The sequence below is a fragment of the Bacillus sp. WC2507 genome (genome assembly GCF_052656125.1).
The window spans coordinates 505,686-563,356 of the sequence record NZ_JBQXPN010000001.1; the positions used below are offsets into that span (position 1 = coordinate 505,686).

The window sequence follows — 57,671 nt, forward strand, 5'->3', positions numbered from 1 at the left end:
AGATGCGCAAATCATGGCGAATGTATGTGATGCTTCTATTCTTGTCGTTCGTAGTGAATCGACAGAGAAAGAATCAGCTGTAAAGGCAAAAGGATTGTTGGAATCGGCTAAAGGTAAGTTGTTAGGTGTTGTTCTGAACGATCGTGAACGTGAACAAGGTCTATATTATTATTACGGTGCAAACTAATTAAAAGAGTGAGATGTGACAGGAGCATATCTCCTTTTTTCCCTTGAATATGAGATGTCTCATATTCAAGGGAAAAAAGATTTATATGAGAGAGGGAGGATGAAACAAATGATAGATTTACATTGTCACATTTTACCTGGTATCGATGACGGTGCACAGACAGTAACAGATAGTTTAGTGATGGCGCAGAAGGCAATAGAGGAAGGTATTCATACAATTGTCGCAACACCGCATCATCAAAATGGAAAATATATAAATGAACGTACCTCGATTATTCATCAAGTAAAACAACTAAATGATGAACTGCAACAACATAATATTCCACTTACCATTTTACCGGGGCAAGAGGTCAGGTTATATGGTGACATATTAGAAGACTATGAAGCGGGTAAAATCGTTACTTTAAATGAAACAAACAAATACATATTCATTGAATTTCCATCTAATCATGTACCTCGTTATGCAGAACAACTATTGTATGAACTACGTGTAAAAGGAATGATCCCAATTATCGTTCATCCGGAACGTAATGCCGAGTTAATCGAGCGGCCAGATAAGTTATATAACCTCGTCAATAAAGGTGCATTAACACAAGTGACAGCAGGAAGCTTACTAGGTAAGTTTGGTAAAAAAATCAAAAAATTTTCATTGCAGCTTGTGGAACATAATTTAACGCATATGATCGCATCAGACGCGCACAACACAACGTCAAGAGGATTTTATCTAGCAGAAAGCTATGAACTAATAGAGAAAGAATTCGGTGCAAGTGTTATGGATGATTTAAGAGAGAATCCGTATTTAATAATTAGCGGAAAAGCAATTTATAAAGAAGATCCAGAACAAATTCGTCGTAAAAAGTTGTTTGGCATCTTTTAAATAAAGAACAGGTGATGTCTCCTAACCGTTATCAACGGAGGCACTCGGTCGTGCTGTGGGTAGAAATTTTTATTTCGAACCTACCTTAGACGCTTGTCGTCGGGAGTATGGCGTGAGGATGGGTTAGATGCCCATAATTTATTTGTGATAGAAACTCTACCTATGGAGTTATAAGAATGACCCTATAGGTAGGGTTTTTGTTATTGTTACATACAAATAAAAGGATATAAGGGGGACTACAATTGAAAAAAGTAAGAAAAGCAATTATCCCAGCAGCTGGTCTTGGGACGAGATTTTTACCAGCGACGAAAGCGATGCCGAAAGAAATGTTGCCGATCGTTGATAAGCCGACGATTCAATACATAGTAGAAGAAGCGATAGAATCAGGAATTGAAGATATTATTATTGTGACTGGAAAAGGAAAGCGTGCGATTGAAGATCATTTTGATCATTCTTTTGAATTAGAACAAACTTTGCTTGAAAAAGGAAAATTAGAAGTACTTGAAAAAGTACAGGCTTCTTCAAAAATTAACATCCATTACATAAGACAAAAAGAGCCAAAAGGTTTAGGACACGCAGTATGGTGTGCGCGTAAATTTATTGGAAATGATCCATTTGCAGTATTACTTGGTGATGATATTGTCCAAGCAGAAACACCATGTTTAAGACAACTAATGGATCAATATGAAGGAACGCAATCGTCTGTTATAGGCGTACAAACGGTGCCTGAAAATGAAACACATCGTTACGGTATTATCGATCCAGTTGAACAAAATGAACGTCGTTATCAAGTGCGTCAATTTGTAGAAAAACCAGCAGAAGGTACAGCACCATCAAATTTAGCAATTATGGGTCGTTATGTGTTAACACCAGAAATCTTTATGTTTCTAGAGGATCAACAAACAGGTGCTGGTGGGGAGATTCAATTAACAGATGCGATTCAACGTTTAAATGAAATTCAACGTGTATTTGCGTATGACTTTGAAGGAACTCGTTATGATGTTGGCGAGAAGTTTGGTTTTATTAAGACTACAATTGAGATGGCACTTCAGCATGAAGAATTGAAAACAGATTTAATGAAATACATGAAAGAACTTATAAAAACAGAAAGGGTACATTCATAAGAGAATGTACTTTTTTCTTATTGGTAAAATACAAAGTGTATAAAGAAGGGAACAGATATATTGAGTTATCGAAAACGGCTCTCATTATTAATTTTATTAGATTCATTTATCGTATTAACTGCTGTGTATTTAAGTTATTGGTTTATACATCCTAATGTATTAAACAAAATTCCTATGACAGTGGTTATTAGTTCTATTACATTATTGTGTAGTCATCATGTTTTTGCTGCTATTTATAAGCTGTATAACAAGGCATGGGAGTATGCAAGTATTGGAGAATTAAAACAAATATTTAAATCAATTACGCTTTCAATTATTGTAACAGCAATAGTTCAACAAATCATAAATCATGATATTTACGTTCGGATTTTAGTAATCGCATGGATGCTACATTTATTATTAATTGGTGGCTCTCGCTTTGTGTGGCGCATGTTCCGTGATACATATATTACTAAAGCTGCCGATAAAAAACGAACATTGATTATTGGTGCTGGTTCAGCTGGAACAATGGTGGTACGTCAATTGCAACATAATAGAGAGGCAGATTTATATCCAATTGCGTTTGTTGATGATGATAGAAATAAACAAAAATTAGAAATTTATAATGTACCGGTTATTGGTACAACAAATTATATCAAAGAAGTTGTAGAAGATAACGATATTGAACATATCATCATCGCTATTCCTTCCTTAAATCGTAAACAAATAAACGAGATTTTTGAAAAATGTAGAAAAACGAAGGCGAAAACGCAAATTGTTCCAATGCTGGAGGATCTTCTAGATGGTACAGTTTCTGTTAATGAAGTACGTGATGTACAAGTAGAGGATTTATTAGGTAGGGAGCCAATTCAATTAGATGATGCCGGTATTGTAGAAAAGATTGCAGGTAAAACAATTTTAGTAACAGGTGCTGGAGGATCAATTGGATCAGAAATTTGTCGTCAAGTAATGAAGTACAAGCCGGGTAAAATTGTTCTTCTAGGACACGGTGAAAACAGTATTTATAATATTGAAATGGAAATGAGAGTTACCTATAAAGATACAGTTGAAATTACGACAGAAATTGCAGATGTACAGGATCGAAATAAGATTTTTGAAATAATTGATAAGCATCGTCCGTATATTGTTTATCATGCAGCTGCACATAAACATGTGCCCTTAATGGAACGTAACCCTGAAGAGGCTGTGAAAAATAATATTTTTGGTACAAAAAATGTTGCTGAAGCAGCGGATACATTTAAAGTGAATACATTTGTTATGGTTTCTACAGATAAAGCTGTAAATCCTACAAATGTAATGGGAGCTACAAAACGATTTGCAGAAATGCTTGTACAGCATCTGGCAGATGTAAGTACTAATACAAGGTTCGTTGCCGTTCGATTTGGTAATGTTCTTGGAAGCAGAGGAAGTGTAATCCCATTATTTAAGAAGCAAATTCAAAAAGGTGGTCCTGTAACAGTCACTCATCCTGATATGATTCGTTACTTTATGACAATACCAGAAGCCTCAAGACTAGTTATTCAGGCTGGAACGTTAGCTAAAGGTGGAGAGCTTTTTGTTCTGGATATGGGGGAACCAGTAAAAATTGTTGATTTAGCAAGGAACCTTATTACTCTTTCCGGGTATTCTATTGAGGAAATTGGAATTGAATTTACTGGATTAAGACCTGGAGAAAAAATGTATGAAGAGCTATTAAACGAAGGGGAAATTCATCCTGAACAAATATTCCCTAAGATTCATATTGGGAAAGCTGTCCTAATGGATCAAGAAATTTTAAGACAGTTTATGAATGGTTTTGAAGAAATGAGTAAAGAGGATATAAGAGAAAGATTGATAGAAATTGCTAATACTAAGGTTTTAAATTAAAAGTTATTTAATTCCTAGAACGTTTATCTATATGTTGAGAAAATTGAGGTGGTAATAAAAGTGATATATAAAAAGAGTTTGAAACAAATAATAGATGTTATTGTTGCGATTGTAGGGTTAGTAGTATCATCGCCAGTATTCTTATTATTAATAATTTGTATAAAGTTGGATTCAAAAGGCCCTGTTCTATTTAAACAACGCCGTATTGGTAAAGGGAAAAAAGAATTTTATATTTTGAAGTTTAGGACAATGAGGATTGATACTCCAAAAGATATGCCTACTCATCTCTTGGAAGATCCTGATATGTATATAACGAAAATCGGTAAATTTTTACGAAAAACAAGTTTGGATGAACTTCCACAAATTATTAATATTATTAAGGGTGAAATGAGCATAATCGGTCCTAGACCTGCACTTTGGAATCAATATGACTTAATTAAAGAACGTGATAAGTATAGTGCAAATGATGTTACACCAGGATTAACTGGATGGGCACAAGTAAATGGAAGAGATGAACTTCCTATTAATGTAAAGGCGAAACTAGATGGTGAATACGTAGATAAATTATCACCATTATTCGATTTAAAAGTATTTTTTATGACTATAAAAAGTGTTTTGAAATCTGAAGGTGTTAAGGAAGGGAAAAGTAAAAGTAACAATAGTGAACAAAACTCTGAAACGAGAAAAGAGGCTAGTTCATAAATGGATAAGAAACGAATCTTAATAACTGGAAAAGAAAGTTACATAGGAACAAATTTTGAGAAATGGGTTAATAATTGGTCAAGTAAATATGATGTTGACAAAATATCTGTTAGAAATGATGGATGGAAACAACAGGACTTTTCTCAATATGATGTCGTTTTACACGTAGCTGGAATAGCTCATGTTTCAGCTGATCCTAAAATGGAAGAAATGTACTATAAGATTAATAGAGATTTAGCAATTAATATTGCAGAAAAAGCTGAAAAAGAAAATGTAAAACAATTCATTTTTATGAGCAGTATGATTATCTATGGTGCAGATGGAAAATTAGGTGAACCTAAAATTATTACTGCAGAAACTGAGCCAAGTCCTATTGATTTTTATGGGCAAAGTAAGCTCGAAGCTGATTTAGCTATTCAAAAAATGAATAGTAATAAATTTAAAACGGTTATGGTACGAACGCCAATGGTATATGGACCAAATTGTAGAGGGAATTTTCCTAGGCTGAAAACATTGGCACAAAAATCACCTATTTTTCCTGATATCAGTAATGAGAGAAGCATGATATTCATTGATAACTTATGTGAATTTTTAAAGGGTGTTATTGATAAAGAATTAAATGGGATATTTTTCCCGCAAAATAAAGAATATGTTAGTACAAAAGATATTATTAATCTTATGGCTATCAACATGGGTAAGAAGGTCCACTTTATTAAAACATTTAATCCAGTCATAAATATAATGTCAAAAAAGATAAATGTCGTTAATAAGGTATTAGGAAATAAAGCGTATGATAAAAAACTAAATCCTGATTTTGACTATTGCGTTGTTGACTTTGAAACTTCTATAAAAATAAGTATGTAATTAGGTGGACATAAAACTATGAATAAAAAAGTACTATTATTAGGTAACCATGGATTTGTAATATACAATTTTCGTAAAGAACTAATACAAAAATTATTAAGGGAAGGGTATGAAGTATATATATCTTTACCTAAAGACGAAAAAGTAGATAAGATGATTGAATGGGGATGTAAATTCGTAGAAACAAATGTGGATCGACGAGGTACAAACCCGATAACTGATTTTAAACTAGTAGCGCACTACATTAAAATATTAAAGGAAATAAAACCGGATGTTGTATTAACATATACGATAAAACCAAATTTATATGGAGGGTTAGCTTGTAGACTTTTAAACATTCCATGTATAAATAATATTACAGGTCTAGGAAGTGGATTTAGTAAAAGTGCGCTTTTAAAAACATTTTTATCTACTTTATATAAAGTGAGTTTGAAAAAATCTTACTGTGTTTTCTTTCAAAATACTGAAGATATGAGAATGTTAGTGGATAGAAATATAATTAAAGGGCATTATGAACTCATTCCAGGTTCAGGAGTAAATTTAGAAGAATATAAGTTTAAAGATTTTCCAGAAGAAGATGTGTTGAGATTCATCTTTATTGGTAGGATTATGAGGGATAAAGGTATTGATCAATATTTAGAAGCTGCAAAAATAATAAAGACAAAATATCCAGATACACAATTTAATGTTATAGGTTTTGTCGAGAAAACACAGCCACATTATAATGATATGATTAATCAGCTGCAAAACGAAGGTTTTATTACATACTTAGGGTATCAATCAGATGTTAAACCATTTGTTAAAGAAGCTCATTGTCTTATTCAAGCTTCTCATGGTGGAGAAGGTTTATCTAATGTTTTATTAGAAGCAGCTGCTACTGGGAGAGCATTGATTGCCTCTAATATACCTGGTTGTAGAGAAACAATTTCAGAAAATCAGAATGGATATACATTTGAAGCTAAAAACACAAGTAGTTTAGTTGAGCAAATTGAAAAATTCATTTGCCTGAGAGATGTTGAGAGAAAACAAATGGGTATAAACTCTAGAGAAAAAATTGAAAAAGAGTTTGATAGAAACATAGTAATAAAGGCATACATGAATAAAATTGATCAAATTTGTAATAAATAAATGGATGTGGAGTGTAGAATATGACCAAAATAGCAGTAGTCGGAACAGGTTATGTAGGTTTAGTATCAGGAGCCATTCTATCAGATTTTGGACATACAGTGACGTGTGTTGATGTCGATCAAAATAAAATCGAGAACCTGAAAAATGGTGTAATTCCTATATATGAACCAGGATTAGAGACAGTCGTACAAAAAAACCATTACTATAAGCGTCTTAACTTTACCACTGATATTAAAGAGGCTGTAGAAAATAATGATGTTATTTTTATAGCAGTAGGTACACCGCCGGCAGATGATGGAAGCGCCGACCTTCAATATGTACTTGCAGTTGCAGAGAGTATTGCAAAATATATGAATGGATATAAAGTAATTGTAGATAAATCTACTGTGCCAGTTGGCACAGGGCAAATTGTTAAATCTACAGTAAAAGAAGCACTGGATAAAAGAGGAATTGAGTATGATTTTGATGTAGTTTCAAATCCAGAATTTTTAAGAGAAGGTTCTGCTGTTAGAGATTTTACTCATCCTGATAGAGTTGTTATTGGGGCTGAAAGTGAAAGAGCATTAGAGTTAATGAAGGACGTCTATAGAGTTCTTTATCTGAACGAAACACCATTTGTAGAAACTAATATTGAAACAGCAGAAATGATTAAATACGCTGCAAATGCTTTTCTTGCAATGAAAATAACATTTATTAATGAAGTTGCTAATGTATGTGAAAAAGTTGGTGCAGATGTTCAGAAAGTAGCGAAAGCGATGGGGCAAGATGGGCGGATTTCACCGAAGTTTTTACATGCAGGCCCTGGATATGGAGGGAGCTGTTTCCCAAAAGATACGAAGGCTCTTGCAAGAATAGCTCATGAACACGGTGAAACTATTTCTCTAATTGAGGCGACAGTAGAAGCAAATGAAAAACAGAAGTTGAAAATGGTAGATAAAATTGTTAATGCTATGGGTGACGTTGACGGAAAAACATTTGCTATTTTAGGTATTACTTTTAAACCTAATACAGATGATATGAGAGATGCACCGGCTCTTGTAATTTTACCTGAGTTAGCAAAACGTGGGGCGAAATTTAAAGTGTATGATCCTGAGGGACTAAAAGAGGGAACATGGCGTCTGGAAGGAATTAAAGACAGTATTACGTGGTGTGAAACGGCCTACGAAGCAATTGCAAGTACAAGTGCTACAGTGATCTTAACGGAGTGGAATGAATTTAGGAACCTTGACTTCGATAAGCTTCGTGAAATAGATGGAAGTGAGTATTTCTTTGATTTGAGAAATATTTATAATAAAAAATCCATGATTGAAAAAGGCTTTAAATACTATGGTGTAGGAGTCTGAAAATGAATTTAAAAAATGTAGATTCTAAAAAAATATATTTAATAACAGGTGCAGCCGGTTTTATCGGTATGCATCTTTCTAAAAAATTGTTGGAAATGGGTTGTAAGGTTATTGGATATGATAACCTTAATGACTATTATGATATTAGTTTAAAAGAAAGTCGTTTAAACATATTAAATCAGTACGATAATTTTACTTTTCATAAAGCTGATTTAACAGATAAGGAATATCTAGAAAAACTGTTTAATGAAAATAATATTCATATTGTTGTTAATCTTGCTGCACAAGCAGGTGTCAGGTATAGCATAGAAAATCCAGATGCTTATATTCAATCTAATATTGTTGGTTTTTTAAATATCCTTGAAATGTGTAGACATCATAAAGTGGAACATTTGCTTTATGCATCATCAAGTTCGGTATATGGTGCAAATAAAAAAATACCGTTTTCAACGGCAGATCAAGTGGACAATCCAGTTAGTCTATATGCGGCAACGAAAAAATCAAATGAGTTAATGGCTCATACATATAGCCACTTGTATAATGTTCCAACAACTGGCTTACGTTTTTTCACTGTGTATGGCCCTTATGGAAGACCAGATATGGCATATTTTTCTTTCACAAAAGCCATTACAGAAGGGAAGCCTATAAAAGTATTTAATAAGGGAGATATGTATCGAGATTTTACGTATATTGATGATATTGTAGATGGGATAATGAAGCTGTTAGAAAATTCCCCTGTACTTAATAATAAAGAATTACCATACAAGGTTTATAATATAGGAAATAATAAACCTGTAAAATTGTTAGATTTTATTCAGGCTATTGAATCTGCAGTAGGTAAAGAAGCTGTTAAGGAGTACTATCCAATGCAGCCAGGAGATGTTTATCAAACATATGCAGATGTTTCAGATCTGATTAATGATGTAGGGTTTAAGCCAGATACTCCAATTCAAGAAGGAATAAATAAGTTTGTGAAATGGTATTATAATAAAAACAGATAGATATTTCAATAAAATTAGAAGTATGAACTTTCAGGTGAGAATATGAGAAATAGAGATAAACTAAGAAAATTCAAAAAAATAATAGATATATTGGTTAAGATATTTTTGATATTGCCTAAGCCTATAGTGAGATTCTTATTAACTTATAATAGAAGAAATTCATCAAAGATGGCAATGCTATTAAATTATTTATGTGTAAAAAAATTAGCTAAGAGTTGTGGTGATAATGTAGCAATATTTTCTAATGTATACCTATTAAATATTGAGAATTTAGAAATAGGTAATAATGTTAGCATTCATCCTATGTGTTATATTGATGCTGTTGGTGGGATACAAATAAAAAATGATGTATCAATAGCACATGCTACTAGTATTCTTTCTAGCGAACATGTGTATGATAATTTACTGGTAAACATTAAAGATCAAGGATTAAAATTGAAAAGAACAGTAATAGAGAACAATGTGTGGATTGGTGCGGGTGTTAGAATTTTATCAGGTGTGAAAATTAAATCAGGAAGTATTGTTGCTGCGGGTGCTGTAGTGAAAAAAGATGTGCAAAACGATTTAATAGTTGGAGGGGTACCGGCAAAACTCCTGAAAGCAAGGAGGTAATTTAATGAAAAGCTTAGTATTTGTTCATGATCATAAAGTAAAAAAGATAAATAATAATTATTATTCTAGTGGTGGGTTAGGTCAAAATGTTTTAAATAGGTATCTAAAATATTTTGATACCATTACCTTGTTAGTAAGATGTGAGGTAATTCACGATGAGAATATGATAGATAGGTTAAAGTTGGTAAATAGTGATAAGATTCAAGTGGTTGAGATTCCTGATTATAATAAAATTAGCAATTTAGGAATGATAAATAAAATAGTTGAAAAAGAAGTGGCAAAATCAAGCTATTTGATATCAAGGTTACCGAGTATCTTAGGAAGTATAGCCATAAAATCAAGCGAAAAGCTTAAAATTCCTTATGCAATTGAAATGGTTGCTTGCCCATGGGATGGTCTTTGGAATTATGGGAATTTAAAAGGGAAAATAATGGCACCTTTAATGTTTTTATATACAAAAAAACTGGTAAGAAACTCAAAAAATGTAATATATGTAACCAAAACATTTTTACAAAATAGATATCCTAATTCAGGCCACAATATAGGCTGTTCGGATGTTGAAATATTTGATGCTAGTGAAGAGACTTTAGATTATAGATTAAATAAAAATCTCAAGGAACAGAGGAGTATTAAGGTTGGGTTAATTGGAGGGCTGAATACTAAATATAAGGGCCACGAATTTGCATTTAAAGCTATAAAAACACTCTCTAATGATTACAACATTGAACTCCATTTATTGGGCAATGGTGATGTTTCGACAAGAAGTTCACAAGTACAGGAAATGGGGATTGAAAGAAACATAATATTTGATGGTACAAGGGAAAATGGTGAAGAAGTATGGAAATGGTTAGATAATATGGACATATACATTCAGCCTAGTTTACAGGAAGGTTTGCCAAGGGCTACGGTTGAAGCTATGAGTCGAGGATGTGCAGTTATAGCTTCGGATTGTGGAGGATTAGTAGAGTTAATAGATCCGGAATTTTTAATCAAAAAAGGGGATTATGGTGATTTAGCAAATAAATTAAAAAAACTAATAGAAGAACCAGAATTATATAAACTGCAATCAAAAAGAAATTTTATTAAATCAAAAGAATTTACGGCTGAAAATTTAAATAAGTTAAGGGATAGATTTTATTCAAATCTCCTTTAATGTGTAGTTATGTGGATAAATAGACAATAATATCTTAGTTCCTTCCATTGATAACGGGCCTAATCCTTGAATTTATATTTTAGGATAGGGTTAATGTTGGGATTATAAAAGGAATAAATGATAGTAGTAAATAAAATTGTGAACATTAGTAAGTAGTCACAACTGAAAAATCACATAAATTAATAAGAGAAGTGTGAAGGTGAGAACATGAATTATATAGCATACCCAGGAAATATTGATATTAGGAGAGGAGGTCCATCAGGTTATATTGCTAACTTAGAAAAAGGATTAAATAAAATTAACCAAAAACAAGATGTGTCAATTATCTCGAAGAGGAGTAATGTTTCGAGTCAGAAGAGTGAATCGTTAAAAAAGATATTATTTAATAGTATTGTAGGGAAAAATAATTTCATGGCTAGTAAATTTGGAGAAAAAAAATTCATAAAATATCGAGATATGGCGATTAAACAACAACTAAAAGAAATTACATTCACTGAGAATGATATTGTTCATCTACATTCTGTATTAGACTACAATAAATTTAGTGAGTATGATTTAAAATCAAAACTTATTTTAACTCCGCATACACCAGAAAGTATTTCTGATGAATGCGTAAACCTAATAAAAAATAATTTTAATAATATGAATCTCGACTTGAGGGGCTTTAAACATAAAATTAAAGAACTCGAAAAAAATGCGTTTGAAATGTGTGAATACTTTATATTTCCTTCGAAGGAATCCATGGAAATATACTCAACCTTTATTGAGGATTTTGAATTAATAATGAAAGATAAAAAAATTCATTACAATCTAACGGGCTGTCAAAAGCTAAGTCATAAGTTAACAAGGGAAGAATTTAGAAAGAAACATAATATAGAAAAAGATGCATTCGTAATATCTTATATAGGGAGACATAATCACATAAAAGGTTTTGACATTCTTAAAGACGTAGCAAAAGAAGTTTATAAAGCAGATAAAGAAATAGTATTTATTAGTGGTGGGACTGGGGATATTAAATCAGAAAGTAATAATTTTATAGAATTTGGATGGACGGATGATCCAGGAAGTATTGTAAATGCTTCTGATTTATTTATATTACCGAATAGGAACACTTATTTTGACTTGGTGCTATTAGAAGTACTGTCAATAGGAATTCCGGTTTTAGCATCTAATACAGGTGGAAATAAAACAGTTGCTAATATGACAAATGGAATTGAATTGTTTGAAAATGGGGATGTTGCTGAAGTTGTAGAAAAAGTTCTTGGTTTTAAGAATGATAGTAATATTCTAAAGGAAATGGGTAATAGCAATAGTATTTGTTATAATACGCATTTCACTTTGGAAAAATTTGCTGAGAGATACTCTGAAATACTAATGAATATAAAGAAAGTGTGATAAAGAATAATGTTATTTGTAAATATTTTGAGTGGCATCATTCAAACTGCAATAATATTAATAATATTGAAGAAGTTAATTATTGAGAGAAAATTTTCATTCAACTATACCTTTTTAATTATATATTATCTAATATTTACACTCCCTTTAATATTAGATAATATTAAAGGGATTCCAAAGTATTCGGAAAGATCACAACATATATATGAATTTGTGAATACAGAAGAGGTAATATTGATTTTTAATATTATTAATATTATTATTTTTTGTGTTTTTTTTATCTTTAAAAAAGAATTTTCATTAGAAATCAATTTAGAAAAAATGCCTAAAAAAAAGTTATTAAATCTAATATTATTAACACTAACATTGGCACCAGTAATATTAGCTTTGATTAATATTAATAATATTCCTTCTTTTAAATATGGTTATTTAGTAGCTGCTTCAAAATATAATTCAGATATATTATCTTTATATCAAATGTTTTTAAATATTACTATGCTCTCAGTACCAGCAGGTTTGATATATTTAATATTAAACCGTCAGAAGCACATTTATATTTCTTTTATAGTATATATTTCAGTAATTTTCAGTATGTATATAAACGGAAAAAGAATGGTAGTTTTCTTATTTTTCATCTTGTTGCTTGTTAAGGTGTACATAAATAATACAAGGCGCTTTGTCATGATGATTTGTATATCTATAGTAAGTGTGGTTATCTTTAATAATTTTTATTCAACCTATTTTGATGAAAATTATGGATTAAATAAATTCTCAAATGATGGTTATTTACAATTTAGAATTGATTATTCTAGAGATCATAATGTAAAAATGGCGATCTTTAAAGAATTAAATGAAAATGAAAATCCAATATTAGAATATAGGGGGCAAAGCTTCCTGTATAATGTTTCTTTTTTCATTAACAGGGACGATTGGGAGAATAAACCATATCCTTACGGTGTTTATGTAACAGCTGCATCAGTAGGTCTTGCTCAGCCTCAAAATTTAGGGTGGCAAATGACAACTAGTATGTTAGATGAAAGTATAGCAAACATGGGATTACTGTTAGGAGTCACTTTTTTCATCTTATTCTTTATAATTATCTTAAAGATAGGATATAAGTTTAGAGAAGATATTTTAATATTGACGGTCACTAATTTTATTATATTTCTTTTTTTAACTATGCAGTTTTCTTTCAGTATGCCTTTTGTATTATTTTGGATTTGTTTAATTGTGTTTAAGTACATTCAAAATAGATTAAGATTTAGTAAAAGTTTGGGTTGAAAGCTATGAAAGATAACGATGGTTTATATATTTTTTAGGTAGTATGTCTAAAAAAATGTAGTTTTATATTGATTCTAGAACAAGAATTTGAGGAGTATTATGAGTAAATTATTATCAAATTATATATATAACTCTTTATACCAAATGATGGTTTTGTTAATCCCTTTAATTTCTATGCCATATCTTTCAAGGGTTCTTGGTTCAGAAGGAATTGGTATCAATGCTTTTTCTCTTTCTATTGTACAAGTTTTTATTTTATTTTCTATATTAGGGATACCGTTATATGGAAATAGGCTGGTAGCTTCTGTAAAGTCAAAAGGTATAGAAAAGCTATCAAGAGAGTTTTGGAGTATTTTTATAATACAGGTTTTAAGTTCAGTTGTTTTTTCCCTTATGTATGTTCTTTTTGTATTTTTTGCAATAGAAAAAAACCAAATGATTTTTTATATTCAAGGGCTTATGTTATTTGCATCAATGATAGATATTGCATGGTTATTCTTTGGGCTAGAAGAACTCAAAAAAGTACTCGTACGAAATATGATTGTTCGCTTTTCTTCACTCTTGTGTATCTTTATTTTTGTAAATGATAAAGATGATTTAGCGATATATGTATTAATAAGTGTTTTATCAAATATTCTTGGTCAGGTATTGATGTGGACACAGGCTTTTAAATATGTGAAAAGGATTGAAATTTCAAAGGTTTGTATATCAAAGCATTTAAGGCCTGTAATGCTCATATTTCTACCACAGGTTATTATTCAACTCTATGTTATTGTCGATAAAATATTATTAGGCGTAATCGCGAACGAAACTGAAGTAGCTTTTTATGATCAGGCATTAAGAATCGTTAAAGTTACACTAAGTGTTATAACTTCCGCTAGTACGGTTATGCTTCCTAGGATTGCTGCTGAATTTTCTCAAAATAATATGGATAAAATAAAATTATATAGTAATATTGTGGTGAAATTTGTTCTCTTTATGACTATTCCAATGGCAGTAGGGTTAGCTGGAATCGCTCAGACATTCACTTTATGGTTTTTTGGTCCAGGTTATGAAAAAGTCGGAACACTAATTATTATTCTGAGTCCAATAATAGTTTTAATTGGTCTTTCAAATGTTTTTGGGATGCAAATACTTATTCCTATTAATCAACAAAATAAAGTAACGATGGCCGTAAGCATAGGTGCTATTATTAGCATTATAGCGAATGTTATTTTAATTAAATATATTGCTAGTATAGGGACTGCTATAGCTACAGTTTTAGCTGAGTTTATAGTCACATTTATACTATTGTTTAGAGTTAGAGACATTATCAATCCTATAAAGTATACCAGGGGATTTATAACATATAGTATAGCTTCAGCAATAATGGGAATTACTATTTATTTATTGGGTACTTATTTGGAAATATCAATAGTTTTTATAACCATTATTCAGGTAGGGATAGGATTTTTAGTTTACTTTATAATTCTTTATATAGTAAAGGATGAGTTCCTTTTTAATGTAATAAATAGATTATTTAAAAGAAAAGGATGAGAAAATAATGTATGATTATTTAATTGTAGGAGCCGGTTTATTTGGAGCAGTGTTTGCTCATGAGGCATCCAAAAAGGGGAAAAAATGTCTTGTTATTGATAAAAGAAATCACATTGGTGGGAATGTGTATACTGAAAATATTGAAGGTATAAATGTTCATAAATATGGAGCGCATATTTTCCATACCAATAATAAAAAAATATGGGATTATGTAAATGGCTTTGTTGAATTTAACAGATATACAAATTCTCCGGTTGCAAATTTTAAAGGAGAGATTTACAATCTACCTTTTAATATGAACACGTTTAATAAATTATGGGGGGTAATAACACCTCAAGAAGCTAAAGAAAAAATTGAAGAACAAAAACGAGATGCTAAAATTACAGAGCCTAAAAACTTGGAGGAACAGGCTATTTCACTAGTAGGAACTGATATTTATGAAAAATTGATTAAAGGTTATACAGAAAAACAATGGGGACGCTCTGCAACGGAATTACCGGCATTTATTATTAATCGATTACCGGTTCGTTTTACTTATGATAATAATTATTTTAATGATAAGTATCAAGGTATTCCTATTGGTGGCTATAATGTGATGATAGAAAAAATGCTTGAAAGCAGTGAAGTTAGGTTAGGGATTGATTTCTTTGAAAACAGGGAAGAGTTAGAAGGAATGGCTCATAAAGTGGTGTTTACTGGAATGGTTGATCAATTCTTTGATTATAAACACGGTGTACTGGAGTATAGAAGTTTACAGTTTGAAAATGAAACAATATCTAATATTGAGAATTATCAAGGTAATGCTGTTGTTAACTATACGGATAGAGAAACTCCTTATACAAGAATTATTGAGCATAAACATTTTGAATTTGGTTCTCAAGAAAAAACTGTAATTACAAAAGAATATCCTTCTGAATGGAAGCCAGGTGATGAGCCATACTATCCAATCAATAATAAAAAGAATACAGAACTATATAAGAAATATAAAGAATTAGCTGATAAAGAAGATAATGTGATATTTGGTGGTCGATTAGCTACTTATAAATATTATGATATGCATCAGATTATCGGTTCAGCATTAGTTACTGTTGAAAAAGAATTAGGTATATAATTAAGAATAGATTTTAATAGGTTGGTTATTATAATCTTATTGATCTGGAAATAGTTTGTAGATGACTGCTCGTTGGAAAATTACTAATTTCATATGGAAATCTAATAATATTAATGATAGATTTATTTTCATCTAAGTTATCTTTAGTAATATTACAGGTGAATTAGACCTATCAGGAAGCAGGATAAAATAAAATGTTTATTTTGCTAAATCTTAGTATAATGAGTTAGTACATAGATAAAAGGAAGGATTAAGAGATGAAAAAGAAAATTCTATTTTGGGTATTAGGGATTATAGGGGTAATGATTATAGGTGGTGGAGTATATGCTTATAATGTATATTCAAAAGTCTCAAATACATTAAATGAAGTTCACAAACCATTGAAACGTGATAAAGACTCTAATAGCTCAGAAACAGCCAAAATCAGTAAATCTGAACCAGTATCTATCCTATTATTAGGAGCCGATGAACGCGGTGATGATAAAGGCCGTTCAGATTCTTTAATGGTTATTACTTTAAATCCTAAAAATAATTCAATGAAAACTGTAAGTATTCCCCGTGATACATATACAGAAATTGTTGGAAAAGGGAAAAGTGATAAGATCAATCATGCTTATGCATTCGGTGGCGTAGATATGTCTGTTGCAACTGTAGAAAAATTCTTAAATGTTCCTATTAACTATTATATTGAGGTAAATATGGAAGGTTTTAAAGATATCGTTGATGCGGTTGGCGGCGTAGAGGTAAATAATGATTTAGAGTTTACTGCGAATGGTCATCACTTTGCTAAAGGTAATGTACATCTAACAGGTGACCAAGCTCTAGCGTTCACACGTATGCGTAAAGAAGATCCTCGAGGTGATTTCGGACGTCAAATGCGTCAACGCCAAGTAATGCAGGCTGTTATTAAGAAGGGTGCAAGTTTCTCTTCTTTATCAAGCTATGGTGATGTGTTAACAGCGATTCAAAAGAACGTGAAGACAAACTTAACTCAAGATCAAATGTTTGATATGCAAAAGAATTATAAAGATTGCTTGAAAAATAGTGAAGATATCCAAATCTCAGGTGACGGCCACAAAGCCGCTGATGGTATTTGGTACTACTATGTTCCGGATGCTGCGAAACAAGATTTAACGAATAAGTTAAGAGCGCATCTTGAAGTGACTAAGTAATATGTAATAACCCAACTCCTTTGGAAGGAGTTGGGTTTATTTTTGCGTGAATTTATATTAGTATTATATATTGTGAGATTAATAGATGAGGTGAATCGATGAATAAGAAAGCAGTACTTGTCCTAGTTATTTTTGTATTGTTTGTCGCTTCGGTTGTGAGCGGTAAATTATATTGGAATAAGAAGATTGCGAATGCGACGGGACAGACGAGTGAAGTAACGAAAACGAAGTCTGAAGTGAAAGATAGTGAAGCGAAGAAATCAGAGAAGAAACAAGATGCGAAGTCATCTTTTAATGAAGCATATGCGAAGAATTTACCAGATGAAGTGAAAGAGAAGTTAAAGAAAGCTGCTGAGGATAAGAAGGCAGTAAATCTTGTTATTGTTGGTGATGAAGCTTCTTCATCTGAAAAAGATGCTTGGGCAGCTAAGTTAACGGCTAATTTAGAGACTGCTTACGGTAAAGGTTTATGGAATGTGACGGTAAAGGAATATAAGGGTGAAAGTACAGACGAGTTAATCGCAAATAAGCGTGATAAAGAGATTGCGAAAGATAATCCAGATGTGATTTTATTCGAACCACCATTTATTACTGACAATGGTAAAACTGGTAATGGAAATTCTGTTGCGAGTACGCAGAAATTTGTACAAGCACTTTCTACTAGTGCAAAGGGTGCTACGATTATGATTCAACCACCAAACCCAGTGTATGGTGCGAAGAATTATCCGAAGGCAATTGAGGCGTTAAAGCAATTTGCGACGCAAAATGGTTATACATATGTGGATCATTGGGGAGCATGGCCTGATGCAACAACGAAGGCTATCCTGCCATATTTAACAGAAGAATTTGGTTTCCCAAGTGCTAAAGGGCATGAAGTTTGGGCACAATATGTAACGGATTATTTCGTTGCTAAGTAATAAAGGTACACAAAAGGTATACGAGCAATCGTATACCTTTTATAATAAGAGAGTGAATAAGAAATCCTAATATATGTAGGAGGAAGACAATGAATTCAATTCTAATCTGCGGCGGAGCTGGTTATATCGGTTCTCACGCTGTGAAAAAATTAGTAGATGAAGGTTTATCTGTAGTAGTAGTAGATAACTTACAAACTGGCCATGAGGATGCAATTACGGAAGGTGCGAAGTTTTATAATGGCGACCTTCGTGATAAAGCATTTTTAAGAGATGTTTTTAAACAAGAAAATATTGAGGCAGTTATGCACTTTGCAGCTGATTCTTTAGTTGGAGTTAGTATGGAGAAGCCTCTTCAATATTATAATAATAATGTGTATGGTGCACTTTGCTTATTAGAGGTAATGGATGAGTTTAAGGTAGATAAGTTTATTTTCTCTTCTACTGCGGCAACGTATGGTGAGGTAGATGTAGACCTTATTACTGAGGAAACGATGACAAATCCAACGAATACGTATGGAGAAACGAAGTTAGCAATCGAGAAGATGCTTCATTGGTATAGCCAAGCTTCTAATTTACGTTATAAGGTTTTCAGATACTTTAACGTAGCTGGTGCAACTCCAAATGGTATTATTGGGGAAGATCACCGTCCAGAGACGCATTTAATTCCTCTTGTGCTGCAAGTGGCGTTAGGTCAACGTGAGAAGATTATGATGTTTGGTGAGGATTATAATACACCAGATGGTACTTGTATCCGTGATTATATTCATGTTGAAGATTTAGTGGCAGCTCACTTCTTAGGGCTTAAGGACCTACAGAACGGCGGAGAGAGTGATTTCTATAACTTAGGAAATGGTAATGGTTTCAGCGTGAAAGAAATCGTTGATGCAGTTCGTGAAGTTACAAATCATGAAATTCCAGCTGAGGTAGCACCGCGCCGTGCGGGAGATCCAGCACGTTTAGTTGCTTCTTCTCAGAAAGCGAAAGAGAAGTTAGGATGGGATCCTCAGTATGTAAATGTGAAGACAATCATTGAGCATGCTTGGAATTGGCATCAGAAGCAACCTAATGGGTATGATAAATAGATATAATAAGTGAAAGAGAGGGTATTGTCGTTCAACATATGTTCGACAATACCCTCTCTTTTTTTATAGGATTTTTGCTATACTAAACTGTACTATAATACGGGATGGAAGGAGGAGAATAATGAAAATATTGGTAGTTGATGATGAGTCGAGTATTCGTAATTTGATTCGGATGCAGTTAGAGATGGAAGGGTATGAAGTGCTCACGGCGGCTGATGGAAGAGAAGCTTTAGAGAAATGGAATGAAGGACCGGATGTATTGATTTTGGATGTTATGCTTCCAGATACAGATGGGTATGAGTTGCTTCGTTTGTTCCGTGAGAAGAATAGAGATATTCCAGTGCTCATGTTAACTGCGAAGAGTCAGATGAATGATAAATTGCTTGGTCTGCAGCTTGGTGCAGATGATTATGTGACGAAGCCGTTTAATTATGCGGAGCTTATTCTTCGGGTCAAGAATATGACGCGGCGTGTGAAGAAGACAGAGGTAACGGTAAGTCATGAAGTAATTGGAGCGGGAGAGATAACAATCTGTCCTAAGGAAAGAAAGGTGCATGTTAGTGGACAAGAAATTCAATTAACGTACCGAGAGTTTAATTTATGTCAGTTGTTTGTTTCCAATCCGCAGCGTGTATTTATGAGAGATGAGTTACTTGAGAAAGTATGGGGATTTGAGTATATCGGAAATACGAGAGCAGTTGATATTATGGTGCAAAGGCTACGGAAGAAGCTAGGGAATAGCGGGGAATATATTAAGACAATTTATGGCGTCGGCTATAAACTGGATTGTTAAGTGGTGATGGTATGTCTTTAAAAAGGAATATGGTGTTTGGAATAGTGGGACTGTTAATCCCGATTTTTGTTCTTTTGTACGCGGTTGTTTATATTACGTTAGAAAAGAATATGTATCATAACGCGGCAAATTCTTTAGAAAAGTTAAGTGTAGAAGCACAAATTTATACGATGAATTATTTAGAGAAGGAAGCAGAGGTGGAGACGCTCGGTCCGAATTCACTTTTAATTGCTTCGTATTTAGCGAAGCGCATGGATGTACGTGTACAGATGATCGGGAAGAATGGAGATGTTGTGGCGGATACGCAAAAAGGAGCACTTCTTCATCGGAATATCGATATTCCGAGTTCTTTGAAGGGGAAGAAATCGTATGTTTTTGAAGAGGGAGACCCAGCTCCAATTCTTTTGTTTTCAAGCCCAGTGTATTATGGAAACGATGTCATCGGAAGTGTTCGTTTTATAAACGAGTTAACGGGTGAGAAGGAAGTTTTAACAAATGTCGGTTGGACGTTTTTAATGACGTCCCTTTGTCTCGTAGCTGCGGGTATTTTCTTTGCAATTCGTTTGGCGAAGTCTCTGCATAAGCCGATTGATCAGTTAAGGCAAATGGCGCAGCGACTTGCGAATGGGGATTATAAAAGCAAGATTGAGCTAAATGAATATGTGGAAATTGCTCAGCTTTCAGCATCTTTTAATGCGATGGCCGATGGAATTGAATTGCATATTAAGCAATTGAAAGAGGAGAAAGAGAAGCAGAAAGATTTCTTAGACCGTATTACGCATGAGTTAAAAACACCGCTAACGGCGATTATTGGTTATGTGGATTTAATTCCGAAGTTAAAGGCAAAGGAAGATGTACAGGAGAGCCTTCGTTATGTAGCTGTAGAAAGTGAGCGTTTATTATCACTTGTAGAGGAGTTACTTAAGTCTTCAAAGTACGGGACGAGTACGTTTGAAGTGTCACCTACAGTTGTGAATATAAAGGAATTAGCAGAAGAAGCAGTTTCAATTGTGAAACCTCGCCTGCAGAAATTTGAGATTGAAGTTATAAATGAGTTAACAGATGTACATGTTGTTGCAGATTTCGATAAGACGAAACAGATTTTCTTAAACGTGCTTGATAATGCGATAAAATATAGCGATGCTACGCAAATTCGTATGAATGTAATTGTAAATGAACGTGAGGCGAAGGTTTTTGTTCATGATGATGGCATTGGTATAGATGAAGGTGTGCTTGCAGAGTGGAATGAATCGCCAGAAGGGAAGGTACTTCCTTCTAGTTACGGGAATGGTTACGGTTTGTATATTTGTCAGGAGATTATGAATAAGCAGGGTGGAAGTATGCGAATTGAGAGTAGTGAAGAGGTTGGTACTACAATATTTATTACATTCTTGCTTCCGAGACGGATGGAAGACATAAAAAACTTGAAAGCGGTTAAATGATACATTTATGAAACAATTATGCGGTATTTTCGAAACAACGTTTTTTTATCTTGGAGGTAGGCAGAAATGAAAAGGCTATCATTTCAAATTCTTATGTTTGTCCTTTGTATAATCGTTTCTCTTATTTTGTTTTATGTGATGGAGAAGCAAATATACAATCGAATCACAATAGTGAATGACAAACAAACTGTTTTACAAAGGGTGAATGAATCCCTGCCTACTGAAATGAAGGTTAGGCATGAAAAGTGGGGAGAAATTGTTATAACGGATGAAGTTCGTTTGCATACGATTGTTTCATTCTTTGACCGAATTCAAATAGAACCGAGAGAAGCTAAGAGTCAAGAACAAGTATTTACTGGAGAAGTAACGTACTTGAACGGACATAAACGTACTTTTGCAGTAGGTGACTTGTTCCAGTACGGGGCTGATATGTACGGAAAGAATGGTATGGACCCAATGATTTCAGCATTTCAAACGTATTTGTTAAGCCTGTATTACACGCCAGAACGTATTAGTGATTTTTTTGCGTCAGCGCAGGATGTCATAGTGCGCCAAGGTGATGTAGAACGTGCGATGAATCTTACGCACATACTTGATTCGATTCGGTACGCAAAGCAAATTACAGATTACGGAGAAATACAGAAATTATTACAATCACAGAATGAACCGATTGCTTATATTACCGCTTATAAAACAGGGAAGCGTATAAAGAATGAGCGAGAAGACATTCTTACTATTTCTGTATATCCATCGTACTTTGTTGTGCAATATCTCGGTGATAATAATGGGAATGTCATGTATATGAAAAGCTCCCTCGCAAATTTATTTGTAAAGGAGAATGTGTCATGAGAAAGATAGCCTTTTTCTTCTTTTTGCTAGTAATTGGAGGAGCGATGTCTAGTTGCTCTCGAGATACAACCTCTATTAAATATAATAAAAATGGTCTCCCTATTTTGGAGAATCGTCATCTTGTTGCGTATGTAGCAGCTCGTGAGGAAGTGGGTGAAGCTTTGCTTTCATCATTTTGTAAACCACGCGGCTGTACGTATGAATTTATTCGTCTTTCGACAGAAGAGCTTCTTCGGAGGGTAGAAGAGGAAGCTGGAAATCCGAAAGCGGATATTATTATTGGCGGTACGGTAGATGCGCATCAAATGATGAAACAAAAAAATCTATCTATTCCTGTTACGAGTCAGCATGCGAATCGTATTTCAAAAACTGTTAAAGATAAAGACGGTTATTGGTACGGTTATGAAGTGGAGAAACTGGCAATTGCGATCAATAAAGAGCGGTGGAATGAAGAAATAGCACCGCTCGGACTTCCTTATCCATCAAGGTGGCAAGATTTATTAAATCCAGTATATAAGGGAAAGATTGTGATGCCAGATCCAAATGTATCAGGAACAGCATATACGTTTTTTCAATCACTTATTGATACGGTAGGTGAAGAGGAAGCAAAAGCATATGTGAAGAGTCTCGCAGGGCAAGTTGGTGAAGTAACGGTAAATGGTTACATGCCAGTAGAACTAGTTGCGAGTGGTAAGTATATGGTAGGCATCAATTTCATGGGAGATCAGAGAATGCTTCAAAAACAAGGCTTTCCAATTGTAAGTATTGTACCTGAGCAAACAGGGTTATCTGTTAATGCGATTTCGAAACTAAAACGTGCACCGAATGGTATTATTGCGGATTTATTTATTGATTATTGTTTATCAGAAGAAGCGGGTCACATTTTAGAAAAGGTTTCGTTTGGCGTACCAACAATGTTTGCGAAGAACGAGAAAGAAATTGAAGGACAGCCGGTTAGAAGAACAAACAAAAATATATCAAATAGTGGAATAATCGAGATATGGAATAGACAGCGTCTCTCTCAGAAGTGAGAAAAGGAGACGAAAATATATGTTTAAATGGCTTAAGCCAGCACCTGCAATTGAGAGATTGCCAGCGGATATGATCGACCGTGTATATCGATTACTACGTATCCGTGTATTGATGGGAATTTCAGTTGGGTATGCTGCTTATTATTTAGTTCGTAGTAACTTTACGTTATCTAGTACGTATTTAGTACAAGAATATGGGTTTAGTACAGCTGAAATTGGACTACTAGGTTCAATCATGGCAATTGTTTATGGATTTAGTAAGTTCTTTATGGGGAATTTGTCAGATAAAGCTTTCGCCCAGCGCTTTATCGCAGTCGGTTTATTCTTATCAGGGCTTGTAAATATTTGTTTCGGTTTTGCATCGTCATTTGGAATGATTGTTACATTACTTGTTCTAAATGGTATTGTACAAGGTATGGGAGCACCACCTTGTAGTATCGTTATGACGAAATGGTTCTCAAAGAAAGAACGTGGTACGAAAACAGGTATTTGGAATATTTCACATAACGTTGGCGGAATGCTTGTGCCACCACTTGTCGGAATTGGTGTAGCTATTTTTGGTGAAAATCATTGGCAAGGCGGCGTATTTATTTTCCCTGCGATTATCGCAATGGTAATTTCAGTTCTTGTTTGGATTAATGCGAAGGATACACCAGAATCAGAAGGTCTTCCTCCAATTGATGAGTATCGTAATGACTATGAAAATCTTGAAAAAGCAGATCATGCTAACAAGATGTCACCAAAAGAAATTTTAATGAAATATGTAGTAAAGAATAAATTTGTTTGGTTCTTATGTATTGCGAATGCATTTGTGTATTTAATTCGCTTCGGTGTTATTAACTGGGTTCCACTTTATTTAACGACAGTTAAAGGTTTCTCAAAAAATGAAGCACATGCGGCATACGCAATCTTTGAAGGTATGGCAATTCCAAGTTCATTAATCGTTGGTCTTTTAAGTGATAAATTATTTAAAGGAAAACGTATGCCATTATGTATCATTAGTATGGTCGGAGTTGTTATTGGTACGTTTGTATATTGGCAAGCAACTAGCATACTTGTTGTAAGTATTGCAGTTTCTATTATCGGTTGTTTAATTTATGTACCACAGTTCTTAATCGGTTTAAGTGCGATGGAATTAGTACCGAAATTTGCAGTAGGTACGACAGTTGGTATGTGTGGTCTGTTCGGTTATGTAGGCGGAAGTCTTGTAGCAAACGCAGCAATCGGTGTTATTGTTGATCGTTCTGGCTGGGACGGTTGCTTCATCTTACTATTAACAGGTGCAGTTTTATCAACAATCTTCTTGTTCATCGTTCAACGTGGACATGAGAGAAACGCTCCTAAAGCTGCATAATATTTTGTTCGAAAAGCTATCCAATTATCATGTTGGATGGCTTTTCTTATATTAATATAATCTTTCCTTAAATCTATCTTAAAAGACAATATGTCATATTTCTAATCATTGGAATTTTTGTTACAATATAAATGGATGTGTAAAACTTTGTAAAAAGAATGTAATAATATGTAATCTGTTTTCAGAAAGTTTTATACAATTTTTATATTAAACTATTAAGTTATAAAGGGAGCGAGAAAATGATACCAAATACGGTTCGTACTCCAAACAAGAAGAAGAAGTGGATTATTATCGGGGTTATTGCACTAATTGTTATTGTAGCAGCAGTTAATATTTTTATTATGCAAGGCAAGAAGAAAGGAGCATCAACATCTGCTGATGCTGTGAGCTTTGAGAAGGTAACGGAGCGAAAGCTTAATAATACGAAATTAATTTCTGGTCAGGTAAAACCAGGTAATATTGAAAGTTTCTATGCGGATCCGACTAAAGGAAAAGTGAAAGATATTGCAGTGAAAGAAGGACAAGAGGTAGAGAAAGGTACGAAGTTATTCTCTTATGATAATGAAGAGATTAACTTGCAAATGAAGCAAGCTGAGCTTGATCAGAAGATGGCGGACATGCGTTATGATCAAGGAAAGAAGAAAATTGATTCGTTGAAGAAAGAAATTAAGAAGGCAAAGGATAGCGGAGCTGGGAAAGAAGTAACGGATCCGATGGACGAGCAAGTAAGTGAGTTAGAGATGGCGCAAAAGACAACTGATCTTGAGAAAGAAAAAGGGAAGTTGCAGAAAGAAGAATTAAGTAAAAAGCAGAAAGAGCTTACGATTTATAGTAATTTTACTGGTGTCGTTCAAAAGTTAGATAAAGATGCGGCGCAAAGTTCATCTCAAGCGTTAGGTGGTCAAGGGAAAGCATTTTTACAAGTGGCGTCTAAAGATCCATTCCAAGTGCAAGGGACGTTAACTGAGCTTCAGAAGTCACAAATTCAACCAGATCAAACATTTACTGTTACTGCGAAAGCAAATAGTAAGAAGAAGTGGACAGGTAAGATTACAGAAGTAAGTGAATTCCCAACGAGTGCAGAGATGGCTCAAGCAGGCGGTATGGGGGAAGCGACTCAGAATATGTCCCAATATACATATAAAGCAAGTCTTGATAGTCAAGATGGTTTATCTCCAGGTTATCACGTTTCTCTGCAAGTAAATTTAGAGAATAAGACGATGATTGCTGTTCCAACTAAGAGCATTGTAGAAAAAGACGATGATGCATTTGTTTATGTTGAGGATAAAGGAAAGCTTCGTAAACAAAATGTGAAAAAAGGTTCTACTGATGGAGACTGGACAGAAATTACTGAAGGCGTAACAGTGGGGCAAAAGGTGGTTAAAAATCCTTCCGACGATGTGTATGACGGAATGGAAGTGAAAGAGAAATGATTACGTTAAATAATATTGCTAAAACGTATTATCAAGGGAAATTAGCAGTACCGATTTTGCACGGTATTAGTTTGACGATTCAAAGTGGTGAGTTCGTTTCGATTATGGGACCGTCTGGTTCTGGTAAATCAACGCTTATGAATATTATCGGTTGTTTAGATCGTCCAACAGAAGGCGAATATATGCTGAATGATGTGAATATCTTAACAGCAGACGAGTCAAAGCTTGCTTTAATTCGTAATGAATATATTGGCTTTGTGTTTCAGCACTTTAATTTGCTGCCGCGTCTTTCAGCAGTAGAAAATGTTGAACTTCCGCTCGTATACGGTGGTGTGAAGAAAGCAGAGCGCCGCCAAAGGGCTCTAGAAGCGCTTGGTAAAGTCGGTTTGTCAGATAGGGTTCACCATTTGCCGAATGAATTATCAGGTGGACAGAAGCAGCGTGTAGCGATTGCAAGATCGATTGCGAATAATCCAACGTTCATTATGGCCGATGAGCCGACTGGTGCGCTTGATACGAAGTCTGGTGAGCAAGTTATGGATATTTTCACGAAGCTTAATGCAGAAGGTACGACAATTGTTATGGTTACGCATGAAGAGGAAGTAGCAGCGTATTCTTCCCGCCGCATTGTACTGCGAGATGGGAAAATTACAGAAGATAGAAGGTGTGCGGTATGAGTTTACTAGATAGTATAAAAATTGCCCTATCTTCTATTTTAGCTCATAAACTGCGTTCAGCTCTTACGATGCTCGGTATTATTATCGGCGTTGGTTCTATTATTACTGTCGTCGCAATTGGGCAAGGCGGGGAAGCGATGCTGAAGTCGAAATTCGCGGGTTCTGGTGGTAATAATCTTATGCCAATTCAATTTAAAGCAGATATTAATGATGAGTTTGCTATGGGCGGATTTCAAATACCGAAGTTAACGGAAGAGGATATTTTGGAAGTAAAACAAGTGAAAGATGTTTCACACGTTATTACGACAAACCAGAATTCAGAGGTGCTTGATGTAAATGATAAAAAAGCAAATCTGAATGTTATTGGGCTTGATAATGAATATTTTGCGGTTAATAAAGTAAAGGTCGTAAAGGGACGTACTTTAAGTGAATCAGATATTACTCATGCAAATAATGTTGTGATGGTTAGTACAAAGACAGAGGAAACATTATTTAAGGATGTAAACCCAGTTGGACAAATTATTGAGATGAAGGGACAGCCAATGCAAATTATTGGTGTGTATAAATCTGATAATGAGTTTATGGGATTTGAAATGGAAGAAGCGTTAATCCCTCTTACGTTATGGCCTGTTTTATACGGAACAGATGATATTCAAAATATCGCAATTCAAGCTAAAAATGTAGATGACTTAGAAGCAGCAGGAAAAAAAGCTGTTGATGTATTAAATAGTCGTAAGCCAAGTGAAATTCCAGGTAAATATGAACTGGTGAATTTAAAAGAATTCCAAGAAAATGTTTCTAAAGTAACTGGTATTATGACGATGATCATCGGCGGTATTGCAGGTATTTCATTAGTCGTTGGTGGTATCGGTGTTATGAATATTATGCTCGTATCTGTAACGGAGCGTACACGCGAAATTGGGATACGTAAAGCACTTGGAGCAACGCGTAGTAAAATTTTATTACAGTTTTTAATTGAAGCAGTTATGTTAACACTTCTAGGTGGTTTAATTGGAATTGGTCTTGGATATGGCGGAGCATATATCGTTTCTACATTCGCAAAATGGCCACCACTCGTTTCATGGGAAGTTGTCGTTGGCGGCGTATTATTCTCGATGACACTTGGTATTATTTTCGGATTAATTCCAGCGAATAAAGCTGCGAAATTAGATCCAATTGAAGCATTACGTTATGAGTAAGTAATAGTGTAGTAGAACTACACACTACCGTTCTAGTGGGCGGTTCGTAGCCTCTATGTGAGAGGAAGTGAACCGCCCGTTAGAACGGGTTATATAAATAGAAGGAGGCGTTATAGTGGAAGCGAATTTGAATACGCAAAAAGCTGGCGGAGAGAAGCCATCATTGTTCGGAATGATTACTTCTCCTGGTTTACAGTTTGAGAGAATGAAGATGAGCGAGAAAGTTTGGGGTATGTTCTTCTTCGTTGCATTGTTGCAAGGGCTTGTAGGTAGTTTAAACGCGTATGTTACATACACATCGCCTGAGATGATTAAAATGCAAAAGGAACTAGGTGCACTTGCAGATCAGAGCTCACTCGTATCAAATGTGATTTCTGGTACGATATGGGGAGCAGTAGGTGCTATGCTAGTAACGTTCGTTATTGCGGCTATTTATAAAGTGTTTATGATGTTTTATGGGAATGATACTTCTTATAAAAAAATAGTAACAATTATTGTATATGCGAACATTGTTGTTATTATTGGTGGACTTATTAATGGTGTTATAGCTTTAATTTTAGGTGCTGGACCAACTGCGTATACAAGTTTAGGACCACTATTCGATCAAGGTTCACTTGCATATGGAATTGGTAATACGATTGAATTGTTTTATTTATGGAATTTAGTTTTAATTTGGTTAGGATTACAGATTACAGCTGGATTAAGTAAAGTGCAAGCAGCAATTCCAATTATCATTTTATTCATTATTAAAGCAGCATTTTTAGCAGCAATTGTTATGATAGTGTCAGCATTTTTACCAAATATGCCAGTGTAAATAAGGAGGCATTATAATGGAGACGAATATTAATACGCAAGATGTTAGTACGAAAAAGCCGTCGTTGTTTGGGATGATCACTTCTCCTGGTTTACAATTTGAGAGAATGAAGACAAAAAGTCCGGTTTGGGGAGCATTTATCTTATTTGTTCTACTTGGAACGGTTACAGCAGCTGCGGTATTTTATTTATCAGTGGTTAATACCCCAGAAGTGGCAAAAGAATTGAATGGCCCAGATGGGCAGATGATAAAATGGTTTGCACTTGGTGGCGGAGCACTTTTTGGTTTATTCGGAACACCTATCGGCCTCTTTATTGCAGCAGGTTTTTATAAAGTGATTATGATGTTAATGGGAAATGATACTCCCTACATGAAGATATTATCTATTTATATATACGCTAATCTTGTTTTCTACATTGGTGGATTGTTAAATGTAGGATTAGCTTTCATTTTCGATGGTAATGGAACGGATACTTATACAAGTTTAGCTCCTTTATTTGAAAAAGGGACAGTTTTAAACGGCATTGCTTCTTCAATTGAAATTTTTAATATTTGGAGTTTAATTTTAACAGGGTTAGGATTACATATTGTGGCAGGTTTAAGTAAGAAAAAAGCGACAATTTTAATTGTAATTTTCTTTATTCTAACAATAGGGTTAGGTTTTTTAAAGGGTTTAGCAAACAGTTTTGGCGCATAATATATTTTTATGAAAAGGTGACTCTCTCGAGAGTCACCTTTTTTATTTTTACCCTTATTTCAAATACCATCAGCAGAATTTCAAATTCTACTTCATGTAATTTCAAATTTCGGCGGTAGTATTTGAAATTACTCACAGTGAAATCGCTTCTTTATTTTTATATTGTGGAGGTACCGGCGGAATAACAAAGAGGTATACCTTTAAGAAGTGGGTACTGTGTGAAACCAGCAACTTTTACAGAGACCGTTGTTTTGTATGAAGGGATGATTGTAAATCAAATAAAGAAATTAGGTATTCGTCAAGATTATGAAGAGTATTATCAATGTGGTTTAATTGGTCTTTGGCATGCGTATGAAAGATTTGATGCGGAGAAGGGGTGTTTCCCTGCATATGCACTTGTAACGGTGCGTGGTTACATGTTAGAAAGATTGAAGAAAGAATCCGCTGTGCAAGAAAAGTGTGTATGTGTAGGAGAGTATGAGGATATCTTTCATTTTGAAGATATTGAAATGAGAGCAAAGGATTTTATGAGTGTATTAGATGAGAAGGAGAAGTACATTATTTTCGAACGTTTTTTTGTAGGGAAGACGATGGGGGAGATCGCTAGCGAGATGGAAATGACTTATTATCAAGTGAGGTGGGTGTATCGGCAAGCACTTGAGAAAATGCGAAATAGCTTAAGAGGATAAATATTATCATAAGAATGGAAGGCAAGAGATATTGCTTTCCATTCTACTAATTCTGTTACGGTAGTAAATGTAATAAGAGGTTTTTAAATTGTAGTGAATCTTGCATGTTCATACGTGATAATACGTATCCAGCTTTTAATACTTGTTGTTTTAGCTTATGGGGACTGATATGTATGGTTGTAGTAGTGCCATTTGAAAAATGAATGGTAGCTTTTTTACTCTGTTTGAAAAATTCTATGTCATCTATATGATTATAAAATAGCCATATACAGTTTGGAGAAGAAGGAGATTCTGTCGGGAAAGCACAAATATATTCTCTATGATTAATTGGAATTGGAACATTTTGTTTGAATTTAAAGTTTGTTTGGACTGCATTACGTCTGCCTTGATAAGTAGAATGCACATTGGTTAGACAAGATTGCTTGATGAGTTGGAGAGCAGTTTGACAGGAGTAAAGATGGTTCCCACTACTGTCGATAATTTTAGTGCGATAATAAGGGTGCTTGTATGGTTCGAGCATCATTGTAGAATTAGAAATAATAATATCATTTTCTTCATTCATAAATTTGATTCCCCTTTTTAAAATGATAATAATTCTAAATATAATTATATACGAATTAAGTAAATTGATTGTTAATATTCTGTTTCATATTGTAAATTTTGGCTATTCGTTTACAATCAATAGATGACAGTCTTTCTAATTTGCATCGCTTGTACATATATATGAAAATAGAAAAGAGTAGGCGGTGAGATAGTATGAAGAAAAGGTATATTATTATGGCTCTAGTTGTTGTTCTTCTAGTATATTTAGCAAATAGTAACCCGAGTAAAGGAGAATATACGGACTGGGCAGCGAAGCAGTTTATGAAACGTAATGATGTGAGTAAGAAGCTAGACGAAGTTCAAAAAGAAAATGAAGAGGGCCTTCTTGGCGATTTAGCATCGGCTGGTAAGAAGTTGGCGAAAAAATATGTTGAGCCACAAGTTGGATTATTAATCGAGAATTATACAAAGCGAAATGATTATATTTTCTTCTCAACATATACGACCGAGTTTGATATAGGTGGAGAACACTATAAATATGTATGCGTCGGTTTTTCAAAAATCTTTATTCCGATTGAAATACCGAAGAAAAAAGACGAATCTGCAAAATGATGCAGATTCGTCAGGCTGTGGAGAAAGTCTTCTCTACAGCCTATTTTTGTGTCTGAACCTCTTTTTATGTGTCAACACTGATAAAAAAGAGGAAAAGGAGCGATTTTTTATGATGGGTGCTTTAAAAAATCATCGTGATGAGCGTGTATCTGTTTCTGTAGAAGAGTTGGTTCCGCAAGATCATTTCCTTCGTGCAATTGAAGCGACAATTAGTTTTGACTTTATTGAGGAGAAGTTACGCCCGTATTACTGTGAAAATAATGGGCGTCCCTCAATCCATCCTATTGTTTTATTTAAGATGATGTTTATTGGATATTTTTATGGTATTCGTTCTGAACGTCAATTAGAAAAGGAGATTAAAACGAATATTGCCTACCGTTGGTTTTTAGGGTTTTCTCTATCAGATACTATCCCAGATCATTCTACAATTAGTTGGAATCGTCGTACCCGTTTTATTCATACAAATATTTTTGAAGAAATTTTTGATGAGATTGTGAGGCAAGCGACGGAGCACCGGATGGTGGGAGGACGTGCGCTGATGACAGATTCTACACATATTAAGGCCAATGCTAATAAAAATAAATTTGTACATAAATATAAAAAAGAAAAGGCAAAGTTTTATATAGATGAACTAGAAGCTGCGGTAATCGAAGATCGTGAGGGACACGGAAAAAAGAATTAAAACCTAGAAAGGAAAGTGATACCCCTACTAAAAAAACTCGTATAAGTACTACGGATCCAGATAGTGGATTTTTAATGAGAGATGGAAAACCGAACGGTTTTCATTTCTTAGATCATCGTACGACTGATGCGAAGTACAATATCATTACAGATACCTATATAACGGCTGGAAATACGGCAGATTCCGAGCCGTATTTAGCACGTCTACAAGCCCAAATTGATAAATTTGGATTTGAAGTGGAAGCTGTCGCTCTTGATGCGGGTTATTTTACAGGTTATATCTGTAAGAAGTTATCAGAAAGAAATATATTTATGGTGATGGGGTATCGCCGATTTGGAAAGAGAAATAAAGAAGTACCGAAAAGCCAATTTAAATATGTAGAAGAAATGAATGCATTTGCTTGTCCGATGGGATGTATTTTAGAGTATGCGACAACGGATCGCGAAGGATATCGTCAATATAAATCGAATCCAGAAGACTGCGCTGTTTGTCCGTTACGTGAGGTGTGCTTTTCAAAGAAACAAAAACAAAAAGTTATCACTCATCATATATGGGAGAAATATAAGGATATCGCTAGAAAAAACAAACCAACAGCTACAGGGAAAAAGTTGTATAAAGTACGCTGTTCAACTATAGAGCGAAGCTTTGCGGACGCCAAAGAACTCCATGGCTATCGATATGCTCGGTTTCGGGGACTGAAGTCTGTCCAAATGCAGGCTTATCTCACCGCAGCTTGTCAAAACATGAAAAAAATAGCCCTCCACCTGACCAAAAAGGGTCTGGTGGAGGGCTATTTTTCTAAATTCTATTATTTTATGGTTTTTTCATTCGCTAAAATCAAAAAAGATTCCAGAGCGTTGGGAACCCTAAAGGGTTTCCCAACACTCTGACGAATCTGCAAAATGATGCAGATTCGTCTTTTTCATTTATAGAGTAATGGGAACTTCAGATACATTCCTTTCTACGAGACGGGCTCCTTTTTTTCGAGTATTTTCATTCATTGATGAAAATACAGATGAGGCAAGGATGGTATCCATTACTTGATTTACAACTTGTGCATCGATAGGTGTGATGGGTTTCTCGATAGAAAAGACAACTGTTTTTCCATCTTCTTTCGCAAAAATTAATTCTAGTACTTGCATGAGTTATTTCCTCCTTTTTATTTATCCTGTTATATAAGGGTAGGGCGAATGGTGTTGGTTAATAATCAGGGGGATGAACATCCCCACTGATAAAAGTTTCATCTTATAGACTAGAAAGATCTGATGTGCTAACAAGTTGTACAGCATGAAGTGGTGATGCTTGTAAGGAAGCGAGAGCACGTGCTACGTTTTGTACTTGCTCTAAGTTTGCGTTTGTTTTCACACGCTTAAATTGTTTGTTCTTGAAAACAGTTTTTCCGTTCTTATCTAATCCATTGTTTAAGACAAGACGTAAAGTTAAGTCCATTACGATTGTTTCGACTGCCATGTTTATCACCCCCTTTCACTTTATAAATAGGGTGCAAATGTCATGTTTTGGCGTGAAATTTATTCTTTTTTTTGGTACGCTTAAAAGACTAAGAGAGGGGTTTCGGAAGAATGAATCGTAAATGGTTATTTTGGATTCCTGTTTTACTATGGATGGGGTTGATTTTCTATTCCTCGGCACAACCATATAAAAAGCAGGATATGCGTTCGGATATTGAACAATATGTAAATGTTGAGTTTGTGAAAGAGCATTTCTCGTGGGTATCTATCGATTATGGCGGTGGTACACCTGTGAGCATTGCAAATAAAGGTGTAGGCGGATTTATTGAGTTTTTCCTTCGTAAAGGTGCCCATTTTATGGTTTTCTTTATGCTCGGTTCATTGACGTATTACGCTTTTCATCGATCGGGTTATTCGAGAAAACGATGTTTCATATACGCTCTCCTTTTCGTTGCGGGATATGCAACATTTGATGAAATTCATCAATGGACTACGGGAGACCGTACACCGATGTGGCAAGATTCATTACTGGATACGTGCGGCGGATTAACAGGGATTATAATAAGTAATTGGTTTTGGAATAGAAAAAGGAGCTAATCTTTTGAGATTAGCTCCTTTTCAGAGTGTTGGGAAACCCTTTAGGGTTCCCAACGCTCTGGAATCTTTTTTGATTTTAGCGAATGAAAAAACCATAAAATAATAGAATTTAGAAAAATAGCCCTCCACCAGACCCTTTTTGGTCAGGTGGAGGGCTATTTTTTTCATGTTTTGACAAGCTGCGGTGAGATAAGCCTGCATTTGGACAGACTTCAGTCCCCGAAACCGAGCATATCGATAGCCATGGAGTTCTTTGGCGTCCGCAAAGCTTCGCTCTATAGTTGAACAGCGTACTTTATACAACTTTTTCCCTGTAGCTGTTAGTTTGTTTTTTCTAGCGATATCCTTATATTTCTCCCATATATGATGAGTGATAACTTTTTGTTTTTGTTTCTTTGAAAAGCACACCTCACGTAACGGACAAACAGCGCAGTCTTCTGGATTCGATTTATATTGACGATATCCTTCGCGATCCGTTGTCGCATACTCTAAAATACATCCCATCGGACAAGCAAATGCATTCATTTCTTCTACATATTTAAATTGGCTTTTCGGTACTTCTTTATTTCTCTTTCCAAATCGGCGATACCCCATCACCATAAATATATTTCTTTCTGATAACTTCTTACAGATATAACCTGTAAAATAACCCGCATCAAGAGCGACAGCTTCCACTTCAAATCCAAATTTATCAATTTGGGCTTGTAGACGTGCTAAATACGGCTCGGAATCTGCCGTATTTCCAGCCGTTATATAGGTATCTGTAATGATATTGTACTTCGCATCAGTCGTACGATGATCTAAGAAATGAAAACCGTTCGGTTTTCCATCTCTCATTAAAAATCCACTATCTGGATCCGTAGTACTTATACGAGTTTTTTTAGTAGGGGTATCACTTTCCTTTCTAGGTTTTAATTCTTTTTTCCGTGTCCCTCACGATCTTCGATTACCGCAGCTTCTAGTTCATCTATATAAAACTTTGCCTTTTCTTTTTTATATTTATGTACAAATTTATTTTTATTAGCATTGGCCTTAATATGTGTAGAATCTGTCATCAGCGCACGTCCTCCCACCATCCGGTGCTCCGTCGCTTGCCTCACAATCTCATCAAAAATTTCTTCAAAAATATTTGTATGAATAAAACGGGTACGACGATTCCAACTAATTGTAGAATGATCTGGGATAGTATCTGATAGAGAAAACCCTAAAAACCAACGGTAGGCAATATTCGTTTTAATCTCCTTTTCTAATTGACGTTCAGAACGAATACCATAAAAATATCCAATAAACATCATCTTAAATAAAACAATAGGATGGATTGAGGGACGCCCATTATTTTCACAGTAATACGGGCGTAACTTCTCCTCAATAAAGTCAAAACTAATTGTCGCTTCAATTGCACGAAGGAAATGATCTTGCGGAACCAACTCTTCTACAGAAACAGATACACGCTCATCACGATGATTTTTTAAAGCACCCATCATAAAAAATCGCTCCTTTTCCTCTTTTTTATCAGTGTTGACACATAAAAAGAGGTTCAGACACAAAAATAGGCTGTAGAGAAGACTTTCTCCACAGCCTGAAAAGGAGCTAATCTTTTGAGATTAGCTCCTTTTGTTTATACACCAAGTAGTTCTTTTAATTCATCTGTAGATAATTCGGTCATCCAACTATCGCTTGTAATGACAGCGTTGTTTAGTGATTGTTTTCTCTCTAACATTTCATCAATTTTCTCTTCGAGTGTCCCCGTTGTAATGAGCTTATGAACGTGAACGAAGCGTTTTTGACCAATACGATATGCACGGTCTGTTGCTTGGTTTTCTACAGCTGGATTCCACCAACGGTCGTAGTGAATGACATGGTTGGCAGCAGTTAAGTTTAAGCCAGTTCCACCTGCTTTTAACGATAAGATGAAAATGTCATACGTTCCGTTTTGGAACTGCTCGATCATTTTGTCCCTTTCTTTCTTCGGGACACTACCGTTTAAGAAGAGGACGCGCTGACCGAATTTTTCTTCTAGCGCATGTTTCAGCATGTTCCCCATGCCAATGTATTGTGTAAAGATTAAGCAACTTTCATTTTGGTCTTTTATATTTTCAATGAGTTCCATTAGCGTGCTCGTTTTCATGGAACGTTCAATGATGTCTTTTGGTTCTGTTTCTTTTAAATAAAGAGCGGGATGGTTACAAATTTGTTTGAGCTTGTTCAGCATGAGTAATATAAATCCGCGGCGCTCAATCCCGCTTAATCCTTCTACATTTTGCAACGTATCTTGAACAAGTTGTTCATATAAGGAAGCTTGTTCACCAGTAAGTGGACAGTAAGCTTTCTGTTCTTGTTTATCTGGTAAGTTTAATGCGACTGTTTGATCTTTCTTCGTTCGGCGCAGTAAAAATGGTGAGATAAAACGTTGAACTTGTTGGATTTTTCCTTCGTCACGGTCCTTTTCGATCGGTGAGACGAAGCGGCGCTGGAATTGTCCTAAGCTACCGAGGTATCCATGATTAATGAAGTCGAAAATAGACCAAAGCTCGGCAAGTCGGTTTTCCATCGGTGTCCCGGTTAAAGCGATTTTGTGATTAGCTTGCAAGTTTCGTACTGCTTTTGACTGTTTCGTATGTGGGTTTTTAATATTTTGTGCTTCATCCAAAATAACAGCATCCCAGCATAACGTACTAAGTTCTTCTTCATCAAGCTGAGCTAATGCATAAGATGTTAATACAATATCTGCTGATTGAAGGAAGTCTTTAAATGATTCGCCTTTCGCTCGGTTACTTCCATAGTGTAATTGAACACGTAAATTTGGTGCGAAACGCTCAAATTCTTTTTGCCAATTTCCAAGAACGGATGTCGGTGCCACGATTAAAGCAGGGCCTGTTTTGAGCTTGTTCTCTTTTATATATAGTAAGTAAGTGATCGTTTGAATGCTTTTTCCAAGTCCCATGTCGTCAGCTAATAATGCTCCGAATCCAAGCTTTCTTAAATATAATAACCACTCAATGCCATGTTGTTGATATGGACGGAGTGTTGCGTTTAGTGAAGAAGGGACATCTACTTTTGGAATATCTCCAATGTGTAATAGTTTTTGGAATAGCTCTTCATAATATCCATCTAGTTCGATTTCAATATCGGTAAAGGGACTATCCTCTTCTACAACTTCTGTTTCAGCAGTGTTTGATAAATGTTGCTGAAGGACATCTTTCATTTCTAGTCCATACTTATCAGCACGGTTCATTAGTTTTCGTACTTCTTCAATAAAGGCTGGATCCAGTCTCATCCATTGACCATTTATATTGAATAACCGTTTGTTTTGTTCAACGAGTTCAAAAAATTCGCTTTCTGATAAATCAATGCCGTTCGTTGAAATGCGCCAGTCAAAATTAACAAGCGTATTCATGCCGAAGAAAGATTGCGTTTGCGTGGCATTTTGCTTCAGTTGTACACGTAATTTTGGTTTTGTTGCTTTTAAATTTTGCCACCATGATGGTAGTAAAATCGTAATACCTGCGGCGAGTAATTCGTTACTTGCTTCTGTTAAGAAGTTCCACGCTTCTGTTTCAAAGAGTTCACTTCGGAACGTATCATCTTCTTTTAACCACGGTACGAGTTTACTGAAGCCTTCTTGTGTTTCAAGAATACGCTCTTCATAATCGTGCCATCGTTTTGGTAAAGAATCGATACTTTCATATACATATATGCGATGCGCTCCGCGCTTTGGTGTAACAACTGTCTCAAGCTTCCACATTTCAAATTCTTCTTGCGGCTCTTGTAGTCGTAGTCCGATTGTAAAGGGAAGGTCATCTTCAATGTAACCAATTTTTCTAAGCCAATCTTCTTCATGTAGTGCTGCATCCAATTGTCTTTTCGTAAAGTCGTAATGTTCATAAAGTCTCTTTGCATCTTCCCATCCGTCGTTTGAACGGTTATCTTGTAATATGCTTTCATTTACCGCTGACGAGAAAAGAGATGCTAATGTGTCATCTTCAATTGGTGTATGTTGTACTTTCCAAGATGGTTGCTGAGACCAACGCTCCATATCAGGTACGAAGCTACCGCTGACGAAGGCATCCCATAATTCGTTCGCATCTTTCGTAAGTGCTGTAATAGGGCCGTTCATTTGAATATGGGAAAAGGAGTTCATTGGTTTATTAGCGATGTATTCAAATGCTTGTGCATTTGTTAGCATAACACCTTGTTTTCCTTCAAAGGTTGCTTCTTTTAGAAACGTGCCGTAGAAAGAAGTAGAGTGCCATGTAAACGCATTTCGTTTCCAACTTGTTACGGATAATGGAGTACCGCTGTCATCTTCTCCCCAAAGGAACCAACCTTGACTAACGTGCTGGAGCCTAATTGTTACTTCAGTTTGATTGATCATCGATTAATTTTCCTTTCCGTAATTCCTCTTGTAGTGCACGTAGACGTGAATGTAAGTTTGCGATATGAATAATGAAAGCATCCCATTCATCGGTACGCTTTAATCGTTTATATAATGTACGTAATTTCTTTAAGTAACGAACTGCACGTCTATATGATTTGCGATTTCGTTCTTCAATGGCCTCTACGGCAGCAAGATGATAAAGAGGAAGTGCTGCTTCTGGTGCTTCCTTTTCAATATCTTTCAGCGGCTCTTTCAACAGCTCAATTGCTTCAAATCCATGTAAGAGCTGAAGTTCTGCCCATGTACGATATTGCTTTTTCGCGAGTACGTACTGCTCATAGTTTGCGAAACTATATGGTAATAGCTCTTGCAAAATCATTTCGAGTCCAGCTTGTTCATTTGTATGGGTTGCATACGTTTCATACATGATGACAAATAAGCGAACGATATCTTTTATGAAAATCGTATTTTCGTGCTCATATATCGTTTTCTTCACTTGTTTATACGTAAAGGAAAGCCAGTTTTTCGCACGATCCCACTTCATTGTATTTAATAGCTCTTCTAACCAATAGAAGTATAGACTTACAACAGAAGCAGGCTGTTTTTTTAGTAAATCCATTGCTAATAGGTCTTCGTCATTTAAAAAGAGTAGATGAGAAGATGCTAATGCTTTGGAAAGTGGATTGATTTTCGTATCGATTCGTTTTTCTTCTTCTTGCAGTTGCTCTTTATTGTGTAAGAGTTCACTCCATATGTGACGATAAATAAAATATCTCTCTTGCGTATAAGCGTCAGTGGAGAAGAATACTTCGTGAACGAGACGAGCTGTTTCTTGCAAAATTGATTCAGACTCTGAAGGAATCGCTTCTGATTGTAAGTCCCGAACGATGGATTCCACTTTATCTACAAATAGGCGAACGACATTAACAGGCTGGTGATAAGAATACGTTTTATTTGCTTCAAAGTCCTGAATTTCTTCTAATAATTTTTGAAAGCAATAAAGCGCTGCATGTAGCCTGAACAGCTCATGTATCGCAACGATACGCGGAGCTTTCCGTTCGAGTTTCGTATAGAAGTCTGTAAAAATACTCATAAGAAAATACATTTGTTTATAAGTAAGCCGAGCTTGTTCTTTTTTAAATGATTCATATTCGTTGTCAAAATACGATTGCCAACTTTTATAATCCGTTTCTTCAAAAGATGATGATTGCAATACTTGTCTTGCAGTTCGAATAGGAGGAAGAGAAGGTTTCGTATTATTTTTAAATAAAGTTAATACATCTCCTACTTGCCCGAAACTAGATGCTGCAGATAGTAACACAGCGAGCATATGCTCACATTGCGTTGGTGCGAAGCAATCGCAATAGCTTTCAGCGACGTTACGAATCGGGATATGGACGCTATATACGCTGCCTTCAGCATCTACAGTTCCTGATAGTGTATAACCATCAAAGTCAACGTTGTAGACAACACCACTACGATATAGGTGCCGAGCTGTAGCGACATGTTCCTGATCAGCTGTTTGCTGTGGATCTAGTCCTTGAACGAACTCATTCGCAATCATCATAATTTCATCTTTCGTAATTGAGTGTTGCAGCATAATATTCCTCCGTACACATATTTCTTTCCTTTACCATTATAAACAAAAAATGCTCAAAACAGAAAAAATGAAATTTGGATTATCATATTGTAACTGTGAATGGAAAGATGTTGTAAATAATATGTTGAAATTAGGGCAAGTATATGGTTTGACTTGCTAATAAAAAAACTATCTCTATAATTGAGATAGTTTTTTTCGATTAGAAGCGCGTTTCCTTTAATATTGCTTGTACATACGGATCACGTAATATTTGTTCGATCATTGGCAACATATTTTGTTCGAATGGAATGTCGATAGGAAATGGCTTTTGTGAGCCGGGTTTGATCCCATATTGGACAACTTTGTAATGTGTATTTTCTTCAGAATGGAGCACAATTAATTTATACCGATTGTCATCGCCGGCGAGTGAAAAGTCAATAGAAGTAGCGTCATATGTGACTTCATCTTTGTATATATATGGTTTGGGTGTACCGATCCAGTCTACTTTTGCTTGTATATTCATGAGTGTAACCTCCTTTATATGTATTATAAAAAAATAAAAGCCAGCTCTCAATAAAGAGAACTGGCTTAGCAGTCATTGGTTATTTTAAAATTTTCACTTTAACAGTTTTGCGACCCCATTTTTGAGCAGCACTATCTGATCCAAGTAGAATGTCGATACGGTTACCTTTAATTGCACCGCCAGTATCTCCAGCGATAGCTTCTCCGTAACCTTCTACCCATACTTTAGATCCTAATGGGATTACTTTCGGGTCAACAGCGATCATTTTCATGTTTGGGTTCGCTGTTAAGTCATGACCCATTGCAGTTAATACACGGCCGCCATATGTGCCACCGTTTTCGCTCGGATGAGCTGTATATGCTGTAGCTACAACTGTTAACTCACGACCATTAGAAGGTTCGCTAGTTTCAGCAGCTTTCACAGCAGGCTTAGCAGCTGGTTTTGATTGTGCTGCAGGTGCTTTAGCTGGTGCTACAGTTTTAGCAGGAGCAGGTTGTTCTTGTTTCTCAATAACAGGCGCTGTACCTGTTAAGAAAGGAACGTGAACATAAGCTGTTTTCCCGTTATATTCAAATTGTAACCACTCATTTTGTACTTGGTTCGTTGTTTCGATCATATCGTCTTTCTTTAACGTTCCAAGAATTTCTGAGTTTGTGTTCGCTTCAGCACGTACGTTTAATACGTTAGCTGTTACGTAGTAGATGCTTTTTGTGAACTCTGCACTTACGAATGTGTCTTTACCATCTAAAGTGATTTTTGACCATCCGTTCTCTGTATTTTGAACATCTATTTTATTACCGTTTAGTAATTTACCGACAACTTTTGATTCAGTAGTAGGGTTTTCGCGCACATTTAGTACGTCTGTTGTTACAACAGTTTCTGCATTAGCAGAAGATGTGAAAATCCCAAGACCAAAAACTGCTGCTGTTGCTATTCCAATTAATTTTTTCATGATAGCCTCCATTGCGTTTGTTTTCGTGTCCTCATTATAGCAACAGATTTTTTCGGATTTGGGGAAAACACACAATTACAAACCATTCGTAATCAGTCGTTAACATCTTGTAATATAGCTAGAAATGTAAGAAAGCGTTTTTCATTCTGTGTGATTATTAGGTTTCTGGTTATATTCAAAATATTTAATACAACATATTTTTTTCGGCGTAAATAAAAATATTACAGGAGTGTTACATGATGATTACTATACAGTTACATTCCTTGAGTATTTTACCGTTTTATGGGTAATATAGTTATATAAACATAAACATTTTGTTTGTGAAACTATAAACACGTGCTATATACTAGCAAAAAAACCGCATAATTGTTACAAAAAGAAAGGGTTGTAAGGAAGAAATTTGCCCTTTTTTACATCTGTAACACATCCTTTTTTGGGAAAACACATTCCCATCCGCATTTTTCTCACACAATTTGACAGCAGTATTTCGATCTTGTAGCTCTTGCAGAGTGAAAAGGTTATACGGAAGGTAAGGCTGTCCATAAGAATTCAAATTGGTGAAGGTGAAAGTAAGAAAATCACCGTAAAAATCATAGTTTTCTATCCGATTTTACATATCGGAATTTATGTTATTTATAAAAGTAAACCTACGAAGGGGGATTTGATGAGGAAACTAACGAAAACATTTATTATCTCATTAACATTATGTATTGCATTCACAATTTGGGGGATTATTCCCGAATCTATTATTGGAAAAGGTAGCTTAGGAAATGTAACAACCGCAATTCAAACTGCGTTGGTTAGTAAGTTTGGATGGTTCTATATTATTTCTGTTTCTATTATTTTAGGTGTGTCTATCTTTTTAATTGTTTCGAAATACGGTTCTATTCGTTTAGGTAAAGATGATGACGAACCTGATTATAGTTATATGACATGGTTTGCTATGCTATTTAGCGCTGGTATGGGTATCGGCTTAGTCTTTTGGGGTGTTGCCGAACCATTAAACCATTTGTACGCACCTCCGTTTGGAGAAGGTGCAACTGAGGAAAGTGCGCGACTTGCACTACGTTTTTCATTTTTCCATTGGGGATTACATCCTTGGGGACTATATGCGTTTGTAGCGTTATGTATTGCTTACTTTACTTTTAGAAAAGGAAAAGCAAGTACAATCAGTGCGACAGTAGGTCCGTTGTTTAAAGGCGGGGAACATGGGCGTATTGCTCATTCATTTGATGTGTTAGCTGTTTTCGCGACGGTGTTTGGCGTTGCGACATCATTAGGTCTTGGTGCGAAACAGATTGCAGGTGGTGTTAGTTATTTAACATCTATCCCGAATTCATTAACGACACAGTTAGTTATTATTGCAATCGTAACCGTTCTTTTCATGTTATCCGCGCAGACAGGTCTTGATAAAGGAATAAAATATTTAAGTAATACGAACATTATTTTGGCATTTGCACTTATGATAATTGTATTATTTGCAGGTCCAACAAACTTTATTATGAATTACTTCACTTCAACGATTGGTTCTTATATTCAGGAATTACCAAGTATGAGTTTCCGTTTAAGTCCATTAGATGAAGGCGGAAATCAATGGATTCAATCATGGACAATTTTCTATTGGGCATGGTGGATTGCATGGTCACCATTCGTAGGTACATTTATTGCGCGTGTTTCACGAGGACGTACCATTCGTGAGTTTGTTATCGGTGTGTTACTCGTGCCGACTGTAATCGGTGCGCTTTGGTTCTCTGTTTTCGGCGGGACTGGTATTCATATGGAGCTGTTTGGTGATGCACATATCTTTGAAAAAGTGAAAGAGATGGGAACAGAAGTAGGATTATTCGCTATGTTTGATCAGATGGGCAGCTTTGGATCAGCTTTATCGGTGTTAGGTATTTTACTTATTGCAACATTCTTTATTACATCTGCAGATTCTGCAACATTTGTTTTAGGGATGTTAACGACACATGGTAGTTTAAATCCACCAAACCGTATTAAAATGATTTGGGGTATCGTTCTAGCTGCGATAGCTTCTACCTTATTATATATCGGCGGATTAGAAGCCTTGCAAACGGCAGCTATCATTGCGGCATTCCCATTCGTCTTCGTTATTTTCTTTATGATGGCAGCATTGTTTAAAGAGTTACAAAAAGAAGGACGTATGAAGCATCATAAATAATAGAAGGAAAAGAGCTGATTTCATATCAGCTCTTTTTTATATAGAAGGGATTTGAACTGCAAGTAAGGGAAATAAAATACTTAACTATATAAGTAGTATGCCTTTTATATGAAGAAAAAATGATGTATTTCGACAATATTCGATATTCTACAAATTCTATTCATATTTTTGACAAAAAATTGTCGGAAATGTGTTGTCACGTTTATGTATATGTGCTATATTATTTCCTGTAAGCGATTTCAAATAGTTTTAAAGCGCATTCAAGGGGGACATCAAGAATAATGAAACGTTACGAAAGAAAGTGGAAGCATATTTGTTTGAAACGTGTGGCACATCGTAGTGTCCAAGAAAGCACGGAACCTAAGACTGAAACGCGCAAAGAACAGCAAGAGAAGCAATTGGTTCTACAAAAATAGCAATCACTTTTTCGTATATAAATGAAGGTCGATCGTTCGTTGGGGGATGGACGTGAAATTACTTTCAGCTAAGGGGTATTGTCTGATATATAATTTATACGGCAATAAATCAGCACAGAGCTTACGGCGCTCTGTGCTGATTTTTATTTTGTAAATAAAAATCAGTGGGAGAACCCCCACTGATTAAAGTTTTACTTTTCTTTTTTGAATCGAACTGTTTTATCCCAGCCAATGACTTGTTTCTTGCTCTTTGCACGTAAGTATAAAATTAAGCTACGAATGAATAAGTACGTAAAGAGCTGTGCGTACGTAAAGTACATGATAACACTAATAAAAATATTAGTTGGTGTAAAGGTTCGTTCCACACTCTGGGCACTAAATAATTGAGAAACATATGTAATATATGCGACATACCACATAAATAGTAGCGGAATGCTATATTGAATTTGGAATATACCGAGTAACCCAATTACGAACCAAACGTTTGAAATGATTAAGAATAGCCAAAATACAACATACACTAAAACTTGTTGTAAGGAATGGACGAGAAGCTTTCCTTTAAAGAAACTTAATGAAGAAAACATTTTTTCTAAAATGTACAAGTTTCCTTGGAGCCAGCGTGTACGCTGCTTAATAAGGATTTTTAAATGCTCCGGTTCTTGTTCCCATGTAATAGATTCTGGAACGATTGGTAAGAGATAGCCTTTTTGTGTAATTCGTAATGTTAATTCAGCGTCTTCTGCAATTGCATAAGGGTCATAGCCGCCAAGTTCTTCTAATGCAGAGCGACGAAGAAGCATGTTTGTTCCTGTCAGTGAACCTGTTTGGAATAATAACCAGCGTCCGGATTGCATAAGGAGCTGGAAGATTTGAAATTCTAAGGAAATCATTCGTGTTAGCCAGTTTCTGTTTTCATTTACAGTACGAACGTGACCAACAGCTCCAACAGCATCTTCGGTTGTTTCAGCATGTTCTACAAGCATTCGCAATGCATCTGGTTCAGGCTGATTATCTGCATCATACACACAGAAATATTCACCATCTGAAATACTCAGACCATAGTTTAGTACACGCGATTTTCCTTTTGGTTCACCCGCCGGAACACGAATGTGACGAATATGAGCATAAGCTTTGTCAAAATCATCACCGATTTCAGGTGTTTCATCTTGAGAGTTATCGTTTAATAAATAAACAGTTAGTTTGCCTGGATATTCAATCTTCGCCATCGCCTCTAAAGTATCTTTAATCACTACGCCTTCATTGTGGGCAGGTATTAAAATGTCGACACTTGGATAATGTTCTAACGTACGATCTTTCCGTTTCCTATTTCGGTGAACTAAGCCCGCAAGTGTTAAGAAAGAGTAGTAAACGAGTAAGCCAGAGAACAGAAAGGCTGTAAAAATAAGCACATATTTAATTGAAAATGTGATGCTAATCCAAAAAACGAGTACGCAAAACAGGAGGAATAAAAGGAGTATAACGAGTGTCATCATAATACTGTCGGTCCTTTTGTAGCGATTTGTTCTCGTTGAATCTTAATGTCTTGAATTGCTTCAGCTGCAAGCCATTTTTCCATTTTGGGTTGTAGACGGTTCATTACAATATCGGCACCAGCTTCATTTGTATTTTGTAATAAAATGACTAATGTGTTGTTATCATACTCAGCAACAAGGTCAAAGTCAGCTCTTACCGTTTCAACTAATAATGAAGCTACACGGTCCATAACACTTTCCTTCGTATATTTACTAAAGGAAGTGAAGTCAAAGTAAATCATAACGCCTGTTTCATTACGACGATTCATTGCATTTATTAATAATGCTTGTCGTCTTTCAAATTCTTGTCTTGTTAATAATTTTGATTCTCCAATGTATTGTTCTAACGTTCTCACACGTTCGGTTAATTCTTTATTTTCATGAATAACCTTCTTTAATAAATGAGTTGAGATATATACGATGAAGAAGTTTGCTGCCATTAGGAAGTGAGTAATAATGTATTGCCATTGTTCTGATGTGCTCCATAAGTAAAGCCATGCTTGGTAGAATAGGTAGAACACCGAAACAATAGTTCCTAATATGAAGAGAACAAATGCAGTCTTATCAGGCAAAAATAGAAATAGTACATTAACCATTACATATATAATTGTAAAAATGAGAGCATGCTCATATTGCGTTACATGTACAGTTGTAAAATAAAATAAAATTTGTAAAACCCACATAGAGAGGACTTTATAGAAGTTATCTTTCACAAAACTTTCCTCCTTAAAGATAATTCATGCAAGGATACTTGTAGTATACGCAATTATTAAGAAATAGACCGGATGACTAGATTCTTTTTGAGAGAGCAACAATAAGTAGTATCCCTCTTTGGTAAGAAAAAATAAACAGACTTACTAATTATTGTATCATAATGTTCTTATATTTCGGCATAAAGTATTTAATATATACAAAAAAAGTAAACGTAATAATAAAAAGTCCCCTCTTTAGAAAGAGGAGACTTTACGTCATTTTATAGGAACATCATACCTGCAACTGCTGCATTTAAGAAGTTCGCTAATGTACCAGCGATAACTGCTTTAATCCCTAATTGTGCAATTTGTTTACGGCGAGTAGGAGCTAGCGTTCCTGTTACACCTAATTGAATTGCGATAGAAGAGAAGTTTGCGAATCCACAGATTGCGAATGTTAAAATTAGATTTGTTTTGTCAGAGAACTCTGCCATGTGTGGTCCTAAGTTTGCGTATGCAACGAATTCGTTGATTGCAAGTTTTTGACCGATAAAGCTTGCTGCTTGTATCGCTTCACCTGGAGAAACCCCAATTAAGATTGCAAATGGTGATAGTAAGTAACCGAAGATTAAATCAAGGCTCAGTTTAATATCGAACCAAGAACCAACCCATCCTAATAAGCCATTTAATAAAGCGATTAATGCGATGAAAGCCATTAACATTGCTGCTACGTTAATAACAAGTTGCATACCTTCAGATGCACCACGTGCCGCTGCGTCAATAACGTTTGCATCTTCACGTTCTGTAGAAAGTTCAACGTTATTATCTACTTTTTCTGTTTCTGGCATAATTAGTTTCGCGATTAATAAACTTGATGGAGCTGCCATAATTGCTGCTGCTAATAAGTGTTCTAACGGAATACCCATTGCTGCATAGCCGACAAGAACTGATCCGGCAACAGCTGTCATACCGCTTACCATAATAGTGAAGAATTCACTATTTGTTAAACGTGCTAAGTAAGGTTTGATTAAGATTGGAGCTTCAGTTTGTCCTAAAAATACAGTTGTTACTGAGTTTAAACTTTCAGCTTTAGAAGTTCCAAGAAGTTTACTTAATGCGCCACCAACGACACTAACAAACTTCTGCATAATACCAAAATGATATAAGATCGCTACTAATGAACTAATAAATACGATTGGAAGTAGTGCTTGAATGAAGAAAACAAATCCCCAAGGGCCTTTTGCGTTGACTAAATCCCCAGCAACGAACTTAATTCCCTCGTAAGAAAAATTAATTAATCCTTGAACGCCGTCTGCAGCGTGTTTTAAACCTGCTTTTCCGGCATCCCATCGTAATACGATAAATGAAAATGACATTTGTAATGCTAGCGCGATTAAAATTGTGCGCCAATTAATAGCTTTGCGGTTGGAAGATAGTAAGAAAGCAATTGCTAATACTCCAATCACGCCGCCAATTCCCCATAAAAGATTCATGCAGTGTATGCTCCTTCCTCATAGTAAAAAAAGTGTATAAACCAGTTGTCTATACGTTTACGAATATAACATCTTAAGTAACTTATCATAATGGACATCGGAGGTCAAACGTCTAACGAAAAGTTTAAATAAAAAGAAAATTCTTTGAAAAAACACATATAAAATAAATACACATGAAATAGGTTATGTTTTTTATGTAAATATATACATTATGATAACGTTATGGGTTGTTTTTGTGGAATATGGTGTATGAAATAGGGAAATAGATACATTATTTTTTTGGGGATATAGGTGACATATACTAAAAAAAGCCTTCTAGTAATCTAGAAGGCTTTGAAACTATTAATTAAGGTGCTTTCGTGTATCCTAAGAAATGACTCTTCCAATAAGAGTTACTTAATGAAGCGATTGCAACACCTTTATCTCCGGCTTGGATAAATGATCCGCCTCCAAGGTAAATACCCATATGAGAAGGACCTGCTTTATAAGTGTCTTTGAAATAAATTAAGTCACCTGGTTGTGGATTTGAAGTTTGTGGTAGGCTACCCCAATATCCCGCAACACTTTGACGGCTAATGTTATGACCAAATTTCTTAAATACGTGGTAGATGTAGCCACTGCAGTCCACACCGTTAGCAGAAGTTCCGCCCCAAACGTACGGTACGCCTTGCATTCCTTTTGCATATGCAAGTATGGAAGAACTGTCGCCACTAGTATTACCTGTATTATTGTTTTGATTGTTTTGATTGTTATTTTGGTTGTTGTTAGGCTTATTATCTACTGCGCCACCAACTGGTGTTTTAGAAAGGTAACGTGTTCCGATGTAACCAGTTTGACCGTTATAGTTAATTTTGCTCCATCCAGAGTTTTCAGAGATTACTTGAACCTTCTGTCCTTGTGGAAGTGCGCCTATGATTCTATAATTTGTACCTTCGCCGCTACGTACGTTTAATGCAGAAGCGTTAATATAGTAGTCACCAATTGCACCTTGATCAGGTTGTTTTGGTTGCTCAGGTTGCTTCGGTTGTTCAGGAGTAGCAGTGCCACCTTTAACGAACTTAACAAATTCGCTACTAACGAAGCCTGTTTTTCCTTGATAGTTTACTTTAAACCAACCGTTTTCAGATCCAACTACGTTTAATGTAGTACCATTTAACACGCCACCAATTACACTATGGTAAGCAGCAGGACCTGTACGAACGCGTAGAGATGTTGCGTTAACAACGTAAGTACCACCAGTTTGAACGGTTACATTATTATTTTGTTCTTGTTTGTTATCTTGGTTGTTACCTTGTGTAACGTTGTCGCTAGAACCGCCTTTTGTTACGTAGTCTTTGCTTACGTAAGCTGTTTGTCCTGCATAATTGATTTTGAACCAATCTTGAACTTCGCCAACAACTTGTACTACTTGTCCTTTTGTAACAGAAGCTACAGTTGTATGAGAAGTGCTAGGACCTGTACGAACACGAAGGGAAGATACATTTACTGTATAGTTTCCGCTTGCTGGTTTTACAGATTCTTGGTTGTTATTATTCGTATTGTTGTTTGAAGAACCTGCATTAGAAGAAACGCCAGATACGAATTCGCTACTTACATAACCAACTTGCCCATTATGATTGATTTTCACCCAACCATTTTCTTGACCAATTACGTTTAAAGCTTGTCCTTCATATACACGTCCTGAAACAGAACTAGAAGTGTTTGGAGCTGTACGTACACGTAATACATCAGCAGTAACTTTATTGTTTCCACCTGTTGTACTTACATTAGAATTGCTTGCTCCATTTTTTGATACAAATTCGCCACTAACAAATCCTGTTTGTCCATTAATGTTAATTTTGAACCAACCATTTTCTTCGCCAATCACGTTTAGTGATTGACCGTTATAAACACGCGAGATGATGTCGTGAGAAGTACTTGATCCTGCACGAACATGTAATACGCTAGTGTTTACCGTATAAGATGAGCTGTTTGATGCTGAAGCTTGGACAGTTGTAGCAGCTTTTTGTGTATTTTGTTCAGGGGCAGCTTGAACACTATCAAGTGTAGGTGCTGCTCCTCCTGCTACAGACACTGCCGCAAGACCGGCAAGGTATTTTTTCATAATTTGTCGATTCCTTTCTGTCTGTAATGTAGTGAAGAAATATTTACCAACTGTTAAAAATTCTAAAGAGCATGTCGATTACTGTCAAGACTTATGCGGTAATCTGAATATGACAAAAAGATTACAAAAAAAATCAAGGCATAAATCTATACCTTGATTTCCATTTAAATACATATATTGAATGCAGAAAGGATAGAAATTATACGTGTTTAAGAAGATGACATATTGGATTGTAACAAGCTTTGAGAAAATGATCTTTGTAGCATTTTTGTGATAGGGCCAACTTGACCATCTTGAATTGCAGTTCCATCAAGGTGAGTCATCGGCAAAATTTCAATCGTCGTTCCTGTAAAGAAGCATTCATCTGCTTGATAAACATCACGAATGCTGAAAAGTTCTTCTTGTACCGGAATGCGAAGGGTTTTCGCTAAAGAAAGGATATATTGACGAATGATTCCATTTAAAATAAGGTGATTGGCTGGATGTGTATAGAGAGTTCCATTTTTTATGAGAAAGAAATTAGAACAGCTGCCCTCAGTTACGGTACCATTTCGTACGAAAAGGGCCTCTTTACAACCTTTGCGTTCAGCTTTCGTAGCAGCTAATACATTGGGTAATAAATTTAATGATTTGATATCACAGCGTAGCCAGCGTGTATCTGGTTCTGATATAGCACGTACACCATATTCAATCCATAACGCTGGTCTTTCTTTCTTCGTAATATAGGCATAGATTGTCGGAGGGACGTCATATGAGAATGTATGGGTACGAGCTTGTACACCACGAGATACTTGCAAATAAATAGTTCCATCTTCGTGGAAATTATTACTTTCAATGAGTTTGTAAAGTAGGATAATAAGTTCTGCTTTTGAGAAAGGGAGTGATAATTCTATCTCTTCCATCGAGCGATATAATCTTGTGATGTGCGGATCTAATAAGTGAAAGTTCCCTTTATATAGGCGAATAACCTCATAGACACCATCTCCAAACTGCAAGCCTCTTTCTTCAAAATCTATGTACGCGTGATGTTTTGTTGTATCAATAACTGCATCATTCCATAGTACAAATTTTTCGTATGCCAATTTTCGTCCCATCCTTTCGTAAGTGCATAAGTAAAATGAAGCTTTAATTCGTTCGCTCTGTGTACAAATAGCGGAATAAAGTCCTTATAGTAATTTTTATGTGAGTAATTCTTTACATATGACGTCTATGTATTTGTAAAGTGTAGAGAAGTAGTAGTGATTTACCCCGCATTAACGGGCAGTAATACTCCCACTTAAAAACTCAGCTGGGGCAAAGAAGTGAAGCAGGCGAATAACTGCCCGTAAATGCCCGATTGGTGAGGGCTGATAATCAGTGGGGTGAACACCCCCCACTGATTAAAGTTTCACTTTACAGCATTTTGTATATACAAATTCGAAAATAAGAAATAAGAATCCTGCTTTTAAATAAAAAAAAGCAACATTCTTATGGAATGCTGCACAAGGAGGTTAGCTATCTTTCATAGGGACATCGTCTTATTGAATGTTTTGTGTATGGAAACAAAACATATTGAAAGACAATTATAAGAAAGTAGAAATAAACGATTCACACATTTCTTTAAGGGATCTTAGTAAAGATGAGAGATAAGAAATATATAGAACCTCGTTTACATATTTTATTATAGAGATGTTTCGTTAATTCCATGTGAATATTTGGTAAAGGTTATGTAATGTTAAAGTGAATGAATATAAGTGATTATATGGAGAAATATAAAAAAAAGAGGCTGAGATTACTCAGCGCTCTTCTTTTCTTCTTTAATAGCTGTTTTTACTTCACCAGTTTTGGTCTTGTTGCTCTCAGAGAAGCGAAGTAAGTCACCTTCAATGATTTTGTCAGACATGTTCAATTCATTTTGGGCACGATCAATGAGTGGTTGAGATTCTTCTTTTGGTAATTGTACAACTTCGCCAGTTTTACGGTCGTAGAATGTACTGTTCGTGTACATGTACTTATCTGTAACGAAGCTACCGTCACGAAGAACAACGAATCCTTTATTTTCTGGTGAGAATACATCATGACCGAATTGAACTTGATTTGTAGAATCTACACCAAGTAAGTTTAGAATTGTTGGTTTAATGTCAATTTCACCAGTTGGTTTTGAAATTGTTTTACCTTCTTTTTGACCTGGAACGTGAATAAACATCGGTGTTTTTTGTAAGTTCATATGGTCAAATGCAGTGATTTCTTCTTTTCCTAAGAACTGTGCCATTGCACGGTTATGGTTTTCAGAAATACCATAGTGGTCACCGTAGAATACGATAACTGAGTTGTCGTAAATACCTTCTGCTTTTAGACGCTCAATAAAGTGTTTCATTGCTTCGTCTAAATAGCGAGCAGTTACCATGTAACGGTCAAATACGCCATCACCAGAATTGTATTCATCGATTAATTTTGTGCTTTCATCATAAGTGAATGGGTAATGGTTTGTTAACGTCAGGAAGCGAGTGTAGAACGGTTGCTTCACTTCTTTTAACATATCGATAGATTGATCGAAGTATTCGATATCTTTTAATCCCCAATTTAATTTTGTTTCTGGCGTAATCTTGTAGTCAAGCTCGTTGTAGTAACGGTCATAACCAAGTGCCGGATACATAATGTTACGGTTCCAGAACGTTGCGTTGTTCGCGTGGAATACCGATGTGTGATATCCTTGCTCACGTAAAATTTCTGGAGTTGCTGTATATTCGTTATTACCGTGTGTGAAGAATACAGCACCACGGTCTAGTGGATACATTGAAGTATCTACTAAGAATTCAGCGTCAGATGTTTTTCCTTGACCAGTTTGATGGAAGAAGTTATCAAAGTAATAACTTTCTTTCGTAAATTGGTTTAAGAATGGTGTAACTTCTTGTCCGTTAACTGTTGCACCAATTAAGAATGTTTGTAATGACTCAAGAGAGACAACAATTACGTTTTTCCCTTTTGCAGTACCAAACATATTTGGATCTGGTTTGCTTTGCGTTGTTTTTACGTAGTTCTCTGTTTCTTGTAATTTACTACCGTCAGCAAATGCTTTTTGTGAACTTGATTTTGCTTGTAAGCCAAGATCATACACTTGGTGTACATATAAACCTAAGTTTTTAACAAGCATAACGCGATCGAATGAACGTGTTAATAGTTCAGGACGCTCAGCTTCTGCCAGTCCTAAGTTTGCGAAGAAAATAGCAATTGTTGACACGAAGTATAGGGAACGCATTGGGCGTGCTACACGTTCTGTCGGTGCAAAATTTTTCATCTTCTTCAATAAAATGAAGAATACGATAATATCAGCAAATGCAAGGATAATTTTGTAGTTAAACAATTCTTTTACACTAGAACCTAAACTTCCAAAGTTAGATGTTTGTCCTAGTACTGGTAAAGTAACGAAGTCATTGTAGAATCCGTAGAACATTACGTTACCAACAAGAACGATCGTTAAGACAAAATTAATTCCAAGTGCTATATAGTTACGTTTTTTCCCTTTTGCAAATAATGCAAGACCAACAAGCAGTAATGATGCTGCTAATGGGCTAAGGAATAAAATGAATTCTTGCATGAAAGATTCAAGTTTTAAATCGAAGCTTGTGCGTGTAATAAGGTACGTCTTCAGCCATAAAGCTAAAGCTACGAATACAGTGAAACGCACATTTTGAAATTGTGATTTCAAGGTTTCTTTCATTCATTTCCACCCTTTCTCTATCAGGCTTGGTCGATTTTGGAGCGAAAAATGCTAAAATAAAAAATACATAGTTTTCTTGGCCATAATTAGAGGTTCTATATTCACCCATATACGACTATAACTATGCATACCCTTTTGGTTTCTTGTGCTGCTCATAAGCATAACGTCATTTCTGTATTATACAACAAAATTCATTTCTGAGAAACACTATAACATTTTACATTTTTTGTATGAGATTTGTCACTACCAGAGAAAACTTTAACATTCGTTTATATGTCCGTCAACTAGAAAATATAACAAAGATAGAACAGAATGTTAAGTGAAAGTGAAAATTTCTTTGGTTGAGAAATAAGAAATGACGATGGGTAAGGGGTTATATAGAAACCCATTATATGAAGGGAAGTATGTAAAAATTAACGAACACTTGTTCTTTTTTGGTTTATTTGTTACAATAAAAGTTCATTGATAGATTGTGTGTAATTTTGATGAACTTTTACTGATAACATATTGTAGCTTATTTCTTTTTAAAAATAGGGAGGCTTTCACATGGGGCAAAAATTTTCAGTTGAAGCGTTTTGGAAGAAAGCAAAACATGTTGCAAAGCAAGCAGGACAGTCGGTCATTTATGCAAGTTTATTATTGTTTTACGTTTTGCAAAGACCTGATGTTCCAAAGCGAGTGAAAATTATTGTGATTGGAGCACTTGCTTATTTTATTGCACCAATTGATGCCATCCCAGATTTCATTGCTGGAGTTGGTTATACAGATGATTTAGGGGCGTTGACGGCCGCACTATTACAGGCATCGTTATACGTCAATGAAGAGGTGAAAGATAAGGCACGAGTGAAGTTGGCAGAGTGGTTTGGTTCGGATATAGACACATCATTTATCGATCAGAAATTAGATCAATAGGTGAGAACTGTCATATGGTGACAGGGCGAACGTAAGCGAGGAAGTGCTTTATGCCATCAGGAAGAACGCATACGAAAATAAACTTAATATCCCTTCCGGTTGTTTTGTTTATGCTCTTTTCGTATGGATTAACAAATTTTGATTTTTTATTAACTTTTGCAATTGGCTTTTTAGTAGGTACTTCATTTTTAACGCCGGATTTAGATACGTATAGTAATGCGTATAATAAATGGGGATTCCTGCGTATATTTTGGTATCCGTATAAGAAGGTCATGCCGCATCGATCCTTCTTTACACATACAATTATACTTGGTGATGTGATTCGTATTGCATACATGTTAATCGTGTTTTCTCCGTTTTTATTCCTATTAAATGTAATCGTGCTTGACGGGAATTTAATAGAAATTGCGAAGGAACATGAGGTTGAAATTGTAACGTTCATAATGGGAATTGTTGTGGCAAGCACGCTTCACATTATAGCGGATAAAGTGAATACGCGCCGCAAGAAAATGATGAGAAAAAAGAAGAAACGCAGAAGATAAAAAACCGTCCCAAAAGGTATTTTGGGACGGTTTTTTCTTAATTAATAGGTTGATTATTCTTGTTGTATCATCGATAAAATTTCATTTATCATGTCATAGTGTCGTTTTAATCAAACGTTTGTTTAAACTTAAGCTTTCAGTACTTTAATACCTTTTACGATGTTCCAAATGAAGTAGTATAAGCTAATAATTCCGCAAATACATAAGACAATCATTGCTCCAATTCCCAGTGTTACATCTGGCTGGTCAGATCCGATACCCATAATTCCTAAAATAGTTACGCCGATGAATGTAGCGATACTTGGAATAATGTGTGTCCATAGAGCACGTTTTGCATGTGGTTTTGTTTCAGCATCGCCTACAATCCAAACGATAATAGGGAATAAGATAGGGGCAAATAGTACACTAAAGTATGATAAAGCAGCTAATATTTTGTTTCCGTTCATATATATCACCTCATGAATAATGTCTGTTGTTATACTATTATTATGCAATAGTTTTGGCAAGCTTTCTATCGATGAACATTACAGGAACGTGACGATTTTGTAAGATTTTCTGTTAAATAATAAAATTTTCAAAAAAATCTTTTTAAATGGAAATTGTTATGGTACAGTATAAATGAAAGTTATTGAAAACGTTTTCTTAAACGTTTTTTATTTTTAGATTTAAAGGTATGATGACCTGACAGTCTGTTGATGAGGTTATTCTATTTAAAAGGGGATTCTTTAGGGGGAGAGAACAATGAACACATGGACACAAGTTTATGATCCGTTCGGAAACATTTGGATTTCGGCAGCGGTCGCACTTATTCCGATTATCTTTTTTTTCTTAGCTTTAGCAGTTTTCCGCATGAAGGGGTATGTGGCAGGATTTATTACAGTTGTACTTACAATTTTAGTGGCGTTATTCGCTTATAAAATGCCGTTCACGATGGCGATGGCAGCGACCGGATATGGTTTCTTATACGGACTATGGCCAATTGCTTGGATTATCATTATGTCGGTATTTTTATATAAAATTTCTGTGAAAACAGGTCAATTCGATGTGATTCGTGCATCTGTATTATCCATTACGAATGACCATCGTTTACTCGTTATTTTAATCGGGTTTTCATTCGGAGCATTTTTAGAAGGGGCAGCAGGATTTGGTGCACCAGTAGCGATTACGGCAGCACTTCTTGCAGGTCTTGGGTTAAATCCTTTATATGCAGCGGGTCTTTGTTTAATTGCAAATACGGCACCAGTAGCGTTCGGGGCGATGGGAATTCCGATTACAGTGGCTGGACAAGTAACAGGTATTGATCCACATAAAATCGGACAAATGGCTGGACATCAATTACCGTTTCTATCATTATTTGTTCCGTTCTTTATCGTATTTTTAATGGATGGATTGAAAGGGGTAAGACAAACATGGCCTGCGTTATTTGTAGCCGGTAGTTCATTTGCAATTACGCAGTTCATTACAGCGACGTTTTTAGGACCGGAACTCCCGGATATTACGTCAGCACTTGTAAGTTTAGTGAGTTTATCACTATTCTTAAAAGTTTGGCAGCCGAAAGAAATCTATCAATCGGGGCAAGCAAATAGTGAAGTAGCTGCGGCAACAACGGCGACATCTATGCCGAAACTAACAGTAGGAAAAGTCGTAAAAGCATGGTCTCCATTCATTATTTTAACTGTCATGGTAGTTATTTGGAGCCAAAGTTTCTTTAAAGCGTTATTTGCTCCAGGCGGCGCATTGGAAAGCCTTGTGTTTAAGTTTGAAGTTCCAGGCTTGCACAATTTAGTAATGAAAGCAGAACCAATTGTAAATAAACCGACGCCTTACGAGGCAATTTTGAAATTCGATGTATTATCAGCAACGGGAACAGCAATCTTAATTGCTTGTGTCATTTCTATCTTTATTTTAAAAATGAGTGCAAAAGATGCAGTAGCGACTTTTAAAGAAACGCTAAATGAGCTTAAGATGCCAATTCTATCTATTGGATTCGTATTAGGGTTCGCATTTATCGCAAACTATTCTGGTTTATCATCTACATTAGCGTTAGCGCTTGCTGGAACTGGTGGACTATTCCCGTTCTTCTCACCATTCTTGGGGTGGATTGGGGTGTTCTTAACAGGATCTGATACGTCAGCGAATGCACTGTTCTCGAATTTACAAGCGATTACAGCACAGCAAGTCGGTGTATCTGAAGTACTTCTCGTTGCAGCAAATACAACGGGCGGTGTAACAGGAAAAATGATTTCTCCGCAATCGATTGCGATCGCTTGTGCGGCAGTTGGACTTGCTGGGAAAGAATCAGATCTGTTCCGATTTACATTGAAGCATAGTTTATTCTTCGTAATTATTGTTGGTATTATGACGTATGTACAGGCATATTATTTAACGTGGATGATTCCATAAACAACAAAAGAAATAAACTTTTCATTTTTCAG

General features: G+C 35.4%; 52 protein-coding genes (1 of these 52 only partly in view). 37 read left to right on the forward strand and 15 right to left on the reverse strand.

Features of this window, described 5'->3' with window-relative positions; genetic code table 11:
* The 29 genes from ACUN28_RS02720 to ACUN28_RS02860 form a co-directional block, all read left to right on the forward strand.
* On the forward strand, positions 1-187 hold the 3' portion of the coding sequence (locus ACUN28_RS02720) for a CpsD/CapB family tyrosine-protein kinase (protein ID WP_097817057.1). It extends 515 nt beyond the left edge of the window; 187 of the gene's 702 nt are visible here — the last part of the coding sequence; its start codon lies off the left edge, out of view; its stop codon occupies positions 185-187.
* Positions 188-295: 108 nt separating this feature from the next.
* A complete protein-coding gene (locus tag ACUN28_RS02725) occupies positions 296-1,063 on the forward strand; it encodes a tyrosine-protein phosphatase (protein ID WP_445423332.1) in 768 nt (255 codons plus the stop codon).
* 242 nt (positions 1,064-1,305) lie between these two features.
* On the forward strand, positions 1,306-2,187 hold the full coding sequence (bpsC, locus tag ACUN28_RS02730; RefSeq protein WP_445423333.1) for a UTP--glucose-1-phosphate uridylyltransferase BpsC: 882 nt from the start codon (positions 1,306-1,308) through the stop codon (positions 2,185-2,187).
* A gap of 60 nt (positions 2,188-2,247) precedes the next feature.
* A complete protein-coding gene (locus ACUN28_RS02735) occupies positions 2,248-4,053 on the forward strand; it encodes a polysaccharide biosynthesis protein (RefSeq protein WP_445423334.1) in 1,806 nt (601 codons plus the stop codon).
* Between the two features lie 60 nt (positions 4,054-4,113).
* Positions 4,114-4,755: a sugar transferase gene (locus tag ACUN28_RS02740; RefSeq protein ID WP_098585128.1), complete on the forward strand. Its 642-nt coding sequence runs from the start codon at positions 4,114-4,116 to the stop codon at positions 4,753-4,755.
* Positions 4,756-5,619 carry an NAD-dependent epimerase/dehydratase family protein gene (locus ACUN28_RS02745; protein ID WP_445423335.1) on the forward strand — a complete coding sequence of 288 codons (864 nt, stop codon included), beginning with the start codon at positions 4,756-4,758 and terminating at the stop codon, positions 5,617-5,619.
* An 18-nt stretch (positions 5,620-5,637) separates the two neighbouring features.
* Complete coding sequence (locus ACUN28_RS02750; protein ID WP_445423336.1) at positions 5,638-6,747, forward strand: glycosyltransferase family 4 protein; 1,110 nt, start codon at positions 5,638-5,640, stop codon at positions 6,745-6,747.
* 20 nt (positions 6,748-6,767) lie between these two features.
* Positions 6,768-8,090, forward strand: coding sequence for a UDP-glucose dehydrogenase family protein (locus ACUN28_RS02755; RefSeq protein WP_098585125.1), 1,323 nt, complete (start codon positions 6,768-6,770; stop codon positions 8,088-8,090).
* Positions 8,091-8,092: 2 nt separating this feature from the next.
* Positions 8,093-9,091 carry an NAD-dependent epimerase gene (locus tag ACUN28_RS02760; protein WP_445423337.1) on the forward strand — a complete coding sequence of 333 codons (999 nt, stop codon included), beginning with the start codon at positions 8,093-8,095 and terminating at the stop codon, positions 9,089-9,091.
* A gap of 42 nt (positions 9,092-9,133) precedes the next feature.
* Entirely contained in the window at positions 9,134-9,703 is a 570-nt protein-coding gene (locus tag ACUN28_RS02765) for an acyltransferase (protein ID WP_445423338.1), read from the forward strand.
* Between the two features lie 4 nt (positions 9,704-9,707).
* Complete coding sequence (locus ACUN28_RS02770) at positions 9,708-10,856, forward strand: glycosyltransferase (protein ID WP_445423339.1); 1,149 nt, start codon at positions 9,708-9,710, stop codon at positions 10,854-10,856.
* A 207-nt stretch (positions 10,857-11,063) separates the two neighbouring features.
* On the forward strand, positions 11,064-12,251 hold the full coding sequence (locus ACUN28_RS02775; RefSeq protein ID WP_445423340.1) for a glycosyltransferase family 4 protein: 1,188 nt from the start codon (positions 11,064-11,066) through the stop codon (positions 12,249-12,251).
* A 9-nt stretch (positions 12,252-12,260) separates the two neighbouring features.
* The gene (locus tag ACUN28_RS02780; protein ID WP_445423341.1) at positions 12,261-13,532 is read left to right on the forward strand and encodes a hypothetical protein; all 1,272 of its coding nucleotides are present in this window, start codon (positions 12,261-12,263) and stop codon (positions 13,530-13,532) included.
* A gap of 99 nt (positions 13,533-13,631) precedes the next feature.
* Positions 13,632-15,068 (forward strand): oligosaccharide flippase family protein, encoded by a 1,437-nt coding sequence (locus ACUN28_RS02785; RefSeq protein WP_445423342.1) that lies wholly within the window; start codon positions 13,632-13,634, stop codon positions 15,066-15,068.
* Positions 15,069-15,075: 7 nt separating this feature from the next.
* Positions 15,076-16,179, forward strand: coding sequence for a UDP-galactopyranose mutase (gene glf / locus ACUN28_RS02790; protein WP_327986530.1), 1,104 nt, complete (start codon positions 15,076-15,078; stop codon positions 16,177-16,179).
* A gap of 257 nt (positions 16,180-16,436) precedes the next feature.
* A complete protein-coding gene (gene tagU / locus ACUN28_RS02795; RefSeq protein WP_445423343.1) occupies positions 16,437-17,351 on the forward strand; it encodes a polyisoprenyl-teichoic acid--peptidoglycan teichoic acid transferase TagU in 915 nt (304 codons plus the stop codon).
* 98 nt (positions 17,352-17,449) lie between these two features.
* Positions 17,450-18,268, forward strand: a complete 819-nt coding sequence (locus ACUN28_RS02800) for an SGNH/GDSL hydrolase family protein (RefSeq protein ID WP_445423344.1) — start codon at positions 17,450-17,452, stop codon at positions 18,266-18,268.
* Between the two features lie 89 nt (positions 18,269-18,357).
* The gene (gene galE / locus ACUN28_RS02805; RefSeq protein WP_097863775.1) at positions 18,358-19,350 is read left to right on the forward strand and encodes a UDP-glucose 4-epimerase GalE; all 993 of its coding nucleotides are present in this window, start codon (positions 18,358-18,360) and stop codon (positions 19,348-19,350) included.
* 121 nt (positions 19,351-19,471) lie between these two features.
* The gene (locus ACUN28_RS02810) at positions 19,472-20,143 is read left to right on the forward strand and encodes a response regulator transcription factor (RefSeq protein ID WP_061679386.1); all 672 of its coding nucleotides are present in this window, start codon (positions 19,472-19,474) and stop codon (positions 20,141-20,143) included.
* A gap of 11 nt (positions 20,144-20,154) precedes the next feature.
* Positions 20,155-21,585: a HAMP domain-containing sensor histidine kinase gene (locus tag ACUN28_RS02815; RefSeq protein ID WP_098585115.1), complete on the forward strand. Its 1,431-nt coding sequence runs from the start codon at positions 20,155-20,157 to the stop codon at positions 21,583-21,585.
* 66 nt (positions 21,586-21,651) lie between these two features.
* The gene (locus tag ACUN28_RS02820; RefSeq protein WP_390258235.1) at positions 21,652-22,434 is read left to right on the forward strand and encodes a DUF3919 family protein; all 783 of its coding nucleotides are present in this window, start codon (positions 21,652-21,654) and stop codon (positions 22,432-22,434) included.
* Complete coding sequence (locus tag ACUN28_RS02825; protein WP_390258236.1) at positions 22,431-23,465, forward strand: ABC transporter substrate-binding protein; 1,035 nt, start codon at positions 22,431-22,433, stop codon at positions 23,463-23,465. Before ACUN28_RS02820 ends, ACUN28_RS02825 begins: the two co-directional genes overlap by 4 nt.
* 19 nt (positions 23,466-23,484) lie before the next feature.
* The gene (locus ACUN28_RS02830; RefSeq protein ID WP_097817036.1) at positions 23,485-24,819 is read left to right on the forward strand and encodes an MFS transporter; all 1,335 of its coding nucleotides are present in this window, start codon (positions 23,485-23,487) and stop codon (positions 24,817-24,819) included.
* A 239-nt stretch (positions 24,820-25,058) separates the two neighbouring features.
* On the forward strand, positions 25,059-26,252 hold the full coding sequence (locus ACUN28_RS02835; protein WP_061679381.1) for an efflux RND transporter periplasmic adaptor subunit: 1,194 nt from the start codon (positions 25,059-25,061) through the stop codon (positions 26,250-26,252).
* Positions 26,249-26,929 (forward strand): ABC transporter ATP-binding protein, encoded by a 681-nt coding sequence (locus ACUN28_RS02840; protein ID WP_000631628.1) that lies wholly within the window; start codon positions 26,249-26,251, stop codon positions 26,927-26,929. The genes ACUN28_RS02835 and ACUN28_RS02840 overlap by 4 nt, the downstream gene beginning before the upstream one ends.
* Positions 26,926-28,128 (forward strand): ABC transporter permease, encoded by a 1,203-nt coding sequence (locus tag ACUN28_RS02845; RefSeq protein WP_064460100.1) that lies wholly within the window; start codon positions 26,926-26,928, stop codon positions 28,126-28,128. Before ACUN28_RS02840 ends, ACUN28_RS02845 begins: the two co-directional genes overlap by 4 nt.
* Before the next feature lie 115 nt (positions 28,129-28,243).
* Positions 28,244-28,942, forward strand: coding sequence for a Yip1 family protein (locus ACUN28_RS02850; protein ID WP_016085523.1), 699 nt, complete (start codon positions 28,244-28,246; stop codon positions 28,940-28,942).
* Positions 28,943-28,958: 16 nt separating this feature from the next.
* Positions 28,959-29,639: a Yip1 family protein gene (locus ACUN28_RS02855; RefSeq protein ID WP_016136056.1), complete on the forward strand. Its 681-nt coding sequence runs from the start codon at positions 28,959-28,961 to the stop codon at positions 29,637-29,639.
* A gap of 218 nt (positions 29,640-29,857) precedes the next feature.
* Positions 29,858-30,328, forward strand: coding sequence for a sigma-70 family RNA polymerase sigma factor (locus ACUN28_RS02860; protein ID WP_088084587.1), 471 nt, complete (start codon positions 29,858-29,860; stop codon positions 30,326-30,328).
* A 55-nt stretch (positions 30,329-30,383) separates the two neighbouring features.
* Here ACUN28_RS02860 and ACUN28_RS02865 read toward each other — a convergent pair whose 3' ends face one another.
* Positions 30,384-30,890 (reverse strand): competence protein ComK, encoded by a 507-nt coding sequence (locus ACUN28_RS02865; RefSeq protein WP_088084586.1) that lies wholly within the window; start codon positions 30,888-30,890, stop codon positions 30,384-30,386.
* A 194-nt stretch (positions 30,891-31,084) separates the two neighbouring features.
* On the opposite strand from ACUN28_RS02865, the gene ACUN28_RS02870 reads away from it, so the two are divergent.
* Positions 31,085-31,483, forward strand: a complete 399-nt coding sequence (locus ACUN28_RS02870) for a DUF4359 domain-containing protein (RefSeq protein WP_445423345.1) — start codon at positions 31,085-31,087, stop codon at positions 31,481-31,483.
* A 109-nt stretch (positions 31,484-31,592) separates the two neighbouring features.
* Positions 31,593-33,055 (forward strand): IS1182 family transposase gene (locus ACUN28_RS02875; protein WP_445423346.1). Its coding sequence is split into 2 segments (ribosomal slippage): positions 31,593-32,154 and positions 32,154-33,055, totalling 1,464 coding nucleotides; the frame shifts between segments, so codons are not numbered across the junction.
* 36 nt (positions 33,056-33,091) lie between these two features.
* Here ACUN28_RS02875 and ACUN28_RS02880 read toward each other — a convergent pair.
* Positions 33,092-33,307 (reverse strand): DUF2922 domain-containing protein, encoded by a 216-nt coding sequence (locus ACUN28_RS02880; RefSeq protein WP_098646329.1) that lies wholly within the window; start codon positions 33,305-33,307, stop codon positions 33,092-33,094.
* A gap of 103 nt (positions 33,308-33,410) precedes the next feature.
* On the reverse strand, positions 33,411-33,635 hold the full coding sequence (locus tag ACUN28_RS02885) for a DUF1659 domain-containing protein (protein WP_000257706.1): 225 nt from the start codon (positions 33,633-33,635) through the stop codon (positions 33,411-33,413).
* A gap of 110 nt (positions 33,636-33,745) precedes the next feature.
* On the opposite strand from ACUN28_RS02885, the gene ACUN28_RS02890 reads away from it, so the two are divergent.
* Entirely contained in the window at positions 33,746-34,231 is a 486-nt protein-coding gene (locus tag ACUN28_RS02890; protein WP_071758490.1) for a VanZ family protein, read from the forward strand.
* Positions 34,232-34,252: 21 nt separating this feature from the next.
* Here ACUN28_RS02890 and ACUN28_RS02895 read toward each other — a convergent pair.
* The 5 genes from ACUN28_RS02895 to ACUN28_RS02915 all read right to left on the reverse strand — a co-directional run bounded on the left by ACUN28_RS02895 (position 34,253) and on the right by ACUN28_RS02915 (position 41,663).
* Positions 34,253-35,715 (reverse strand): IS1182 family transposase gene (locus ACUN28_RS02895; RefSeq protein ID WP_445423347.1). Its coding sequence is split into 2 segments (ribosomal slippage): positions 34,253-35,154 and positions 35,154-35,715, totalling 1,464 coding nucleotides; the frame shifts between segments, so codons are not numbered across the junction.
* 134 nt (positions 35,716-35,849) lie between these two features.
* Entirely contained in the window at positions 35,850-38,606 is a 2,757-nt protein-coding gene (locus ACUN28_RS02900; RefSeq protein WP_098561175.1) for a DEAD/DEAH box helicase, read from the reverse strand.
* A complete protein-coding gene (locus tag ACUN28_RS02905) occupies positions 38,590-40,209 on the reverse strand; it encodes an SWIM zinc finger family protein (protein WP_445423348.1) in 1,620 nt (539 codons plus the stop codon). The genes ACUN28_RS02900 and ACUN28_RS02905 overlap by 17 nt, the downstream gene beginning before the upstream one ends.
* A gap of 199 nt (positions 40,210-40,408) precedes the next feature.
* Positions 40,409-40,711 carry a DUF3910 family protein gene (locus ACUN28_RS02910; protein WP_098646331.1) on the reverse strand — a complete coding sequence of 101 codons (303 nt, stop codon included), beginning with the start codon at positions 40,709-40,711 and terminating at the stop codon, positions 40,409-40,411.
* A gap of 79 nt (positions 40,712-40,790) precedes the next feature.
* Positions 40,791-41,663 carry a cell wall-binding protein EntA gene (locus tag ACUN28_RS02915; protein ID WP_098646332.1) on the reverse strand — a complete coding sequence of 291 codons (873 nt, stop codon included), beginning with the start codon at positions 41,661-41,663 and terminating at the stop codon, positions 40,791-40,793.
* Positions 41,664-42,327: 664 nt separating this feature from the next.
* Between ACUN28_RS02915 and opuD the strand changes: the two genes are divergently transcribed.
* Both opuD and ACUN28_RS02925 read left to right on the forward strand, forming a co-directional pair.
* Positions 42,328-43,845, forward strand: a complete 1,518-nt coding sequence (opuD, locus tag ACUN28_RS02920; RefSeq protein ID WP_142324656.1) for a glycine betaine transporter OpuD — start codon at positions 42,328-42,330, stop codon at positions 43,843-43,845.
* Positions 43,846-44,126: 281 nt separating this feature from the next.
* Complete coding sequence (locus ACUN28_RS02925; RefSeq protein ID WP_000833067.1) at positions 44,127-44,261, forward strand: hypothetical protein; 135 nt, start codon at positions 44,127-44,129, stop codon at positions 44,259-44,261.
* 191 nt (positions 44,262-44,452) lie between these two features.
* Here ACUN28_RS02925 and ACUN28_RS02930 read toward each other — a convergent pair whose 3' ends face one another.
* The 6 genes from ACUN28_RS02930 to ACUN28_RS02955 form a co-directional block, all read right to left on the reverse strand.
* Positions 44,453-45,754, reverse strand: a complete 1,302-nt coding sequence (locus ACUN28_RS02930) for a glycosyltransferase family 2 protein (protein WP_016136050.1) — start codon at positions 45,752-45,754, stop codon at positions 44,453-44,455.
* On the reverse strand, positions 45,751-46,506 hold the full coding sequence (locus ACUN28_RS02935; RefSeq protein ID WP_098405446.1) for a GGDEF domain-containing protein: 756 nt from the start codon (positions 46,504-46,506) through the stop codon (positions 45,751-45,753). The genes ACUN28_RS02930 and ACUN28_RS02935 overlap by 4 nt, the downstream gene beginning before the upstream one ends.
* A 260-nt stretch (positions 46,507-46,766) precedes the next feature.
* Positions 46,767-47,978 (reverse strand): NupC/NupG family nucleoside CNT transporter, encoded by a 1,212-nt coding sequence (locus ACUN28_RS02940; RefSeq protein WP_016085536.1) that lies wholly within the window; start codon positions 47,976-47,978, stop codon positions 46,767-46,769.
* A 346-nt stretch (positions 47,979-48,324) separates the two neighbouring features.
* On the reverse strand, positions 48,325-50,082 hold the full coding sequence (locus tag ACUN28_RS02945; protein WP_016085537.1) for a C40 family peptidase: 1,758 nt from the start codon (positions 50,080-50,082) through the stop codon (positions 48,325-48,327).
* 209 nt (positions 50,083-50,291) lie between these two features.
* A complete protein-coding gene (locus ACUN28_RS02950; protein WP_098405290.1) occupies positions 50,292-51,176 on the reverse strand; it encodes a D-amino-acid transaminase in 885 nt (294 codons plus the stop codon).
* 677 nt (positions 51,177-51,853) lie between these two features.
* A complete protein-coding gene (locus tag ACUN28_RS02955) occupies positions 51,854-53,782 on the reverse strand; it encodes an LTA synthase family protein (protein WP_016085539.1) in 1,929 nt (642 codons plus the stop codon).
* A 546-nt stretch (positions 53,783-54,328) separates the two neighbouring features.
* Here ACUN28_RS02955 and ACUN28_RS02960 point away from each other — a divergent pair.
* Positions 54,329-54,694, forward strand: coding sequence for a YkvA family protein (locus ACUN28_RS02960; RefSeq protein ID WP_016085541.1), 366 nt, complete (start codon positions 54,329-54,331; stop codon positions 54,692-54,694).
* A gap of 50 nt (positions 54,695-54,744) precedes the next feature.
* Entirely contained in the window at positions 54,745-55,236 is a 492-nt protein-coding gene (locus ACUN28_RS02965; protein ID WP_016085542.1) for a metal-binding protein, read from the forward strand.
* A 128-nt stretch (positions 55,237-55,364) separates the two neighbouring features.
* Here ACUN28_RS02965 and ACUN28_RS02970 read toward each other — a convergent pair whose 3' ends face one another.
* Positions 55,365-55,682 carry a DUF4870 domain-containing protein gene (locus tag ACUN28_RS02970; RefSeq protein WP_001014097.1) on the reverse strand — a complete coding sequence of 106 codons (318 nt, stop codon included), beginning with the start codon at positions 55,680-55,682 and terminating at the stop codon, positions 55,365-55,367.
* 295 nt (positions 55,683-55,977) lie between these two features.
* Between ACUN28_RS02970 and lldP the strand changes: the two genes are divergently transcribed.
* The gene (gene lldP / locus ACUN28_RS02975; RefSeq protein ID WP_016085543.1) at positions 55,978-57,639 is read left to right on the forward strand and encodes an L-lactate permease; all 1,662 of its coding nucleotides are present in this window, start codon (positions 55,978-55,980) and stop codon (positions 57,637-57,639) included.
* The last annotated feature ends 32 nt before the right edge of the window (positions 57,640-57,671 follow it).

Excerpts from the sequence above, each read along its gene's own strand:
- ACUN28_RS02835 (WP_061679381.1), top strand. The coding sequence starts at position 25,059 with ATGATACCAAATACGGTTCGTACTCCAAACAAGAAGAAGAAGTGGATT.
- ACUN28_RS02815 (WP_098585115.1), top strand. The coding sequence starts at position 20,155 with ATGTCTTTAAAAAGGAATATGGTGTTTGGAATAGTGGGACTGTTAATC.
- ACUN28_RS02840 (WP_000631628.1), top strand. The coding sequence starts at position 26,249 with ATGATTACGTTAAATAATATTGCTAAAACGTATTATCAAGGGAAATTA.
- ACUN28_RS02900 (WP_098561175.1), bottom strand. The coding sequence starts at position 38,606 with ATGATCAATCAAACTGAAGTAACAATTAGGCTCCAGCACGTTAGTCAA.
- ACUN28_RS02800 (WP_445423344.1), top strand. The coding sequence starts at position 17,450 with ATGAATAAGAAAGCAGTACTTGTCCTAGTTATTTTTGTATTGTTTGTC.
- galE (WP_097863775.1), top strand. The coding sequence starts at position 18,358 with ATGAATTCAATTCTAATCTGCGGCGGAGCTGGTTATATCGGTTCTCAC.
- ACUN28_RS02725 (WP_445423332.1), top strand. The coding sequence starts at position 296 with ATGATAGATTTACATTGTCACATTTTACCTGGTATCGATGACGGTGCA.
- ACUN28_RS02855 (WP_016136056.1), top strand. The coding sequence starts at position 28,959 with ATGGAGACGAATATTAATACGCAAGATGTTAGTACGAAAAAGCCGTCG.
- ACUN28_RS02930 (WP_016136050.1), bottom strand. The coding sequence starts at position 45,754 with ATGATGACACTCGTTATACTCCTTTTATTCCTCCTGTTTTGCGTACTC.
- ACUN28_RS02750 (WP_445423336.1), top strand. The coding sequence starts at position 5,638 with ATGAATAAAAAAGTACTATTATTAGGTAACCATGGATTTGTAATATAC.
- ACUN28_RS02915 (WP_098646332.1), bottom strand. The coding sequence starts at position 41,663 with ATGAAAAAATTAATTGGAATAGCAACAGCAGCAGTTTTTGGTCTTGGG.
- tagU (WP_445423343.1), top strand. The coding sequence starts at position 16,437 with ATGAAAAAGAAAATTCTATTTTGGGTATTAGGGATTATAGGGGTAATG.
- ACUN28_RS02830 (WP_097817036.1), top strand. The coding sequence starts at position 23,485 with ATGTTTAAATGGCTTAAGCCAGCACCTGCAATTGAGAGATTGCCAGCG.
- ACUN28_RS02775 (WP_445423340.1), top strand. The coding sequence starts at position 11,064 with ATGAATTATATAGCATACCCAGGAAATATTGATATTAGGAGAGGAGGT.
- ACUN28_RS02925 (WP_000833067.1), top strand. The coding sequence starts at position 44,127 with ATGAAACGTTACGAAAGAAAGTGGAAGCATATTTGTTTGAAACGTGTG.
- glf (WP_327986530.1), top strand. The coding sequence starts at position 15,076 with ATGTATGATTATTTAATTGTAGGAGCCGGTTTATTTGGAGCAGTGTTT.
- ACUN28_RS02970 (WP_001014097.1), bottom strand. The coding sequence starts at position 55,682 with ATGAACGGAAACAAAATATTAGCTGCTTTATCATACTTTAGTGTACTA.
- ACUN28_RS02745 (WP_445423335.1), top strand. The coding sequence starts at position 4,756 with ATGGATAAGAAACGAATCTTAATAACTGGAAAAGAAAGTTACATAGGA.
- ACUN28_RS02965 (WP_016085542.1), top strand. The coding sequence starts at position 54,745 with ATGCCATCAGGAAGAACGCATACGAAAATAAACTTAATATCCCTTCCG.
- ACUN28_RS02820 (WP_390258235.1), top strand. The coding sequence starts at position 21,652 with ATGAAAAGGCTATCATTTCAAATTCTTATGTTTGTCCTTTGTATAATC.
- ACUN28_RS02910 (WP_098646331.1), bottom strand. The coding sequence starts at position 40,711 with ATGAATATACAAGCAAAAGTAGACTGGATCGGTACACCCAAACCATAT.
- ACUN28_RS02890 (WP_071758490.1), top strand. The coding sequence starts at position 33,746 with ATGAATCGTAAATGGTTATTTTGGATTCCTGTTTTACTATGGATGGGG.
- lldP (WP_016085543.1), top strand. The coding sequence starts at position 55,978 with ATGAACACATGGACACAAGTTTATGATCCGTTCGGAAACATTTGGATT.
- ACUN28_RS02865 (WP_088084586.1), bottom strand. The coding sequence starts at position 30,890 with ATGAATGAAGAAAATGATATTATTATTTCTAATTCTACAATGATGCTC.
- ACUN28_RS02880 (WP_098646329.1), bottom strand. The coding sequence starts at position 33,307 with ATGCAAGTACTAGAATTAATTTTTGCGAAAGAAGATGGAAAAACAGTT.
- ACUN28_RS02845 (WP_064460100.1), top strand. The coding sequence starts at position 26,926 with ATGAGTTTACTAGATAGTATAAAAATTGCCCTATCTTCTATTTTAGCT.
- opuD (WP_142324656.1), top strand. The coding sequence starts at position 42,328 with ATGAGGAAACTAACGAAAACATTTATTATCTCATTAACATTATGTATT.
- ACUN28_RS02905 (WP_445423348.1), bottom strand. The coding sequence starts at position 40,209 with ATGCTGCAACACTCAATTACGAAAGATGAAATTATGATGATTGCGAAT.
- ACUN28_RS02765 (WP_445423338.1), top strand. The coding sequence starts at position 9,134 with ATGAGAAATAGAGATAAACTAAGAAAATTCAAAAAAATAATAGATATA.
- ACUN28_RS02810 (WP_061679386.1), top strand. The coding sequence starts at position 19,472 with ATGAAAATATTGGTAGTTGATGATGAGTCGAGTATTCGTAATTTGATT.
- ACUN28_RS02950 (WP_098405290.1), bottom strand. The coding sequence starts at position 51,176 with ATGGGACGAAAATTGGCATACGAAAAATTTGTACTATGGAATGATGCA.
- ACUN28_RS02785 (WP_445423342.1), top strand. The coding sequence starts at position 13,632 with ATGAGTAAATTATTATCAAATTATATATATAACTCTTTATACCAAATG.
- ACUN28_RS02760 (WP_445423337.1), top strand. The coding sequence starts at position 8,093 with ATGAATTTAAAAAATGTAGATTCTAAAAAAATATATTTAATAACAGGT.
- ACUN28_RS02940 (WP_016085536.1), bottom strand. The coding sequence starts at position 47,978 with ATGAATCTTTTATGGGGAATTGGCGGCGTGATTGGAGTATTAGCAATT.
- ACUN28_RS02870 (WP_445423345.1), top strand. The coding sequence starts at position 31,085 with ATGAAGAAAAGGTATATTATTATGGCTCTAGTTGTTGTTCTTCTAGTA.
- ACUN28_RS02770 (WP_445423339.1), top strand. The coding sequence starts at position 9,708 with ATGAAAAGCTTAGTATTTGTTCATGATCATAAAGTAAAAAAGATAAAT.
- ACUN28_RS02825 (WP_390258236.1), top strand. The coding sequence starts at position 22,431 with ATGAGAAAGATAGCCTTTTTCTTCTTTTTGCTAGTAATTGGAGGAGCG.
- ACUN28_RS02960 (WP_016085541.1), top strand. The coding sequence starts at position 54,329 with ATGGGGCAAAAATTTTCAGTTGAAGCGTTTTGGAAGAAAGCAAAACAT.
- ACUN28_RS02780 (WP_445423341.1), top strand. The coding sequence starts at position 12,261 with ATGTTATTTGTAAATATTTTGAGTGGCATCATTCAAACTGCAATAATA.
- ACUN28_RS02955 (WP_016085539.1), bottom strand. The coding sequence starts at position 53,782 with ATGAAAGAAACCTTGAAATCACAATTTCAAAATGTGCGTTTCACTGTA.
- ACUN28_RS02755 (WP_098585125.1), top strand. The coding sequence starts at position 6,768 with ATGACCAAAATAGCAGTAGTCGGAACAGGTTATGTAGGTTTAGTATCA.
- ACUN28_RS02945 (WP_016085537.1), bottom strand. The coding sequence starts at position 50,082 with ATGAAAAAATACCTTGCCGGTCTTGCGGCAGTGTCTGTAGCAGGAGGA.
- ACUN28_RS02885 (WP_000257706.1), bottom strand. The coding sequence starts at position 33,635 with ATGGCAGTCGAAACAATCGTAATGGACTTAACTTTACGTCTTGTCTTA.